This window comes from Nonomuraea sp. NPDC001831 (assembly GCF_042892035.1).
Lineage (GTDB): Bacteria > Actinomycetota > Actinomycetes > Streptosporangiales > Streptosporangiaceae > Nonomuraea.
The window spans coordinates 1-48,131 of record NZ_JBIATU010000032.1 but is presented as its reverse complement, the minus strand read 5'-3'; the positions used below and the strand labels follow the sequence as shown (position 1 = coordinate 48,131).

47 protein-coding genes and 1 pseudogene are annotated in these 48,131 nt (G+C 73.5%); 15 read left to right on the top strand and 33 right to left on the bottom strand.

What is annotated here, in order from left to right; all coding sequences use genetic code 11:
- Positions 1-235 precede the first annotated feature (235 nt).
- Entirely contained in the window at positions 236-1,420 is a 1,185-nt protein-coding gene (locus tag ACFYYW_RS48300) for an alpha/beta hydrolase family protein (protein ID WP_387661148.1), read from the top strand.
- Here the strand turns inward: ACFYYW_RS48300 and ACFYYW_RS48295 are convergent, their stop codons facing one another.
- The 3 genes from ACFYYW_RS48295 to ACFYYW_RS48285 all read right to left on the bottom strand — a co-directional run bounded on the left by ACFYYW_RS48295 (position 1,421) and on the right by ACFYYW_RS48285 (position 3,934).
- Positions 1,421-1,969: a YciI family protein gene (locus ACFYYW_RS48295; protein WP_352326296.1), complete on the bottom strand. Its 549-nt coding sequence runs from the start codon at positions 1,967-1,969 to the stop codon at positions 1,421-1,423.
- Between the two features lie 61 nt (positions 1,970-2,030).
- Positions 2,031-3,218, bottom strand: a complete 1,188-nt coding sequence (locus ACFYYW_RS48290) for a macrolide family glycosyltransferase (protein WP_387661145.1) — start codon at positions 3,216-3,218, stop codon at positions 2,031-2,033.
- Positions 3,219-3,277: 59 nt separating this feature from the next.
- Positions 3,278-3,934: a CatB-related O-acetyltransferase gene (locus ACFYYW_RS48285; protein ID WP_352326300.1), complete on the bottom strand. Its 657-nt coding sequence runs from the start codon at positions 3,932-3,934 to the stop codon at positions 3,278-3,280.
- Positions 3,935-3,989: 55 nt separating this feature from the next.
- Between ACFYYW_RS48285 and ACFYYW_RS48280 the strand changes: the two genes are divergently transcribed.
- Complete coding sequence (locus ACFYYW_RS48280) at positions 3,990-4,691, top strand: TetR/AcrR family transcriptional regulator (protein ID WP_387661142.1); 702 nt, start codon at positions 3,990-3,992, stop codon at positions 4,689-4,691.
- Here the strand turns inward: ACFYYW_RS48280 and ACFYYW_RS48275 are convergent.
- The 3 genes and pseudogenes from ACFYYW_RS48275 to ACFYYW_RS48265 form a co-directional block, all read right to left on the bottom strand.
- Positions 4,661-5,287 carry an NAD(P)-dependent oxidoreductase gene (locus ACFYYW_RS48275; RefSeq protein ID WP_387661139.1) on the bottom strand — a complete coding sequence of 209 codons (627 nt, stop codon included), beginning with the start codon at positions 5,285-5,287 and terminating at the stop codon, positions 4,661-4,663. The two genes, ACFYYW_RS48280 and ACFYYW_RS48275, sit on opposite strands and share 31 nt — an antisense overlap.
- A gap of 49 nt (positions 5,288-5,336) precedes the next feature.
- Positions 5,337-5,792, bottom strand: coding sequence for an SgcJ/EcaC family oxidoreductase (locus ACFYYW_RS48270; RefSeq protein WP_387661136.1), 456 nt, complete (start codon positions 5,790-5,792; stop codon positions 5,337-5,339).
- A gap of 153 nt (positions 5,793-5,945) precedes the next feature.
- A pseudogene (locus ACFYYW_RS48265) lies at positions 5,946-6,155 on the bottom strand (extracellular solute-binding protein); the annotation flags it as partial.
- A gap of 23 nt (positions 6,156-6,178) precedes the next feature.
- Between ACFYYW_RS48265 and ACFYYW_RS48260 the strand changes: the two are divergent.
- A complete protein-coding gene (locus ACFYYW_RS48260) occupies positions 6,179-6,604 on the top strand; it encodes a MerR family transcriptional regulator (RefSeq protein WP_387661133.1) in 426 nt (141 codons plus the stop codon).
- Positions 6,605-6,695: 91 nt separating this feature from the next.
- Here the strand turns inward: ACFYYW_RS48260 and ACFYYW_RS48255 are convergent, their stop codons facing one another.
- The gene (locus ACFYYW_RS48255) at positions 6,696-8,132 is read right to left on the bottom strand and encodes an MFS transporter (protein ID WP_387661130.1); all 1,437 of its coding nucleotides are present in this window, start codon (positions 8,130-8,132) and stop codon (positions 6,696-6,698) included.
- A 136-nt stretch (positions 8,133-8,268) separates the two neighbouring features.
- Between ACFYYW_RS48255 and ACFYYW_RS48250 the strand changes: the two genes are divergently transcribed.
- Complete coding sequence (locus ACFYYW_RS48250; RefSeq protein WP_387661127.1) at positions 8,269-8,622, top strand: ArsR/SmtB family transcription factor; 354 nt, start codon at positions 8,269-8,271, stop codon at positions 8,620-8,622.
- A 228-nt stretch (positions 8,623-8,850) separates the two neighbouring features.
- Here ACFYYW_RS48250 and ACFYYW_RS48245 read toward each other — a convergent pair whose 3' ends face one another.
- Complete coding sequence (locus ACFYYW_RS48245) at positions 8,851-10,305, bottom strand: glycosyl hydrolase family 28-related protein (protein WP_387661124.1); 1,455 nt, start codon at positions 10,303-10,305, stop codon at positions 8,851-8,853.
- 720 nt (positions 10,306-11,025) lie between these two features.
- On the opposite strand from ACFYYW_RS48245, the gene ACFYYW_RS48240 reads away from it, so the two are divergent.
- Both ACFYYW_RS48240 and fxlM read left to right on the top strand, forming a co-directional pair.
- On the top strand, positions 11,026-11,592 hold the full coding sequence (locus tag ACFYYW_RS48240; RefSeq protein WP_387661121.1) for a GNAT family N-acetyltransferase: 567 nt from the start codon (positions 11,026-11,028) through the stop codon (positions 11,590-11,592).
- Positions 11,593-11,840: 248 nt separating this feature from the next.
- Positions 11,841-13,064 carry a methyltransferase, FxLD system gene (gene fxlM, locus ACFYYW_RS48235; RefSeq protein WP_387661118.1) on the top strand — a complete coding sequence of 408 codons (1,224 nt, stop codon included), beginning with the start codon at positions 11,841-11,843 and terminating at the stop codon, positions 13,062-13,064.
- Between the two features lie 39 nt (positions 13,065-13,103).
- Here the strand turns inward: fxlM and ACFYYW_RS48230 are convergent, their stop codons facing one another.
- A complete protein-coding gene (locus ACFYYW_RS48230; RefSeq protein WP_387661115.1) occupies positions 13,104-13,649 on the bottom strand; it encodes a YceI family protein in 546 nt (181 codons plus the stop codon).
- Positions 13,650-13,738: 89 nt separating this feature from the next.
- Between ACFYYW_RS48230 and ACFYYW_RS48225 the strand changes: the two genes are divergently transcribed.
- Positions 13,739-14,194, top strand: coding sequence for a MarR family winged helix-turn-helix transcriptional regulator (locus ACFYYW_RS48225; protein ID WP_387661112.1), 456 nt, complete (start codon positions 13,739-13,741; stop codon positions 14,192-14,194).
- A 49-nt stretch (positions 14,195-14,243) separates the two neighbouring features.
- Here the strand turns inward: ACFYYW_RS48225 and menC are convergent, their stop codons facing one another.
- The 12 genes from menC to ACFYYW_RS48165 form a co-directional block, all read right to left on the bottom strand.
- On the bottom strand, positions 14,244-15,362 hold the full coding sequence (menC, locus tag ACFYYW_RS48220) for an o-succinylbenzoate synthase (protein WP_352325732.1): 1,119 nt from the start codon (positions 15,360-15,362) through the stop codon (positions 14,244-14,246).
- Complete coding sequence (locus ACFYYW_RS48215; RefSeq protein WP_387661109.1) at positions 15,359-16,117, bottom strand: GNAT family N-acetyltransferase; 759 nt, start codon at positions 16,115-16,117, stop codon at positions 15,359-15,361. Before ACFYYW_RS48215 ends, menC begins: the two co-directional genes overlap by 4 nt.
- 53 nt (positions 16,118-16,170) lie before the next feature.
- Positions 16,171-17,778 (bottom strand): PucR family transcriptional regulator, encoded by a 1,608-nt coding sequence (locus ACFYYW_RS48210; RefSeq protein ID WP_387661106.1) that lies wholly within the window; start codon positions 17,776-17,778, stop codon positions 16,171-16,173.
- Positions 17,775-19,325 (bottom strand): amidohydrolase family protein, encoded by a 1,551-nt coding sequence (locus ACFYYW_RS48205; RefSeq protein WP_387661103.1) that lies wholly within the window; start codon positions 19,323-19,325, stop codon positions 17,775-17,777. Before ACFYYW_RS48205 ends, ACFYYW_RS48210 begins: the two co-directional genes overlap by 4 nt.
- 41 nt (positions 19,326-19,366) lie before the next feature.
- Positions 19,367-21,079, bottom strand: coding sequence for an ABC transporter ATP-binding protein (locus tag ACFYYW_RS48200; RefSeq protein WP_364419565.1), 1,713 nt, complete (start codon positions 21,077-21,079; stop codon positions 19,367-19,369).
- The gene (locus tag ACFYYW_RS48195; protein ID WP_352325727.1) at positions 21,072-21,929 is read right to left on the bottom strand and encodes an ABC transporter permease; all 858 of its coding nucleotides are present in this window, start codon (positions 21,927-21,929) and stop codon (positions 21,072-21,074) included. The genes ACFYYW_RS48200 and ACFYYW_RS48195 overlap by 8 nt, the downstream gene beginning before the upstream one ends.
- Positions 21,926-22,873, bottom strand: a complete 948-nt coding sequence (locus tag ACFYYW_RS48190; protein WP_352325726.1) for an ABC transporter permease — start codon at positions 22,871-22,873, stop codon at positions 21,926-21,928. Before ACFYYW_RS48190 ends, ACFYYW_RS48195 begins: the two co-directional genes overlap by 4 nt.
- Positions 22,873-24,432: an ABC transporter substrate-binding protein gene (locus tag ACFYYW_RS48185; protein ID WP_387661099.1), complete on the bottom strand. Its 1,560-nt coding sequence runs from the start codon at positions 24,430-24,432 to the stop codon at positions 22,873-22,875. The genes ACFYYW_RS48190 and ACFYYW_RS48185 overlap by 1 nt, the downstream gene beginning before the upstream one ends.
- Positions 24,433-24,553: 121 nt before the next feature.
- Positions 24,554-26,119 carry a serine hydrolase domain-containing protein gene (locus ACFYYW_RS48180; RefSeq protein ID WP_387661096.1) on the bottom strand — a complete coding sequence of 522 codons (1,566 nt, stop codon included), beginning with the start codon at positions 26,117-26,119 and terminating at the stop codon, positions 24,554-24,556.
- Positions 26,120-26,178: 59 nt separating this feature from the next.
- Complete coding sequence (locus ACFYYW_RS48175; RefSeq protein ID WP_352325723.1) at positions 26,179-27,033, bottom strand: M55 family metallopeptidase; 855 nt, start codon at positions 27,031-27,033, stop codon at positions 26,179-26,181.
- A gap of 2 nt (positions 27,034-27,035) precedes the next feature.
- Complete coding sequence (locus tag ACFYYW_RS48170) at positions 27,036-28,469, bottom strand: MFS transporter (protein WP_387661093.1); 1,434 nt, start codon at positions 28,467-28,469, stop codon at positions 27,036-27,038.
- 63 nt (positions 28,470-28,532) lie between these two features.
- Positions 28,533-29,144, bottom strand: a complete 612-nt coding sequence (locus ACFYYW_RS48165; RefSeq protein WP_387661090.1) for a TetR/AcrR family transcriptional regulator — start codon at positions 29,142-29,144, stop codon at positions 28,533-28,535.
- Positions 29,145-29,212: 68 nt separating this feature from the next.
- On the opposite strand from ACFYYW_RS48165, the gene ACFYYW_RS48160 reads away from it, so the two are divergent.
- Positions 29,213-30,544, top strand: coding sequence for a M14 family zinc carboxypeptidase (locus tag ACFYYW_RS48160; protein ID WP_387661088.1), 1,332 nt, complete (start codon positions 29,213-29,215; stop codon positions 30,542-30,544).
- Here ACFYYW_RS48160 and ACFYYW_RS48155 read toward each other — a convergent pair.
- Genes ACFYYW_RS48155 through ACFYYW_RS48140 form a run of 4 tightly spaced genes read right to left on the bottom strand, consistent with a single transcriptional unit; the run spans position 30,510 to position 34,670 of the window.
- Complete coding sequence (locus tag ACFYYW_RS48155; protein ID WP_387661085.1) at positions 30,510-31,196, bottom strand: alpha/beta hydrolase family protein; 687 nt, start codon at positions 31,194-31,196, stop codon at positions 30,510-30,512. The genes ACFYYW_RS48160 and ACFYYW_RS48155 overlap by 35 nt on opposite strands.
- Before the next feature lie 2 nt (positions 31,197-31,198).
- Positions 31,199-32,533 (bottom strand): NAD(P)/FAD-dependent oxidoreductase, encoded by a 1,335-nt coding sequence (locus ACFYYW_RS48150; RefSeq protein WP_364394054.1) that lies wholly within the window; start codon positions 32,531-32,533, stop codon positions 31,199-31,201.
- On the bottom strand, positions 32,530-33,813 hold the full coding sequence (gene kynU / locus ACFYYW_RS48145; protein ID WP_387661082.1) for a kynureninase: 1,284 nt from the start codon (positions 33,811-33,813) through the stop codon (positions 32,530-32,532). Before kynU ends, ACFYYW_RS48150 begins: the two co-directional genes overlap by 4 nt.
- Complete coding sequence (locus ACFYYW_RS48140; RefSeq protein ID WP_352325100.1) at positions 33,810-34,670, bottom strand: tryptophan 2,3-dioxygenase family protein; 861 nt, start codon at positions 34,668-34,670, stop codon at positions 33,810-33,812. Before ACFYYW_RS48140 ends, kynU begins: the two co-directional genes overlap by 4 nt.
- Positions 34,671-34,842: 172 nt before the next feature.
- Between ACFYYW_RS48140 and ACFYYW_RS48135 the strand changes: the two genes are divergently transcribed.
- Positions 34,843-35,286, top strand: a complete 444-nt coding sequence (locus ACFYYW_RS48135) for an Lrp/AsnC family transcriptional regulator (protein WP_352325099.1) — start codon at positions 34,843-34,845, stop codon at positions 35,284-35,286.
- Here ACFYYW_RS48135 and ACFYYW_RS48130 read toward each other — a convergent pair.
- Genes ACFYYW_RS48130 through ACFYYW_RS48100 form a run of 7 tightly spaced genes read right to left on the bottom strand, consistent with a single transcriptional unit; the run spans position 35,264 to position 41,422 of the window.
- On the bottom strand, positions 35,264-36,502 hold the full coding sequence (locus ACFYYW_RS48130) for a carboxylesterase family protein (protein WP_387661078.1): 1,239 nt from the start codon (positions 36,500-36,502) through the stop codon (positions 35,264-35,266). The two genes, ACFYYW_RS48135 and ACFYYW_RS48130, sit on opposite strands and share 23 nt — an antisense overlap.
- A complete protein-coding gene (locus ACFYYW_RS48125; RefSeq protein ID WP_387661151.1) occupies positions 36,499-37,476 on the bottom strand; it encodes an amidohydrolase family protein in 978 nt (325 codons plus the stop codon). The genes ACFYYW_RS48130 and ACFYYW_RS48125 overlap by 4 nt, the downstream gene beginning before the upstream one ends.
- Before the next feature lie 2 nt (positions 37,477-37,478).
- Entirely contained in the window at positions 37,479-38,021 is a 543-nt protein-coding gene (locus ACFYYW_RS48120) for a 3-hydroxyanthranilate 3,4-dioxygenase (RefSeq protein WP_364419571.1), read from the bottom strand.
- Entirely contained in the window at positions 38,018-38,443 is a 426-nt protein-coding gene (locus ACFYYW_RS48115) for a RidA family protein (RefSeq protein WP_352325096.1), read from the bottom strand. The genes ACFYYW_RS48120 and ACFYYW_RS48115 overlap by 4 nt, the downstream gene beginning before the upstream one ends.
- Complete coding sequence (locus ACFYYW_RS48110; protein WP_387661075.1) at positions 38,440-39,186, bottom strand: 2-keto-4-pentenoate hydratase; 747 nt, start codon at positions 39,184-39,186, stop codon at positions 38,440-38,442. The genes ACFYYW_RS48115 and ACFYYW_RS48110 overlap by 4 nt, the downstream gene beginning before the upstream one ends.
- Positions 39,183-39,980: a 2-keto-4-pentenoate hydratase gene (locus ACFYYW_RS48105; RefSeq protein ID WP_387661072.1), complete on the bottom strand. Its 798-nt coding sequence runs from the start codon at positions 39,978-39,980 to the stop codon at positions 39,183-39,185. The genes ACFYYW_RS48110 and ACFYYW_RS48105 overlap by 4 nt, the downstream gene beginning before the upstream one ends.
- An 8-nt stretch (positions 39,981-39,988) precedes the next feature.
- Positions 39,989-41,422: a 2-hydroxymuconic semialdehyde dehydrogenase gene (locus ACFYYW_RS48100; RefSeq protein ID WP_387661069.1), complete on the bottom strand. Its 1,434-nt coding sequence runs from the start codon at positions 41,420-41,422 to the stop codon at positions 39,989-39,991.
- A gap of 173 nt (positions 41,423-41,595) precedes the next feature.
- Between ACFYYW_RS48100 and ACFYYW_RS48095 the strand changes: the two genes are divergently transcribed.
- The 3 genes from ACFYYW_RS48095 to ACFYYW_RS48085 are packed head-to-tail and all read left to right on the top strand — an operon-like array spanning position 41,596 to position 44,577.
- Positions 41,596-42,906, top strand: coding sequence for an MFS transporter (locus ACFYYW_RS48095; protein ID WP_387661066.1), 1,311 nt, complete (start codon positions 41,596-41,598; stop codon positions 42,904-42,906).
- Between the two features lie 31 nt (positions 42,907-42,937).
- Positions 42,938-43,912, top strand: coding sequence for a LysR substrate-binding domain-containing protein (locus ACFYYW_RS48090; protein ID WP_387661063.1), 975 nt, complete (start codon positions 42,938-42,940; stop codon positions 43,910-43,912).
- 5 nt (positions 43,913-43,917) lie between these two features.
- A complete protein-coding gene (locus ACFYYW_RS48085) occupies positions 43,918-44,577 on the top strand; it encodes a GntR family transcriptional regulator (protein ID WP_387661060.1) in 660 nt (219 codons plus the stop codon).
- 124 nt (positions 44,578-44,701) lie between these two features.
- Here the strand turns inward: ACFYYW_RS48085 and ACFYYW_RS48080 are convergent, their stop codons facing one another.
- Positions 44,702-45,895 carry an amidohydrolase gene (locus ACFYYW_RS48080; protein WP_387661058.1) on the bottom strand — a complete coding sequence of 398 codons (1,194 nt, stop codon included), beginning with the start codon at positions 45,893-45,895 and terminating at the stop codon, positions 44,702-44,704.
- Positions 45,896-46,036: 141 nt separating this feature from the next.
- Here ACFYYW_RS48080 and ACFYYW_RS48075 point away from each other — a divergent pair, with 141 nt between their 5' ends.
- The 3 genes from ACFYYW_RS48075 to ACFYYW_RS48065 all read left to right on the top strand — a co-directional run.
- Positions 46,037-46,993: a helix-turn-helix transcriptional regulator gene (locus ACFYYW_RS48075; protein ID WP_387661055.1), complete on the top strand. Its 957-nt coding sequence runs from the start codon at positions 46,037-46,039 to the stop codon at positions 46,991-46,993.
- A gap of 373 nt (positions 46,994-47,366) precedes the next feature.
- A complete protein-coding gene (locus ACFYYW_RS48070) occupies positions 47,367-47,741 on the top strand; it encodes an STAS domain-containing protein (RefSeq protein WP_387661053.1) in 375 nt (124 codons plus the stop codon).
- Between the two features lie 178 nt (positions 47,742-47,919).
- A partial coding sequence (locus ACFYYW_RS48065) for a HAMP domain-containing protein (RefSeq protein ID WP_364394070.1) occupies positions 47,920-48,131 on the top strand: 212 nt, incomplete at its 3' end.

Sequence of the window (48,131 nt, the reverse complement as noted above, 5' to 3'; positions counted from 1 at the left end):
ACAACGCCAAGCCGTTTCGATGGACCAAGACTGCGGACCAGATCCTCGACCGCATCTGCCACTACTGCGACCGAATCTCAAAACCGGCTCACTAGCAGGAAGTGCCCTCGGTGTCCAGACCCGGCCGGCCGTGACCTCCCCTCCAGGTGGGCGGCGGCTTCGTTCATGGGCATGAGCGCCGAAATCATCTCCGGTACGGAGTTTTTGCGCGCTGGGCGTACCTAGCGTGGCGGTCATGAATCGCGCACTCCTCCGACGGGGTCTGGCCGCCGCGGTGGCGGTCGGCCTCCTGCTCACCGGACCCGCCGTACAGGCCAGGTCGAAGCCCGTCACCGTGACCCTGCCGCAGCCGACAGGCCCTCGCGAGATCGGCACTGTCACCCTGCACCTGCGTGACGGCTCCAGGGCCGACCCGTGGATCAAGACGCATGACCGGCGTGAGCTGATGGTCAGCCTGTGGTACCCCACGCGCCGTCCGGACGGCCGCCCCGCCGCGCCCTGGCTGCCGCCCCGCGCCGCCGAGGCCTTCTACCGCAACAACGGCCTCTCGCCCGCGGCTGTCGGCCTGCCCCTGACCCATGGCCGCGAAGGGGCCCGGGTAGCCGGGCGGGGGCTGCCCGTCGTCCTGTTCTCGCCCGGCAACGGCGCCGACCGTTCCATGAACACGACCACGGTCGAAGAACTGGCCAGCTGGGGCTACATGGTGGTCACCATCGACCATCCGGGCGACGCGGGCGAGGTGGAGTTCCCCGACGGCACGGTCACCGGCCGCGTGCTGAAGCCCGTCCCGGTGAGCCGGCTGGCGGAGAAGGCCGACGAGATCAAGGTGCGGGTGGCTGACGCGCGCTTCGTGCTGGACCGGCTCAAGGAGCTGAACAAGGGACAGAACCCCGACGCTGAACGCCGGACGCTGCCGGAGGGGCTGCGCGGCGCGTTCGACCTGAAAAGGGTCGGGATGTTCGGCCATTCCGCCGGAGGAGCGACGGCCGCCGCGACGATGCTGGCGGACCGGCGGATCAAGGCGGTGCTGAACCTGGACGGACCCGCCCTCGGCAAGGTGGCCGACAAGGGGCTGGCCAAGCCGTACATGCTCATGGAGGCCGAGATCTTCGACAAGCCCATCCGCGGGCAGAAGGCCTTCTGGTCCCGGTTGAAGGGCTGGCGGCTGCACGTGCGGACCAACGGCGCCAAGCACAACTCCTACACCGACCTGCCGCTGGTGTACGAGCAGGCGGCCGCGGCGCTGGGCCTGTCGAAGGAGCAGTTGCGAGCGGTGAACGGGACGCTGCCGGCGGCGCGTGCCGTGGCCGTCACGCGCGCCTACACCAGGGCCTTCTTCGATCTGCAGCTACGACGCGAAGGCCATCTGCTCGACCGGCGTTCCCCGCGCTTTCCCGAGGTGCAGGTGATCGCCCGCTAGTCATCGACGGCCGCCGAACCCCCAGTCGTGCACCTCGATCCCGGCGTAGCGGTCGGCGGTGAGGACCGCGCGGGCCGCGTCCGCGTCCGGCGCGCGGACCAGCAGCGCGGTGCCGACCCAGGTGGCGCCGTCGTCGGACAGCAGCGGCCCGTAGGCGATCAGCTCGTCGCCGTCGGCCGGCGGGACGAGGTCGGCGGGCTGCCCGGAGCCGAGGCCCAGCACCAGGTACCGGTTCCCGCCCTCCCGGCCGCCGGGGAACTCCCACATGGTGCGCCCCAGCACGTTGCGCCAGCGGCGGAGCAGCACGTCGCGGTAGACCCCGGCCTGGTAGTTGGGCTCGTCGAAGGCGAACGCCCGCGCGGCGGCGGGGTCGGGCAGGTCGACGATGTGCACGCTGCCGGTGGCCGCCCTGGTGTCGCGGTCGAAGGTCGGGCCGCGGGCGATCAGCTCCGCTTCGTACCGGTCCATGTAGGACCAGTGCGCCTCCCCCAGCTCTCCACGCAGGGGGCCCGATCCGGGACGGTCACGGTGGTAGCAGAAGAACTCCATGACGAGAGCGTACCTACCACGTGATCTTCATCCGGTCACGACCGTCGCACGGCCCGGCGGCTCAGCCGAGCATCTGCTCGACGAGGTCGGCGGCGCGGGTGGTGCCGCCCTCTGCCCGCGCCTGGGCCTGCAGGCGCGTCAGCCGGCGGGCCACCTCGGGGTCGCCGGTCAGCTCGGCCAGCGCGGCGCGCAGGGCCTGCGCCGTGGCGTCGGCGGTGTCGATGCGGCGGGCCACGCCCAGCTCCACCAGCCGGTCGGCGTTGGCGAACTGCTCGGCGCCCTGCGGGACGGCGATCATCGGCACGCCCGCCAGCAGCCCCTCGCAGCAGCCGCCCATGCCCGCGTGGGTGACGAACGCGTCGGCCTGGTCGAGGATCGCCCGCTGCGGCACCCACGGGTGCACCTCGACGTTGGACGGGATCTCGCCCAGCTCCCCCACGTCGGTGTACTTCCCGATCTGCAGCACGACGTGCCAGCCGGGCAGGTCGCCGAAGGCCGCCAGGCACCGGCGGTAGAACTCCGGCTGCCGGGTGTAGGCCGACCCCAGAGAGATCAGCAGGACGTTCGCGGCGTCGGCCGGCCGGGTCCAGCCATCCTGCCCGCGCAGGTCGTGGCAGGGGCCGACGAAGGTGACGGTGGCGGTGTCGACCTGGTCGGCGTGCGGCTGCATGGCCCGCGGGATCAGGGCCAGCGCGCGGGGCGGGCGGCCGGAGAAGGCATCGACGTCGGTGGTGGTGGCGCCGCATCCGGCCAGCCAGGCGGCGAACCTGGCTCGGTAGGCGTCGGCCCCGGGCAGCCGCCACAGCTGGGCCGCCACCTCCTCCTGGTACCCCTTCCAGGCCACGAACGTCGGCGACAGCTGCAGCAGGGGACGGCCCTGTGCCTCGGCCAGGGCCCGCGCGGCGTAGGCGCCGATGTCGTACAGGTAGAGGTCGGCGGGGTCGTCGTCGTAGGCGGCGCGCAGCTGCGGGAGCGCCTGGACGGCGTCGTCCAGGAAGAGGCTCATCGCCGCGATGGGGTCGTCGGGCCAGTCGTTGTCGGCGACCGGCAGCGTCGAGGTGCACGGGACCAGCTCGGCGCCGGTGCCCGTGACCAGGTCGGCGACCGCCGGGTCGTTGGCGTACGTCACCCGGTGGCCGCGGGCCACCAGCTCGCGGACGATCTCCAGGCTGGGCAGGACGTGGCTGACGGCGGGGATGCCGACCATGGCGATGTGGGCGCGGCGGCGGGACACGGGCGAATCACTCATTTCAGGTTCTGTCGCGGCGGGACGGGTGCTGGTCGGCGGGACGAGCGCTGGTCGGCGGGTCAGGCGGGACGCGCACCCGGGGCGGCGGCCTCCAGGTCGGCGACGCTGCCCGACATGATCGTGCGCACGTGCTCGGTGATGTGCTCGGCGGGCCAGTCCCACCAGGCCACCGCGAGCAGCCGGGCGACGTCGTCGGCCGGGTAGCGGGTGCGGATGAGGCGGGCCGGGTTGCCGCCGACGATCCCGTAGTCGGGCACGTCGGAGGTGACCACGGAGCCGGCGCCGATGATCGCGCCGTGCCCGATGCGCACGCCGGGCAGCACCGTCGCGCCGTGGCCGAACCAGACGTCGTTGCCGACGACGGTGTCACCGCGGTTGGGCAGGCCGGTGAGCAGGTCGAAGTGGTCGGACCACGAGCCGCCCATGGTGGGGAAGGGGAAGGTCGAGGGGCCGTCCATGCGGTGGTTGGCGCCGTTCATGATGAACCGCACCCCGGTGCCCAGGGCGCAGAACTTGCCGATGACCAGCCTCTCCGGACCGTAGTGGTAGAGCACGTTGCGGGTCTCGAACGCGGTCGGGTCGTCGGGGTCGTCGTAGTAGGAGAACTCCCCCACCTCGATGAGCGGGGACTTGACCAGCGGCCGCAGCAGCACCACCCGTGGCTGGGCGGGCATCGGGTGCAGGACGGTGGGGTCGGCGGGGCCGCGGGCGTTCATGGATCTCTTCCTTCCGCCACTGCTAATGCGACAACTTGTACATTAAGATGGTGGCATGCCGACGTCCGCCTCGCAAACGGGAAAGGGATCGACGACGCCCGAGAGCCCGTCGTCCGGGCCGCGCCGCCGTCCAGGGGGCCGTACCGGCCGCATCCGCGCGCAGGTTCTCGACGCGGTCCGCGCCGAGCTCGCGGAGCGCGGCTTCGACGGGCTGACCCTCGACGCCGTCGCGGCCCGCGCCGGCGTGCACCGCGCGACGGTCTACCGGCGCTGGCGGGACGTCGGCGGCCTGCTCGCCGACGTCCTGGAGGCGACCGGCGACGACGACTGGCAGCCCGAGGACACCGGCTCCCTGCTGGGCGACCTGACGGCGCTCAACCACGAGAACCAGGCGGCCATGACCGCGCAGCCGTCGATCGCCGCGGCCCTGATCGCCGCCTCGTTCCGCTCGGAGGAGGCCGCCCGCGGCCTGCGGCGGCTCTGGGACGACCGGTACACCCGCTGCGAGGCCATCGTCAGCCGGGCGGTCGAGCGGGGCGAGCTGCCGGCCGGCACCGACGCGCGGCGGCTGCTCGTCGCCGCCACCGCGCCGCTCTACCACCACCTGGTGCTGCTGCGCACGTCCCCCGACTCGGACCTGCCGGAGCAGGCGGCGCGGACGGCCGTGCTCGCCGCCGAGGCCGGCGCCTTCGCCCCTCCCCCGGGGCGGTGCGGCCGGGGTCGCGGTCAGGAGGAGACGGCGACGGGCAGGCGGTAGGTCCGCGGGTCGTCGAGGTGGGCGACGATGAAGGCGGCCAGGTCGGCGCGGGACGTACGGGCGCCCAGGCGTTCGGTCGCGCCGATCGAGACGCGGGGGTGGCCGGCGCCGGGCCGGTCGGTCAGGCCGGTGGGGCGGACGGCCGTCCAGTTCAGCGGCGTCCCGGCGAGCGCCTGTTCCATGCGGGCCATGTCGGCGTACGGATGGCGCATGACGTGGTGCAGGACGCGGCCGAGCAACCGGGTGACGGGCCCGGCGCCGGCCGGGACGGCCAGCCCGGCCGAGGAGATCACGACGAGCCGGGCGGACGGCGGCAGCGCCGCGACGATCGCGGCGGTCCCCTGCGAGTAGACCGTGGTGGGGCCGCGGCCGGACGAGCCTAGGGCGGAGATCACGGTGTCGTGGCCGGTCAGCGCGGCACGCAGGCTCGCAGGGTCGGTCACGTCGGCGGCGCGGCGGACGAGCCGCGGATGGTCGAGGCCGAGGCCGCCGGGACGGCGGGCGACGGCGGTGACGGTGTGCCCGGCCGCCAGTGCGTGTTCGACGACGAGGCGTCCGGTGCGGCCCGTGGCGGCGACGACGGCGAGGGAGGTCATGAGCGGTCGATCTTCCGTGGCGAGGGGGCGAGTGCTTCAGGCGTGGGTTTCAGGCGTGGGCGGCGGGCCTGCTGGCGGGCTGGAACTTGAAGGAGATGGCCTCCATGAGGGCCTGGTGCTTGGTGTTCTGGAAGGCGGCGATCTTCCAGTCGCCGTCCGCCTGCCGGACCATCGTGTAGGTCTGGATCTTGTGCAGCTTGCCCGGCTTGCCCTTGTAGGTGTCGCCGCGGGTGATGACGAGGGCGGTGTCGGGGCCGGCCAGACGGATGCCGACGGTCTCGGAGGCCAGCCGGGTGCCCTTGACGAAGCTGTCGAACAGCGCCTGGTGGGCCTCGCCGATCTCGCGGGCGCCGGTGTAGAGGGTGCCGACATAGGTGATGTAGGTGGCGTCCTCGGTGAACAGGTCGCCGTACGCGCCGCCGTCGGCCCGGTTCCAGGCGTCGGCGAGACGGTCGAGCACGGAGGTGATGGCGGTGGCGTCGGCGGCGGTGAGGGTGTTGCTCATGGTCGTTGCCCTCCCGGGGGTAACTTCTCAGAAGCATTTGCTTCTTTGAAGATCTATCTTCTTTGAAGAAGAGATTAGGAGAGGGGCCGGCCACTGTCAACTCCCCGGCGCGAGAGGTCGCGCCGGGGAGTTCGGAGCGGGGAAAGCCACAGGTCAGGGGCGAGTGAGCGCCGAGATCGCGAACCCGTCCACCGGGCCGAGCGCGGCCTGCGGCACGCCGGCGGTGATCTCGGGGAAGGGGAAGAAGTCGTACCCCTCGCCCGGCTTGACCTGGTTGCCGTCCCAGTAGCCGCTGATCCAGGTGCCCATGAGGGTCATCGCGGCCTTGCCGGAGGAGACCATGTCGCCGGCGTCCGTTGAAGTAGCACCCGTATGCTTGCGGTCCCATGAGCGAGCAGTTGACGATCGGCGAGCTGGCCGAACGCACCGGGGTCGCCACCTCCGCGCTGCGCTACTGGGAGGAGCTCGGGCTGATCCCGGCGCCCGAGCGCGTCTCGGGGCAACGGCGCTATCCGCCGGCGGCGGCCGAGCGGGTGGCGGTGATCCTGTTGCTGCGCGAGGTCGGCCTCACGTTGCGCGAGATCAGGACGTTCATCGCGGCCCGGTCCGAGCCGGGCGACGCGTGGCGCGAGCTGTACCGGCGCAAACTCGCCGAACTGGACGAGCGCATCGCCCGCGCCCAGGTGGCGCGCACCGCCATCGCGCACGGCATTGCCTGCCCGCACGAGAACGTCTTCGAGTGCCCCGCCTTCACCGGAGCGGTCAGGGCGCGGCTGGCGGGGGCGTCCCTGGAAGAGGCGCACCAGCACTGAACGGCGGCCCGGCGGCCGCGAACGCCTCGGCCGTCGCAGGCACCGAGGCGGTGCTCGCGGCGGCCGGGACGCGCGTCGGGGGGGCGGACCGTCAGGCGGTCGGCTCGGGGGTGCGGCGGGGCAGGGCGAGGGTGACCAGGAGGCCGGCGATCATCACCGCCGCGGTCAGCAGGACGACCAGGAACTCGCCGTCCGCCGTGGCGGCGCGCAGGGCCTGGCCGGTCCTGCCCGCGGTGCCGACGTCGGCGATGACGGTGAAGACGGCCAGGCCGATGGCGTTGCCGATGTTGAGCGCGGTGGAGGCGATGCCGTTGGCGACGCCCTGCTCGTGGGCGGGGGTGCCGGTGGCGGCGGCGATCCACATGGCGGTCCAGACGACGCCCTGACCCAGCCCGGAGACGACCAGACCGGGGATCAGCAGGCCGTACCCGGCGTCGGCGTCGAAGCCGAGGGCCAGGACGGCGGTCCCGGCGACGCCGACGGCGAAGCCGATCAGCAGCGTGGCCCGGGTGCCGATCCGGGTGGCCAGGCGTTCGCCGCCCTGGGTGCCGGCGGCGATGGCCAGCGACGGGACGAGGAAGGCCAGCCCGCTCTGCAGGGCGCTGTAGCCGTGGACGCTCTGCAGCAGCACGGTGAGGAAGTACGGCAGGACGCCGAACGTGGCCATGTAGACGAAGGTGACCAGCATGCCGACGGTCAGGCTGCGGTTGCGGAACAGCCGGAACGGCATGAGCGGATCCGCGCTGCGGGCCTCGACCAGCGCGAAGACGACCAGCAGCACGGCGGCCACCGCGAAGGCGCCCGCGACCAGGGGGCTGCCCCAGCCCAGCTCGGGCCCCTCGACCAGGGCGAAGACCAGCAGCGTGGACCCGCCGGTCACGGTGAGCGCCCCCGGCATGTCGAACCTGCGCCGCTCCCGTCCGGCCGGGTCACGCGGGACGACGGCCAGGGCGGCCAGCGCGACCAGCCCGGCTAGGGGGACGTTGACGAAGAAGACGGCGGGCCAGCCGAAGTTCTCGGTGAGGACGCCGCCGAGCAGCGCGCCGATCGTCAGCCCGCTGGCGCCCGCGCCGCCCCAGACGGCCAACGCCCGGTTGCGCTGCCGCCCCTCTGCGAACAGGCTGTTGAGCAGCGCCAGCGTCGACGGCAGCAGCAACGCCCCGCCGACGCCCTGCACCGCGCGGGCGACGATGATGACGACGGGGCCCGTGGCCAGCCCGCCCGCCAGCGAGGACAGCGCGTAGAGGGCCAGGGCGAGCACGAAGACGCGGCGGCGGCCGAGCAGGTCGGCCGCCCGGCCGCCGAACAGCAGGAAGCCGCCGGCGAAGACGACGTACGCGCTGACCACGAGCTGCTGGGTCTGGCCGGGGAAGCCCAGGTCGGCGCCGATCCGCGGGAGCGCGACGAAGACGATGTTGAGGTCGAGCGCGTAGATGAGCTGGGCCAGGGCGAGCAGCGCCAGGGTCCAGCCGAGCCGGGGCTTGACGCCGTCCGCGACGGCCGCGGGCAGCGTGGATGGTGTGGACATGGAACGCCCTTCGGAGGGAGCCGGTGAGCGGGCACGCGAAGGCCCGCCGCACGAAACGATAGTACGGGTATTTACGTACGGTCGTACTATGCCAGACCGGAGGGGGATTGTTCGACAGTCGCGGTACAGTTGGACCATGGCCTTCCGTCATCCCGACCGCGACCAGATCCGGGTCGAAGACGTGCTGTCGGCGCTGGGGAACGGCGTGCGCCTGTCCGTCGTCCGCATCCTCGACGCCGGCGGCGAGCACAACTGCACCAGCGTCCTGAACACGCTGGGGATCACCGCGAAGTCCACCATGACCCACCATTGGCGGGTGTTGCGCGACAGCGGGGTGATCTGGCAGCAGCCGTCGGGCCGGGAGAACCTGCTCGTCCTGCGGCGCGAGGATCTGGACGCCCGCTACCCCGGCCTGCTCGACGCCATCCTGTCCGGCGCCCGCACCGACGACGCCGCCCAACGGCCCGACCGTCCCGGTCCGGCCGCCTGACCTGCCCGCCTGGTCTGCCCGCCCGCGGGGCTTCCGCCGCACGGGACGGAGGCCGAGCCCCGGCCTACCGGTCGGCCGGGGCTCAGGCCCGATCAGCCATCGGCGCCGGCGGCGGCCGCCATCGCGGCCCGGCTGGACGCCCGCCCAGGCCGCCCAGGTCACCCAGGTCACCCAGGACGTCTTCGATCGGTTCCAGACATCGGACGCGACGAGGTGATCGGGTGGCTCCTATCCCTGGTAACCGGGGATGGAGAGCTCCGGGACGGTGCTGCCGGCGCAGCGGGCGCGCTGGTCGGCGGTGGGGGCGGCGTTGCGCATGCCCACGACCGGCACGGCGCGGCCGTCGGCGTAGGTGTTGTCGGAGGCGGTGAAGGCCGCCGCGTCCCCGGCGACCTGGGAGACGTCGGGGCGGCCCGGGGTCCCGGCGAGCGGGTCGAGGAAGCGGTTGCCGAAGACGGCGATCGCCTGCTCGGCCCCGGTGCCGGGGAAGTTGCGCCAGTACATGATCCCGCTGTGGTCGGCGGCGGGCGTGACCGTGCGGATGTCGTAGACGTTGCCGCAGACGACGACGTCCTGGAAGACCTTGGGGGCGTTGGTCACGTCGTAGGTGTAGAGCAGCAGCGCGGTGCCGTACAGGAGGTTGCCGGCGATGGTCGCGCCGGTGCCGTTGCGCACCTTTAGCCCGCCCCTGGCGTCCTGGGGCCAACCGCGCAGCCAGTTTCCGGTGATCTTGAGTCCGTCGAAGCCCCAGGCGTACACGCCGTGATCGCTCTTGGCGCGGCTGCGGGGGTCGCGGTTGACGATGTTGCCGGAGACGGTCGCGTTGATGTCGCCCTTGATGCTGATGCCACGCTGGATGTGGCCGAGGGCGGCGGGCAGGCCGGTACGGCGGCGTACCTCGGCCAGGCGCGTCGCCGGGGCCTGCGACCAGGAGCGTCCGCCGGCCCAGGTGCTCAGCCATGCCGTCGAGGACAGGTCGGCGCCCAGGACGTTGCCGCTGATCGTCAGGTCGCGGGTGCGGTAGGTGAACAGCGGGGCGCCGCCGTCCACCTGCCGGTCCGACAGGAAGATCGAGTCCTGAACCTTGGCGCCGACCACGTTGGTGAGAGCCACGGCGACCTGGGCCGAGCTCGTCTGCTGCTCGTCGCCCCCGGTGGGCGTCTCCCCGTCGCCCATGCGGTTGACGAACACGCTGCGCCGGATGATCGGCCCGGTCTTGTAGGGGCTGTTGACGTCCAGGCGCAGCCCGTCGAACACCACGTTGTCCAGTACGGGCGTACGGTCCCACCGGTTGGCGTAGGTGGTGTCGGCGAGGGCGGCGTTGGTCGTGCTGCGCAAGATGGCGGGTGTGTCGGGGTCGCCGAGGATGGAGGCGGGCTTGCTCCAGTCGAGGGCGCCGGTGATGCGGTAGAGGCCGCCCGGCAGGTAGAGGCAGCGTCCCGAGGCGTACGCGGTGGTGATCGCCTGCCGCATGCTCGCGGTGTCGTCGGCCTGCCCGTCGCCCTTCGCACCGGCGTCGGCGACGGCGTTCAGCACGCCACCCGAGCAGGCCGGGTCCGCGGCCACCGACTCCGGCACCGCGGGAGCAGCACCGGCCATGGCCGGCTCGGCGCCGAGCCCCGACACGACGACCACGCCCGCGACCAGCGCCTTGCGCATCCGCCCTGGGTTGCTTGCTCGCATCGCCCGACTTCCTCCGGTTCCCCGACGCCGGCCGCGACGTGGTTGCCGCGTCCGCCCGTTCAGCAAGGTGATCTTGCCATACGCGGCCGCCGCCGGGGTGGCGCGTCAAGACGCCAGGGGCCGCACGAGCGACGATCATCGAGACCGGCTCCCGGTCGCCCTGCGTACCGCAGGGTCCAGTGAAGTGCTCAGGCGTGGCAGCCTGTGGATCTCGAGGGAACGCTCAGCCGGGCAGTGGCCAGCGGTGGAAGATCCGTTCGTCTATGCCCGGAACCGCCTGGACATGAATGCCGTAGACGACCTACGGGGCGATAGGTTCGCCGGGTTGCCGGATCTCGAATCCGGATCGGCGGCGGAAGGCATCCATGCCTGGGGTAGGCGGCACCTGTCCATAGAGCAGCATGTACCTGCAGTGGAAATAGATCTGTTTGCAGCGCTTGAGTAGCGTGGCGCCGACGCCTCTGCCGCGGGGTGTGCTCGGCGACCGCGATGGCCTTGACCTTTGTCAGGGCCGCCCAGACTCAGGCCCGAGCACAGCGGGAGGCGGCGCACGGCGAAGGCTGACCCTGGCTAGCGATGGCCGCACGGCATCGACGGACCCTCCAGGGCGGCAAATCGGTTGCCGGGCGACGAACGGGCCATACAGAATCGCCACCATGATCTCTCAAGGCCACGACCACCGCCATCCGGACATCGCCGGCCACATTGAGGATCCCCGCCTTGCACTTCGCCATCCGTGACTACAGCCCCGAGCACGAGAGCGCCTGGCTGCGCTGCCGCGTTCTGTCCTTCCTGACAACCGCCTACTTCGACGACGTCGTCACGAGCAAACCCGCGATCCCAGCTCCCGGTTTCGAACTCATCACACAGGACAGCGGCACTCTTGCCGGAATTCTCGACGTCGCCATTGACGGTGAACTGGCGACCGTTGAAACCATCGCGGTTCATCCTGACCATCAACGTCGGGGCATCGGCCGCGCTCTCCTCGACCAAGCCCGTGCCCGAGCCCGCAGGCTCGGCGCACGCACGCTCGACGCCTGGACAAGGGACGATCCGGGGACATTGCGCTGGTATCGAGCCAACGGCTTCACCGAGGGAGAGCACTACCTCCACGTCTACGCGAACTACTACACGGATCCCAGCGAGCCGGACAGGGCCATCGGTGCGCGCCAGCCAGGCCTGCGGCCCATGGCGATCTTCGCGCATGCCAGCTTGCAGGACGAGCATGCCATGCGCACGCAGTTCGCCCGAGTTCACGTCTGCCGGCGCTTCGTGTCAACGCTCTGAAGCACGCTCCCGACGTCCTCAGAGACCTTGAGTCCTGACCGCCCCGGGATCCGCGAGCCTGTGCCGACGCAGTACGTCGCGCCGACGGTACGGGCCTCAGCGTCGAGCCGTCGAACGCCTGTGCTTGGGCGCCCGGCAGGCCCACGGCATCGGACCTCCGTACGGGCTCCTCATGTCCCGTAACGGCGGCGGGGACATGGGGCCGCGGCCGCGCGTGTCGCCGGCCCGGTCCGGCTACTCTCGCTGCCGTGACCACTCCGCCGTCCGGCTCTCCCGAACGTCTGCGCGCCGACCTGGTCGCCGAGCTCAGGCGAGCCGGCTGGATCCGCTCCCCCGCAGTCGAGGCGGCCTTCGTGAAGGTGCCGCGCGAGCGGTTCGCCCCCGAGGCTTCTGCGGAGGCGGCCTACGCGGCCGACGACGTCGTCGTCACCAAGCGCGGCCCGGACGGCCGGGCCACGAGCTCGATCAGCGCGCCCTGGCTGCAGGCCGACATGCTCGAAGCGGCCCGGCTCCGCCCCGGCGCGAAGGTTCTGGAGGTGGGTTCCGGCGGCTGCAACGCAGCCCTCATCGCCGAGATCGTCGGGCCGGACGGGCTGGTCGTCACCGTCGACATCGATCCCTTCGTCACCGAACGCGCGAGCCGCTTCCTCGCCGACACCGGCTACGGCAGGGTGCGGGTCGTCCTAGGCGACGCCGAGCACGCGGCCGGGCGGCACGCGCCGAGCGGCGGCTTCGACGCCGTGATCGTCACCGTCGGCGTGTGGGACGTGCCCTGGGGGCACCTGCTCGCCCCGGACGGCCGGATGGTCGTCCCGCTGCGCTTCTCCACCATCAGCCGGTCCTTCACCTTCGTCCGCGAGGGCGACCACTTCGCCGGGCTCGACCCGACGGTCTGCGGCTTCGTCCCGTGCCAGGGGGCCGGCAGGCTGCCCGACCAAGAACCGGTGCTGGCCGGCGGCGCCGTCAGGCTGACGCTGGAGCAGGGGCCCGCGCTCGACGCGGCCCGCCTCGACCAGGCGCTGGACGGCGACCGCACCGAGCTGTGGACCGGCGTCACCGTCGGCCATGGTCGGCCGTTCGACACGATGCACCTGTCGATCGCCGCCGACGACGAGCGGTTCGGCATGTTCTGGCAGGACCCCGGCCGCGACTGCGGGCTCGTCCAGCCGGCCATGCGCTGGTACTGTCCCGCGCTCATCGTCCCCGACAGCTTCGCCTACCTCACCATCCGGGAGACCCACGGCCCGCACGACGCCGAGCGGCGCTGGGAGTTCGGAGCCTGCGGCCTCGGCCGCGAGGGCGCCGGGCTCGCCCGGCAGCTGCACGACCACGTGCTGACCTGGGATCGCGATCGGCGCCACCGCCCGGACCCGGTCTTCACCCTCCACCCGGCCGACGCCGCCGTACCGGCCCCCGCCGACGGCCGCGTCTTCCGCAAGCGTCACACCCAGCTGGTCATGGCCTGGCCCTGAGCACGAACGAGCCGACCGGCTTCCGTGTCTTGCCGGTGGTCAGGCGGATCTGACGGCGGAGATGTCGAATTCCAGGGTGATCCGGTCGGAGATCATCACGCCGCCGGTCTCCAGCGCGGCGTTGTACGTCATGCCGAAGTCCTTGCGGTTGATCGCCGTGCCGCCTTCGAAGCCGACCCTGGTGACGCCCTGGGCGTCGACGGCGGTGCCGGTGTAGTCGAGCGGGACGGTGATCTGCCGGGTCACCCCGCGGATCGTCAGGTCGCCGGTGACCTCGAAGCTGTCGCCGCCCACATGCTTGACGGACGTGGACTCGAAGGTGATGTGCGGGTGGGCGGCGGCGTCGAGGAAGTCGCCGGTGCGCAGGTGGCCGTCGCGCATCTGGTTGCCGGTCTGGATGCCGGCCACGTCGAGCACCACGCGGACGGCGGAGGCCGCCGGGTTCGCCGCGTCCAGGCGGGCGGTGGCCTCCTGGACGGGGATGCTGCCGCGCACCTTGGTCACCATGGCGTGGCGGGCGACGAACCCGAACCGGCTGTGGGCCGGGTCGAAGGTGTAGTCGCCGCTCAGCTCGCTGGGGTACATGTCGCGCTCCAATTAGTTCAGCACTGGAATATTCGGCACGACAGTACATAGATTTATTTCAGCACGCAACCTTCCAGTACGATGGGAGCATGACCCGCTGGCTCGACGACGACGAACAGCAGGCGTGGCGCAGGTTCGGGCTGGCCACCCGCCTGCTGACCGACCGCCTGGAACGCGACCTGATGGCGGCCGCCGGCATGCCGCCCACCTACTACGAGCTGCTCGTCCTGCTGTCGGAGGCCCCTGAGCGCACGATGCGCATGAGCGAGCTGGCGCAGTGGACCAACTCCAAGCCGAGCCGCATCTCGCACGCGGTCAACAAGCTGGAGCAGAAGGGGTGGGTGCGCCGGGAGCACTACGCCGGCGACCGGCGCGGGTGGCTGGCCGTGCTCACCGACGACGGGCACGCCGCGCTCCGGGCGGCCGCCCCGAAGCACGTGGCCAGCGTCCGTGAGCACCTGGTCGACCTGCTCACCGCGGAACAGCTGCGGCAGCTCGCCGACATCAGCCAGGTCCTGCTCGACCACCTCACCGAGCACGAGTGAGGGCGCCCGTCCGGCCGGGCGGGAGTGCCGCGCCCGGCCGACGGTCAGTTCATCGGGCGGGGGTGACGCGGACGGGCGGGTCGGTGGTGAAGGCCGCCAGGGCGTCCGGGTCCGGCGTGACGCCGACGCCGGGCCCGTCGGGCACGGTGATGGAGTCGCCGGTCAGCTCGATCGGCGCGGTGATGTCACGCTCGTAGTAGCGGGCGGTCGCCGAGATGTCGCCCGGCAGCGTGAAGCCGGGCAGGCTGGCCAGCGCCAGGTTCGCCGTGCGGCCGAGCCCGGTCTCCAGCATCCCGCCGCACCACACCGGCACGTCCGCGGCCAGGGCCAGGTCGTGGATCCGGCGGGACTCCAGGTAGCCGCCGACCCGGCCGGGCTTGATGTTGATGATCGAGCAGGCGCGCGCCCTGATCGCGGCGGTGGCGGAGCGGGCCGAGGTGATCGACTCGTCCAGGCAGATCGGGGTGTCCATGCGGGCGGCGAGCCGGGCGTGGCCGTCCAGGTCGTCCGGGGCGAAGGGCTGTTCCAGCATGGCCAGGCCGTAGGCGTCCAGGCCGGCCAGGTGGCGGGCGTCGGCGGGGGTGTAGGCGGTGTTGGCGTCGGCGGTGAGCATCAGGCCGGGGCCGAACGTCTCGCGCACCAGCCGCACCGGCTCCAGGTCCCAGCCGGGCTCGATCTTGAGCTTGATCCGGGCGTACCCGGCGCCGATGTGCCGGTCCACGGTGTCGAGCAGGTCGTCGAGGGTGGCGGCGATGCCGACGGACACGCCGACGCGCACGCTGGACCGCACCCCTCCCAGGTGGGCGGCGAGCGACAGGCCGCGCGCCTTGAGCACGGCGTCCAGCACGGCCGTCTCGACGGCGGCCTTGGCCATCGGATGGCCGCGCAGGTGGGCCAGCGCGGGCCCGACGCCGGCCGGGTCGAGGCGCGGCACCGCGAACAGGGCGGGCAGCAGGAAACGGCGGATGAGGTCGGCCGCGCCCTCCAGGTACTCGGGGCTGTAGGTGGGCTCGTCGTCGGCCACGCACTCGCTCCAGCCCTCCTCCCCCTCGGCGCCGCGCACGCGCACCAGCAGCGCCCGGCGCACGGTCTGCGTGCCGAGCGAGGTGCGGAACGGGGTGATCAGCGGCAGCGCGACCGTGCGCAGCTCGGCTTCGGCGATCCTCATGCCGCGCGCTCCAGCACGTACCAGCCGTCCCTGGTGAACCCGGCGATGCGGTAGCCGCGGGCCAGCGCGCCGCCCAGGGCGGCCCGCTGGGCGGTCCGCCACCGCGCCGCCTCCCGGGGCTGCTCGCGCCGCAGCCGCTCGGCGTCGGCGGGCGTGGCGCAGCGCAGCACGGCCGCGCCGCCCGGTTCGCGCGGCGCCCCGGTCTCGTCGAGGATCACCTCGGCCTCCTCGGTCCCGCCCAGGGCGCCCGGCTCGCGGTCCGGGGCCGGGTGCACGGGCCAGTGGGCGAACAGGCGGTCGGTGACGTCGCCGCCGTTGATGCCGTCGTTCATCGGCCCGTAGAAGTCGGGCACGTACCGCTCGGCCCGCGCGCCGAGCCTGGCGAGATTGAAGAAGGCGTTGCGGCGGACGAGCGGGTCGAAGGTCCAGGAGATGGAGTTCAGGGCACGTTCGGCGGCCCACTTGCGCTGGTGCGCCTTGATCGCCTGGCCGATCCCCCGGCCCCGCGCCTCGGCGGCCACGCCCACGACGTGGGAGTGCAGGCTGCCCCCCTCGGCGAGGAACCCGGAGGCGGCGGCGACGAGCACGCCGTCGAGGAAGGCGCCGCCGACGTAGCCGCCGGTGTGCTCAAGGGCGCACATGAGGTCGACGGCCACCGGCGGGTCGTCGCCCGCCCTGGTGTTCCAGACGCGGCGCAGCAGCCGGTCGGCGGCCTGGAACTCGGAGGTTCCGTGGAGGATGCGGATTTCGAGCATGGCACCAGCATTCCGCCGGACCGCCGCCGGATCGTTGGCGCGCAAGCCCAACTTCAGCCGCCGCCGTTTGTGCCGGACGCCGGGCTCTGGCCGCCGCTCGCGCCGGACGCCCCGATCTCGGCCAGCCGGAGCTGAAGGCCCAGCACGAGCCGGACGTCGGGGTCGTCGAGCGCGATCAGCTCGCCGATGCGGCGCAGCCGGTACCTGAGCGTGTTGGGGTGCAGCGACAACGCCTCTGCCGCCCTGGGCACGTCGTAGTGGGCGGCCAGCCAGGCCCGCAGGCTGCGGACGTACTCGGTGCCGTGCCCGGCGTCGTGCTCGGTCACCAGGGACAGCGGCTCGCCGACCAGCGCCGGGCCGGACCGCATCGAGGCGGCCGCGTCCAGCAGGAACAGCGCGGCGGCCAGCTCCTCGTGCAGGCCCACCTCGCCGCCCGCGAGCGGGCCGCCCATCGCGCGCAGCGCCTCGTCGGCCTGCCGGGCGGCGGCGGGCACCTGCGCGAGCGAGGCCGCGACCCGTCCGACGCCGGCCCGCCAGTGGCCGCCGAGCCGGTCGGTGATCCGGCCGAGCGTCTCGGCGGTGACGCGGCGCAGCAGCGCGGTTCCGGCGCCGGCCGCCACGATCGCGTACGTCCGGCCGTCCACGGCGCCGACGGCGGCCCTGATCCGGTAGACGGCGTAGGCGGTGCGCAGCAGGTCGGCGGCGTGCGTGGCGGCGAAGACGTCGGTCCGGCCGGTCGGGTCCCCGGCGGCCACGACCCTGACCGGCTCGTCCGGGCGCAGGCCCAGGGAGGCGGCCAGCTCGCCGGCCGGGCCGACGCCGCGCAGCAGCCGGCCCACCCACTCGTCCCTGGTCCGGCGGGCCTCGTCGGCGGCCAGGCTGAGGCGGGCCAGGTGCGGGGCGGCGGTCCTGGCGGCCTCGGCGAGCACGGCGTCGGCGTCGGGCGCGAGCGGCTCGTCCGCCTGGATGGCCCAGATGGTGCCGAGCGCCTCGCCCCTGGCGCGGACCGCGATGGCCAGCCGGGGCAGGTACTCGCGCGGCTCGTGGCTCCACACGGCGCCCTCGCAGCGCAGGACGGCGGCGTACTCCTCGGCGTTCGTCGGGTGCTCGGGCACGCGCCGGCCGAGGATGCCCTCCCTGCGCAGGTCGTCGATCGGCTGGCCGATCGTGGAGTAGGCCAGGACGCGCATGGCCAGGTCCTCGATGGCCACCGCGCCCCCGACGCGGGCGGCGACCTGGTTGGCCAGCGCGAACAGGTCGCCCGCCGGGCCGCCGCCCAGGTCCGCGGCCGGGGCGACGAGCGCGAGCAGGGCGTCCACCAGGGCGTAGAGCTGGCCCCAGGCCAGGCCGGGGGCGGCGGCCAGCAGCGCCACGCCCGCGTCGCGGGCCGCCTCGGTCAGGGCCGCGGCGTCGCCGAGCCCGTCCCGGACGACGACCGCGCTCACGCCCGCCGCGGCCGCGCTCTCCAGCAGGGACGGCTCCGGCCGCCCGGTGGCCAGCAGCAGCGCCCCGGCGTAGGCGGCCAGCGGCTCGTCGGAGCCGTGGATGACCGGCGCGCCCACCATCGCCTGGCGGCCGGCCGGCAGGCACAGCGCGCTCACCGTCTCCGCGCCGAGGCTGTCGAGCAGCACGCCGAGCGTCACCCGGCCCTGGCCGCTCACGCCCGGCCCCCGCGCAGGAGGCGTCCGTGCCGGCCGCCGGTGAACTCGCCGTCCTCGATCACCATGCGGCCGCCCAGCAGCACGTGGGTGACGCCGGCCGGGCGGGTCGCGGGCTCGTCGTAGGTGCCGTCGTGGCGGATGGCCGCGGGGTCGAACACGCACACGTCGGCCACCGCTCCCCTGCCCAGCCAGCCCCGGTCGGCCAGGCCGAACTGGGCCGCGGTGGCCGAGCCGGCCTTCCTGATCGCCTCGGCCATCGGCACGAGCCCGCGCTCGCGCACGTACTCGCCGAGGAAGGTGGGGAAGGTGCCGTACGTGCGGGGATGGGTCGGCCCGGCGGGCGGCCCGCCGTCGGAGCCGATCGACACGAGGGGGTGCCGCATGATCCGGGTGACGTCGTCGTCGTGCATGGTGTGGAAGACGCCGTCGGCGTGCGGGTCGGCCATGAGCAGGTCGCACAGCGCGTCCCAGGGCTCGCGGCCGTCCAGCAGGTCGGCCAGCGAGCGGCCGGTGACGCCGGCGGAGGCGTGCCGCAGCAGCCGCACGTCCTCGGGGTGCGTCTCCCGCCACAGGCCGACGCCGGTCGTGCGCTCCGGGTCCTCGGCCAGCGCGCGCAGCGCCCGCCGTTCCCCGGGGTCGGCCAGCCTCCTGAGCAGCTCCGGCTCGCCGCCTTCGCACGCCGCGGGCGGCAGCAGCGCGACCAGTCCGGTGCAGAACGCCCGGTACGGGTAGACGTCGGCCCGCACGTCCACGCCCCTGACGCGGGCGGCCGTCAGCTTGTCCAGCAGCATGGCCGACGAGCCGTGCACGGCCCGGCCCGACGCCTTGCAGTGGGAGACCTGCAGCCGCACCCCGGCCGCCGCCGCGACCTCGACGGCCTCGTCCAGCGCGGCGGCCAGCCCCTCGCTCTCGCTGCGCAGGTGGGTGGCGTAGACGAGGTTCCAGCGCCGGGCCGCGCGGGCCAGCGCGATCAGCTCGGCGGTGCCGGCGTAGGCGCCCGGCACGTACTCCAGGCCGCTGGACAGCCCGCACGCGCCCGCGGCGAACGCCTCCTCGGCCAGCTCGGTCATCCGCTCCAGCGCGCCGGGCGGCGGCGCGGCGTCCATGCCGCAGACGGCCGTGCGCAGCGTGTTGTGGCCGACGAGCGCGGCCAGGTTGTTGGTCGTGCCCTCCCGTTCCACGGCGTCGAGGTAGCCGCCGAAGGTGGTGAAGGCGTGCTCGCCGAAGATCCCGGGGGTGAAATGGGGCGACTCCGGGTCGGCCGGCCCGCAGGAGAAGCCGCAGTTCCCGATGATCTCGGTGGTGACGCCCTGCCGCAGCTTGAACGGCTGCTCCCCGGCCATGAACGGCACGGTGTCGGAGTGGCTGTGCGGGTCGACGAAGCCGGGCGCGACGACCATGCCGTCCACGTCCACCACGCGGGCGGCCCGGCCGAGGTCGCGGCCGGTCGCGGTGACGCGTCCGCCGGCGACGGCCACGTCCGCGGTACGGCCCGGCGAGCCGAACCCGTTGTGCAGGGTGCCGCCGCGCAGGATGAGGTCGTGCATGAAGGTCTTACCTTTCCCGGGTACGAGGTTCGTCGGTCATGTCAGGGGACGGCCGCCACCAGGCGCCTGGTGTAGTCGTGGGCCGGGGCGTCCAGGACGGCCGAGGTCGTCCCCTCCTCCACGACCGCGCCCTTGAACAGCACCACGGTCCTGACGGCGACCTGGCGGACGACCGCGAGGTCATGGGTGATGAACAACATCCCGGTGCCCAGCTCCCGGCCGATGCCGCGCAGCAGTTCGAGCACGTGCGCCTGGACCGACACGTCCAGGGAGGCGACCGGCTCGTCGCAGATCAGCAGCGCGGGCCGGACGGCCAGGGCCCGGGCGATGGCGACGCGCTGGCGTTCGCCGCCGGACAGCGCCTTGGGGCGGCGGGCGGCGTACGCGGCGGGCAGCCCGGCCAGCTCCAGCAGCTCGCCCACGCCCATCCGGTCGGCGGGCGCGGCCCTGGCGATCGCCTCGGCCAGCGTCGCGCCGACGGTCATGGCGGGGTTGAGCGAGGTGGAGGGGTCCTGGAAGACGCACTGGACGAGCCGGTGCACGCGGGCGCGCTCGCGCGGGTCCATGGCGGCCCGGTCGGTGACGTCGAGGCCGGCGAGCCGGATCCGGCCGCCGTCGGGGGTGACCAGGCCGAGCACCGACCGGGCCAGCGTGGTCTTCCCCGAGCCGGACTCCCCCACCAGGCCGACGGTCTCGCCGGGGTTCACGTGCAGGCTGACGCCGCCCAGGGCGGTGTGGGCGCCGTACCGTTTGCGCAGGTCCTCGATGTGCAGCAGCGGTTCGCCGGCGGCCGGGGCGGCGGGGAGCGCGGCCTCGCGCAGCGCCGGGCGGGCGGCTCCGGCGGTGTCGTGCACGCAGGCGGTCAGCCGGCCGGGCCCGATCGGGCGCAACGGCGGCCTGGCCGCGGTGCAGGCGTCGGCGACCCGGTCGCAGCGGGTGGCGAACGCGCAGACGTCCGCCACCGCGTCCGCCCGCGGCACGGCGCCCGGGATGCCCACCAGGCGCTCCAGCGTGCGTTCCGCCGAGGGCAGCGCGGCCAGCAGCCCCGCCGTGTACGGGTGCGCGGGCTCCGCGGCCAGCTCCGGGCCCGGCCCCTGCTCGACGACGCGCCCGGCGTACATCACCGCGACCCGGTCGCAGACGGCGAACGCCACCCGCAGGTCGTGGGTGATGAGCAGCACGCCCATGCCGCGCGCCTCCTGCACCCGGCGCAGCAGCGCCAGGATCTCGTGCTGGGTGGTGGCGTCCAGCGCGGTGGTGGGCTCGTCGGCGACGAGCAGCTCGGGGTCGCCGGCCAGCGCGGCGGCCAGGGCGATGCGCTGCCGCATGCCGCCCGAGAGCTGGAACGGGTAGCGCCCGGCCACGGCGGGGTCGTCGATGCCGACCTCGGCCAGCCTGCGCGCGATCTCCTGCCGGGACGTGCGGCCGGGCAGGGTCTCGGCGATGTGCGCGCCGGCCGTGCGCAGCGGGTTGAGCATGGCGAAGGGGTCCTGCATGAGCAGCGAGATCCGCCGTCCGCGCACGCCGCGCAGCAGCCGCTCGGACGCGCCGACGAGCTGCGCGCCGCCGACCTCGACCGACCCCTCGGCGCGCAGGCCGCGCGGGAGCAGGCCGACGAGGGCGCGGGCGGTCAGGGACTTGCCGCTGCCGGACTCGCCGACCAGCCCGACGGTCTCGCCCGCGGCGACCGTCAGGTCCACGCCGTCCACGAGCACCCGGTCGCCGACGACCCGCAGGCCGCGTGTCTCAAGCATCGGAGAGCCTTTCGAAGAGCTGGTCGCCCAGCAGGGTGGCGGCGGTGGCGGCGACGGTGACCAGCGCGGCGGGCACCACCGCCGCCCACGGGTTGAGGTCGAGCAGGCCGCGGTTCTCCTCGATCATCAGCCCCCAGTCGGGCGTGCCGGCGGGCAGGCCGATGCCCAGGAAGGACAGGCCGGACAGCGCCACCAGGGCGGCGACGAAGCTGAGCAGCGCGCCGGCCACGACCGTGGGCGCGATGTTGGGCAGCAGGTGCCTGAACATGATGCGGCCGCGGCTGAGCCCGAGTGTACGTGCCGCCTCGGCGTAGGCGAGCTCGCGCTGGGCCATGGTGAGGCTGCGCACCACCCGGATGTCGCCGGGCGTGAACAGCACCGCCATCGCCAGCACCGCCCAGCCGATGCCGCCGCCCAGCACGCCCACCAGGACGATCAGCATGAGCAGCCCCGGCATCGCGATGAGCAGGTCGACCACCCGCATCATCACGGCGTCGATCCAGCCGCGGCGGTAGCCGGCCAGCAGCCCGAGCGAGGTGCTCATCGCGCACGTCCCGAGCGCGACGACCAGCGGCCACAGCAGCGCCGAGCGGGCTCCGGCCAGGCAGCGCGACAACACGTCCCGGCCCAGCTCGTCGGTGCCCGCCCAGTGGGCCCAGCTGGGCATCGACGCGCCGAGCGCGAGGTCCTGGGCGGCCGGGTCGTAGGGCGCGAGCCACGTCCCGAACAGCGCGGCGAACGCCATCAGGGCGAGGATCCCGCCCGACAGCAGCGTCAGCGGCCCCGGCCTGGACCGGCGCAGCCGCCGCGCCCGGCCGCCGAGGCGCACGGTCCCCGTCACGACGCTCACGCGGCCACCGCCCCATGACGCACCCGCGGGTCCACCGCGAGGTAGGCCAGGTCGATCAGCAGGTTGACGGCGACCACCACGGCGCCTCCCATCAGGACGAGCGCCTGGACGACGGGCAGGTCCTTCTGCCCGACGGCGCTGACGAGCAGCTCGCCGACGCCGTGCAGCCCGAAGGCCCGTTCGACGAACAGCGCGCCGGTGAGGTTGGCGGCCAGCAGCAGGCCGCCGACCGTGAGGACGGGCAGCGCGGTGTTGCGCAGCGCGTACCCGATCCAGTAGCGGGCCCGGCCGACGCCGCGCGCCCGGGCGAAGGTCATGAAGTCCTGCCCGGCCAGGTCGAGCGCGGCCGCCCGCATCTGCCTGATGACGACCGCCGCCTGCCCGGTGGCCAGCGCGATGGCGGGCAGCGTCAGGTGCGCGACGCGCTCGGCGAACGTCTCGCCCGCGCCGAAGACGGGGAACCAGCCGAGGGTGACGGCGAAGCCGTACAGCAGCAGGATGCTCATCGCGAACGGCGGGATCGCGAGGCCGACCAGCGCGGAGAGCGTGATGCCCCGGTCGAGCGGGCCGCCTCTGCGCATGGCGGCGGCCAGCCCGGCGGGCAGGCCGACGGCGAGGGTGAGGATGATCGCGTAGGCGGCCAGCCCGGCGGTGACGGGCAGCCGGTCGGCGATGACGCTGGTGACGGGCTCGCGGCTGTAGAGGGAGGCGCCGAAGTCGCCGCGCACGGCGTCGCCGAGCCAGGTGGCGTAGCGGACGGGCAGCGGGTCGTCGAGGTGGTACTGCGCGCGGACGGCGGCGCGCGACTCCGCGGTGGAGGGCCGCGGCCCGAGCAGGACCTGCTCCGGGTCCCCGGGGGCGAGCGCCAGCAGCGCGTAGGTGAGCACGGACAGGACGCCGAGCAGGAGCAGCGCGGCGGCCAGGCGGCGGGCGACGAAGGCCATCAGACACCGGCCGCCGGGCGGATGGTGCTGAAGACGTTCATCGTCCAGGTGCCGAACTGGCCGGTGAACCGCTTGCGCAGCGCGACGGCGGCCTCCTTGGTGTAGAGCGGCACGTACGGCACCTGGTCGGCGATCTCGGCCAGCACGTCGGTGACGACGGCGGCACGGTCCGCTCCCTCGAGCTTGCCCAGGTCGTCGAGCCGGGCGTCCGTCTCGGGCGAGCCGTAGCCGCTGAAGTTGAAGCCCTGGGGCCCGGCCGAGGCGCGGCTGACCAGGTCGGGCAGCACCTCGCCCGGGTCGGGGGTGCCGTAGAGCAGGTCGACGAGCTGCAGCGGGGTGTCCTGGTGGCTGAACATGCGCTGCCGGTACTGCTCGGTGGGCAGCGGCTGGAGGTCGAGCTTGACGCCGATCACCGCCAGGTCGGCGACGATGGCCTGCAGCGCCTTGACGTCGTCGCTGCCGCTGTCGTACGGCGCGGTCAGGGTGAAGCCCTGGGGGTGGGCCGACTTGGCCAGCTCGGCCTTGGCGGCGTTCACGTCGTGGGGGTAGGCGGGCAGCTTGGGCAGCTTGCCGCCGTACAGGGCGGCGAGCTGCGGCTTGGGCAGCATCAGGTCGGCGATGCCGCCGTGGCCGCTGGTCATGAGCGTGGCCAGCGCCTCCCGGTCGAGGGCGTGGGCGATGGCGCGGCGGACGTGCACGTCCTTGAGCGGCCCCTCGCGCACGCCGAGTGACAGGTAGGTGATGTTGTTGGCCGGGTAGAAGGAGGTCGTGACGCCGGGCAGGGCGCTCCACTTGCGCGTCTCGCTGACCTGGATGTCGTTGGTGCCGTCCACCTCGCCGGAGGAGACGGCCAGGCGCAGCGTCTCGGCGTCGCCGATCGCCTTGATCTCGATCTTGCGCAGCTCCGGCTTGGGGCCCCAGTACAGATCGTTGCGTTCCAGCGTCACCCCGGAGGTGAGCGAGAACTTCGTGACCTTGAAGGGGCCGGAGCCGAGCGTGCCGACCTCGGGCGAGCCGAGGTCCTTCGGGTGCGCGGCGGCCAGCCTCTTCGGGACGATCTGCCAGGCCAGCGCGGCGGTGGCCAGGAAGCTGGCGCTGGGCTTGCTCAGGGTGACCTTCACCGTGCGCGGGCCGGTGGCCTCGACCTTCTTGACCTGCGTGACGTAGCTGGCGGCCTGGGACGTCACGGCGGGGTCGAGGTGGCGGGTCAGGGAGTAGGCGGCGTCCTCGGCGGTGACGGGCGTGCCGTCGCTGAACTTCGGGCCCTCGCGCATGGTGAAGACGTACGTGCGCGGGTCGGGATGGGTCCAGGAGGCGGCGATGCTCGGGATGACCCTGCCGTCCGCGCCGAGGGTCACCATCGTGTCGAGGACGGCGAACTGCACGGTCGTGGAGGCGTCGTTGAAGCCGTGGGCGATGTCGAGGCTGTTGGGGGCCGTCCCCGTCGCCCAGCGGAGCGTGTCGGGGGCCGCGCCGGAGCTCGCGGCTCCGGCGCAGCCGGCCACCAGCACGAGCAGAGCGCCCGTGGCGAGCCTGGCGAGTGCGGTTGCGGATGTCATGGAACCACCTCGGGGTGTGAGCGGGGGGAATAGTCGGACGCTAGAAGCCCGGCCTTCCTCGTTCACTGACCCGGCAGCCAAACTCTGCGCGCCCCGGCTCGTGCTGCAGGCCAACACGGCCCTAGACCAGACCAGGGGGGACGCCGACGGGCGCGGTGCCCTCGGGCTGGGCGGCGAAGCGCAGTCCGAGCAGGCCGAAGCCGCTGAGCAGCAGGTCGCCGTCCCCGTCGAGGCGCAGGGTGAACGGGCCCGCCCGCCACGTCCCGGCGGGTGCGGGGGCGACGGGGGCCTGGAAGGTCAGGCCGACGCGCAGCGTCCCCTCGTCGATGACGGCGAGCACGCCCGTCTCGTCGTTGAGCCAGGCGCCCTGCGGGGCGGGCTCCTCGCCCGGCGGGTCGCAGGGCTCGTACACGTTCGGCCACCGGATCGAACCGTCGTGGCCGAACAGCAGCCGCCCGTCCTCCGGCACGATCCAGATCCGGCCGGCCGGCACCTGGGCGTACCAGCGGCCGTCGACGTCGAGGGCGAGTTCGAGGTCGGCGGCGCCGGTCAGGGCGATCGTGCCGTCCTGGTCGTCGCCGGCGGGTTCGAGCGTGAGCGTGGCGTCGGTCTCCGGGTCGTACCAGTGCCCGAGCAGGGCGGGCCGGGCCGCCTCGGCGTCGGCCCGGGGGGCGGGGGCCGGGCGGGGGGCCGGGTCCTGGCCGGTGAGTGCGCGGGCCAGGCCGAGGCTGAGGCCGACCGGGTCCAGGCCGCTGTGGTTGGTCAGCACGGCCACGCCGAGGCCGGGCTCCGGCAGGTGGAGCAGGTTGCCGACGTAGCCGTGCATGCCGCCGGCGTGGCCGTACCCGTCCAGCTCGCCGACGGTCAGGTGGCAGATGCCGCGGGCGTACCGCAGGACGGCGCCGTCGGCGAGCGTGGTGCGCTCCAGCAGCGCGCTGCGCACGTCGGCGCCCAGCACCCGGCCGTCGGCCAGGAAGCCGAGCCAGGGGGCGAGGTCGGCGACGCTGGTCACCAGGCCGCCGTCGCCGACCGCGCTCTCCTGCGTGTCGGCCCGCGCGCCGGCGCCGTCGTAGCCGTAGGCCATCCGCGGCAGCGGGACGGAGGCGTCGTCGCGGAAGACGGTGTCGTCCATGCCGAGCGGCTCGAAGAGCCGTTCGCGGGCGAAGTCGGCCAGCGAGCGGCCGGTGAGCCGCCGGATCACGACGGCGGCCAGGACGTAGCCGGTGTTGGAGTAGGAGAAGCGGGTGCCGGGCTCGAACGTGGTCCGGCGCATGCTCGCCACGATCTTCATCAGGCGTTCCTCGTCCATCAGGGTGAACGGGACGCCAGTGACGGCCTGCAGGCCGTACCACTCCGGCAGGCCGCCGGTGTGCCGCAGGCACTGGTCGAGCGTGACGGGCACGCCGAGCCGCAGCTCGGGGACGTGCTCGCGGACGTCGTCCGACAGGCTCAGCCTGCCGTCGCGGGCCAGCAGCAGCAGGCACGCGGCGGTGAACTGCTTGCTGATGGAGGCGATGTCGAAGCGGGTGCGGGAGTCGATCGGGACGCCGAACTCGACGGTGGCCATGCCCCTCGCCGCGGTGTGCAGCACCTTGCCGTCGGCGTAGACCCCGACCGCCAGTCCCGGCCCGCCGGGGCGGAGGCCGGGAAGGGCGTCGAGCGCGCGTTCTACCTGCTCAAAATCCATCGTTCAAGTATCTGGATGTCCGGGTTCGAAACGCTTGTCCGGAGCGGCAAACCTGGGGGCTACCTGGTTGGTCTGCCGTACAGGGCCATCCTGGCGATCATGGCGTCCGCCGCCAGGTGGTAGCAGGTCGTCACGCATCCGAGCACCTCCCTCGGGGTGGTGAAGGTGGCCGCGAGCGTCTTGTCGGCGATGCGGCGCACGCCCGGCACCAGCTCGCCCAGCTCGGCGGCGGGCGTGGTGGGCATGTCGATCTCCAGCTCCAGCACGCCGGGCAGTTCGAGGGGCCGCAGCTCCCCGGCCGAGCGCACGGTCTCCGCCGCCGCCTCCTTGATCAGCCGCCGCGCCTCGGACGGCGAGAGGCTGTCGGCCGCGGTGTGCCCGTGCGCGATCTTGACGGCGACCGTGCGCACCCCGGGGAACGCCTTGCCGGCGACGTCGCAGATGACGTCGTCGCCGGTGAGCAGCCCCACCGGCACGCCGACGGCGGCCGCCTGGAGGGCGTTGACCTCGGCCTCGGAGACGATCGCGCCGTTGAGCCGCACCTCGTAGAAGTGCGAGGAGTAGGTGTGGGCGAGCACGCCCGGCGAACCGGCGGCGGCGTGGTAGCCGAGGAACATGGCCACGTCGTGCTCGGCCGAGACGCCCTCGGCCATGCAGTCGAGCTTGGGCGTGCCGAAGATCAGCCGGGCGCGTGGGTCGAGCTCCTCGTGCAGCAGGTTGTCCATGGTGCCGTGGCTGTCGTTGACCAGGACGCTGGTGGCTCCGGCCGCGAAGGCGCCCTCGATGGCGGCGTTGGCCTCGGCGGTCATCAGGCGCTGCGCCCGCGGGTAGCCGTGGCCGGCGCGGGAGACCTGGTCCATGGTGGCGATGCCCGCCACGCCTTCCATGTCGATGGAGATGTAGACGTTCGTCATCGTCACAGGCTTTCACCGGGGCGGACGGACGGCTTCGTCGCCAGGGCAGAAACCGCCGGCCCCGCTTGCGTCTTCCGCACAGTCGCGGGGATCACGAAGGCGGCGGCGACGGCCAGCAGGCCCAGCGCCGCCGACAGCAGGTACGTCTCGACGAAGCTCTGCTCGGTGGGCACCCCCGCGACGGCGCCGGAGGCCAGCACCATGGCGCCGAACTGCGCCCCGAACGTGCCGCCGATGCTCTTGGCGACGAAGACCACGCCGCTGACCCCGGCCGCGCGCTCGCCGGGCACGTCGGCGGCCACGGCGTTGAGCCCGGCGGTGAGGCCGATGGAGGCGCCCAGCCCGATGACCGTCACCGCGGCCATGACCTGCCACGCGGCGGAGTGCCACAGGGCCAGCCCGCCGGTCCCGCCGCAGACGAGCACGCTGCCCAGCACCAGCACCGCCCGCCGGCCGAGCAGCCTGGTCATCGGCCCGACCAGCGGCGCGATCACGGTGCCCGCGACGCCCATGGGGAACATGTAGATGCCGATCCACAGGGTGTCGGCGCCCTGGCCGTACCCGGTGCCGGCGGGCGCGGCCAGCATCATCGGCAGGGCGACGACGAGGCCGAAGGAGGCGAAGCCGAGCAGCACGCCCATGGCGGTCACCCCGGCCGGGGTGCGTCCGGCCAGCAGCCGCAGGTCCACCAGCGGGTCGGCGACGCGCAGCTCGACCACCGCCCACGGGCCCAGCGTCAGCGCGGCGGCGGCGAACAGGGCCAGGGTGGCCGGGGACGTCCAGCCCCAGCTGGAGACGGCGGTCAGGCCCAGCATGACCAGGGCCACGCCGCCGCCGAGCAGCAGCCCGCCCGCCCAGTCGACGCGACCGCCGGCCGCGCGCGGGGTGGACGGCACGGTGAACCAGGCCAGCAGGGCGGCCGCCGCCACGCCGGCCACGGCCAGCAGGAACAGCGACCGGTAGCCGAGGGCCGAGGTGATCGGCCCGGCCAGGATGAGACCGAGCGCGCTGGCCAGCGCGGCGACGCCGACCACCAGGCCGTTGCCGGTGGCGGCGCGCTCGGGGGTGAGGGTGTCGCGGAACAGCCCGACGGTCAGGGGCAGCACGCCCAGCCAGATGCCCTCGATCGCCATGCCGGCGATCATCAGGGTGATGTTGGGCGCCAGGGCGGCGAGCAGGACCCCGGCGCCGCTGATCGCCATCAGCGCGAGCAGCACGCGCCGCTTGTCGTACATGTCGGCCAGGCGGCCGACGATGGGGGTGGCGATCGCCGAGCTGATCAGCGAGCCGGTGAAGATCCACGCGAGCGCGCCGGGCGAGGCGCCCAGGTCCTGCTGGACGAGCGGGAGCGCGGGCGAGAGCGTCATCTCCATGGTCTGGAGGACGCCGATGTACAACACCGGAGCGCCGATGACGCCGAAGCCGGATCTGGACATGGTTCTGCCTTTCGGGGTGGGGTGACGTGCGGCCGTGTGGTCCCCCCGAACCCCGGCCGTGATCTAGGCCGGTCCGAGCACCGCCGGCGTGATCAGCGCCAGGGCGGTCTCGACGAAGAACTCCTCGTCGGCCTCGTGGGCGCCGAGCACGACGCTCTGGCCGAGGCCGGACAGCAGGGCCGACAGCGCCCGCGCCAGGCGCAGCGCCTGGCCTTCGGTGACGGCGGTCCCGCCGTGCTCGCGGCCGGTGAACAGCGCGGCGAACTCGACCTCGGTCGACCTGATCGAGGTGTTGAGCCTGCGGTGCAGGTCGGGGTCGTTGAGCACGAGGTCGAGCACGCGGGTCTCGAACAACATGCGGCCGGCCGCCTGCGGGTCGGCCGACATGTGCAGGTAGCGGCGGGCGATCTCGGCCACGACGTCCGCCAGCCGGGCGCCGAACCCGCCGGTCTCGGGCGTACGCAGGTCGAGCGGGCCGACGTAGTCGTCGACCATGGCGGCCATCAGCCCGTTCTTGCCGCCGAACAGGGAGTAGACCGCCCCCGTGGTCAGGCCGGCCAGCTCGGTGATGTCCTCCAGCTTGGCCTTCGAGCCGTCCCTGCCGACGATCTCGCGGGCGGCCTCGATCAGCGCGCGCCTGTTGGCGGCCTTGCTTTCCGCCCTGTTCAGCCGCATGACATCTCCTGCATGCCGTAAAGATAATCTGATTTACTAGAATAATCCAGATTATCAGGAGGCCCGAAATGGACGTCGCCCCCCACATGAGCCGCGTGCCCGACTTCACCGCGTTCCCGACGGTGGACCAGATGCACGCCGAGCTCGACGACCTCGCCGCCGCCCACCCCGACCTGGTGCGCCTGCGCCGCATCGGCACCTCCCGCCTCGGCGAGCCGCTGCGCGTGGCCACCATCGGCGCGGGCCCCCATGACGCCGTGATCATCGGCGGCCCCCACCCCAACGAGCCCATCGGCGCGCTCACCGTCAGCACGCTGCTGCGGCAGCTCGTCGAGGACGCCGCGCTGCGGGAGGAGTTCGGCTTCCGCTGGCACCTCATCCCCTGCGTCGACCCCGACGGCGCCCGGCTCAACGAGGGCTGGTACGCCCGCCCGAGCGACCGCCGCGCCTACGCCGAGCACTTCTACCGCCCGGCCGAGGCCGACCAGGTCGAATGGACCTTCCCGCTGACCGGCGAGGACTACTTCTTCGACCGCACGCTGCCGGAGACCGAGGCGCTGATGCGGCTGATGGACGAGGTGCGGCCCGCCCTCGTCTACTCCCTGCACAACGGCGAGCTCCAGGGCGCCTTCTACTACCTCAGCCGCAACGACCCCGCGCTCGCCGCCCGCCTGACCGCCATCGCCACGGCCGAGGGCCTGCCGCTGCACATGGGCCCGCCGGAGCTGCCGGGCGCCGTCCAGATCGCGCCGGCGGCCTACCTGACGCCGCGCGGCGCCGACATCGCCGCGACGTACGGCATCGGCGGCGGCAGCGTCGACTACGCCGAGCGTTTCGGCGCCCTGCACCTGATCGCCGAGCTGCCCTACTGGGCCGACCCCCGCGTCGCCGACCAGACCCCGACCGGCCAGAAGTACCACGAGACGATCCGCGACTGCCTGGCCGGGCAGCGCGAGCTCATCGGCGAGCTGGCCGCCTCGCTCGCCCGCGCCAAGAGCGACCTGACCGTGCGGTCCCCCTTCCGCCGGGCGCTGGAGGACTTCGTCGGCGCCCACGACGAGTTCATCAGCGAGTGGGAGGACCTGCCCGGCACCGACCGCCCGGCCACGGTGGCCGAGGCGGTCGGCGGCCGGCAGCTCGTGCACCTCATGCGGCTGCGGTACTGCGGCACCTACCTGCGCATGCTGGACGCCGAGCTGGCCGCGGGCAACCCGACGCCCGCCGTCCGGGCCGAGCGCGCCCGGCTCGGCGCGCGCTTCGAGGAGTGGTTCGACGAGGCCGAGGCCGACGCGCAGGGCACGCCGATCCCGCTGCGCTCGCTGGTCGCGGTGCAGCTCGGCGCGGCGCTGCTCGCGGCGGACGCCGTCAGGCGGGCAGGAGGGCGGTCAGCTCACGCCTGACCAGCGGCCAGGTCCGGCTCTCCGGATCGATGAGCACGAAGTGGCCCGCCCCCGGGACGCGCACCAGCGACGTCCCCGGGTGGGCCGCCAGGTACGACTCCGAGACCTGGACGGGGACCCGTTCGTCCGCCGTGCCGTGCACGATCACCAGCGGGCCTCGCCGGTCCGGCAGGCGTACCGGGTCCAGGCCGGGATGCTCGTCCGGCGGGCCGCCGAGGAAGTCGGTCACCGCGCCGTCGTCGAGGTCCAGCCGGGCGGCCAGCCGCAGGTCGGCGACCGGGGCCAGGGCGAGGACGGCGGTCCCGTCCGGGGCGGCGCACATGGCGAGATGACCGCCGGCCGAGTGGCCGACGACCACCGAGGGACGCAGCAGGCCGACCGCGGCCCGCAGGTCCGCGACCGCCGCCGCCGGATCCCCCGGCCTGCGGCGGTACTCGACGGCGGCCACGCCGCACCCCGCCCGGTGCAGCGCGTTCGCCATGGGCCGCAGGTGCGTGCGGTCGTACTCCGGGCGCCAGAACCCGCCGTGCACCAGCGCCACCACGGGTCCCTCGCCCGGCCACAGGTCGATCACCTGGTCGGCGTCGGCCCCGTACCGCAGGGTGCGCAGCGGGCCGGGCGCCGGGCGGGTCAGGACGGCGCGGTTCTCCATCCTCACCTCCCGCCGGACCGGCGGGAGCCGAGCCGGGCGAGCCCGGCCGCGCCCGCCGCCAGCAGCGCGGCCCCGGCCGCGGCGGCCCCGGCCAGCAGCAGCTGCTGCCGCCGTACCCGCCGCCTGACCTGCGCGTACGGCACCGTGGAGAACGACACCAGCTCGTACCGCGACACGTAGCGGCCGGGCAGCGCGCGTTCCAGCCGGTGCTCCACGCTCTTGGTCAGCCGGTGCACCGGGGAGGCGACCTTGTCGCGCATCTCGACGAAGTTGGCCAGCGCCATCTCGGCGATCGCGTCGGTGTCGTCCCTGCGCCGCGACTCGAACAGCGGCAGCGCGCGGGCCCAGTCGCCGCCGGTCTCCGTCAGGCACCGGTCGAGCACGGTGACGTCCTCGAAGCCGCAGTTGGCGCCCTGGCCGTAGAAGGGCACGATGGCGTGCGCCGCGTCGCCGATCAGGCCGACCCGGCCGTCCGTCTGCCACGGCGCGCAGCGGACGGTGCCGAGCCGGCCGACCGGGTTCTCCATGTACTCCCGTACCAGACCGGGCGCGAGGGGGGGCACGTCCGGGTAGTGGGTGCGGAAGTGGCGTTCGATCGCGGCGGGGCTGCTCAGCGAGGCGAAGCTCGACGTGCCGTCGGTCGGCCAGAACATCGTGCAGGTGAAGGAGCGGTCGGGGTTGGGCAGCGCGATCATCATCGAGGTGCCGCGCGGCCAGATGTGCAGGGCGCCGGGGTCGAAGGCGAAGTCGCCGGCCACGGGCGGGATCGTCAGCTCCTTGTAGCCGTGGCCGAGGAAGTCCAGGCTCTCCTTGATGCCCCGGTGGGCCAGCAGCTCGGCCCGTACGGCCGAGCCGGCCCCGTCGGCGCCGAGCACCACGCCGGCCGCCGCGCGCACCGGGCCGGCCGCGGTGTCGAACTCCATCGCGCCGGTCGCCGGGTCCAGGCCGGTCAGCCGGTGCCCGAAGAAGATCTTCACGCCGGGCGCGGACTCCGCGGCGTCCAGCAGCGTGTTGTTGAGCGCGCCGCGGCTGATGGAGTTGATCGAGCGCACCCCGTCGTGGCTGTAGGGCTGGAAGTTCAGCGGCCCGTCCACCGGGTGGATCATCCGGCCGCGCATCGGCAGCGCGCCGGCCATGACCTGCTCCTCCAGGCCGATCCGGCGCAGCGCGTCCAGCCCGCGTTCGGAGATGGCCAGGTTGATCGAGCGGCCGCGCTCGGCGAGCCCGGCGCGCGGGTCGGGCCGCCGTTCGTAGACGGTCACGTCCAGGCCGCGCCGGGCCAGGTAGCAGGCGAGCAGGCAGCCGGTCAGGCCGGCGCCGACCACGGTGACGTTCATCGGTCCTCCTCGACGCACTCGGCCAGCGCGACGGCGGCGCGCCAGCAGTCGTGGTAGGTCGAGTACAGGGGCGTCGGCGCCAGGCGGACGACGTCCGGCTCCCGGGCGTCGGCGATCACCCCGTGCTCGTGGCGCAGCCGGCGCGTCAGCTCGGCCGCGCCGCCGCGCTCGACGCGCAGGGACAGCTGGCAGCCCCGGCGGGCGGGGTCGCGCGGCGTGACCACCGTGAGCGGCCTGGTGGGGGTGACCCGGTCGAGCAGGCTCTCCAGGTACGCGGTGAGCCGTACGCTGCGGGCCCGCAGGGTGGCCATCCCGATCCGGTCGAAGATGCCGAGCGAGGTGCGCACCGGGCCCATCGCGTAGATCGGCGGGTTGGAGACCTGCCAGGCGTCGGCGCTGGCCGGCGGCCGGGAGACCGGCGCCATCTCGAACCGGGTCGCCTGCTCGGTGCTCCACCAGCCCTCCAGCCGCTGCAGCGCCGGGTCGCCCAGGTGCCGCTGGTGGACGAACACGCCGCCGAGGGCGCCGGGCCCGGAGTTGAGGTACTTGTAGGAGCACCAGGCGGCGAAGTCCGGCCCCCACGCGTGCAGCTCCAGCGGCACGTTCCCGGCGGCGTGCGCCAGGTCCCAGCCGACGGCCGCACCGCTGACCCGGCCGGCCGCGGTGATCGCCGGGATGTCCATGAGCTCGCCGGTCAGGTAGTTGACGCCGCCCAGCAGGACCAGCGCGACCGTGTCGCCCTCGCGCTCCAGGAAGTCCAGCACCTCCCGGCCGTCGCGCAGCCGGACCACCGTCTCGTCCGGGTCCAGGCCGTGCAGGCGGGCCTGGCTGCGCACGGCGTAGCTGTCGGAGGGGAACGCGGTGTCCTCGATGAGGATCCGGGTCCGCGTGCCGCGCGGCCGGTAGAACGAGACCATCAGCAGGTGCAGGTTGACCGTCAGCGAGTTCATCACCACGGTCTCCTCGGGCAGCGCGCCGACCAGCCGGGCGGCCGGGCCGGTGAGCCGCTCGTGGTAGGGCAGCCACGGACGGGCCCCCTCCAGATGTCCCTCCACGCCGAGCCGGGCCCAGGCCTCAAGGTCCTCGGCCAGCTCCGCCGCCGTCGCCCGGGGCTGGAGCCCCAGGGAGTTGCCGGCGAAGTAGGCGCACTCGGGGTGGCCGCCGCCGTCGGCGGGCGGGACCAGGAAGAGCTCGCGGTGGCCCGGGTCGTCGCGGTCGCGGCGGAGGGCGTCCTGCTCGGCGGGCTTCCAGTCGTCGATCACGTATCGTCCGTTCTTCACATGTGGGTCCGGGCGGACCACAGCTCGGGGAAGACCACCCGCGCCATGCTGCGCTCCAGCCAGGCCAGGCCGTTGGAGCCGCCGCTGCCGGGCTTGGCGCCCATCGACCGGCGGACCGCCGTCACGTGCTGGTAGCGCCAGTCGCCGAACTGCTCGGCCACGTCGGTCAGCGCCTCGCCGAGCAGCCGCGGCGCGTTGCCGGGGCCGGTGTCGCGGTACACCTCGACCCAGGCCCGCTCGACGGCCGGGTGCGGCTCGTGCTCGACGGCGAAGTCGCGCTCCAGCAGCTCGCGGGGCAGGTCGTGGCCGAGCCGGGCCAGCAGGGCGATGGCGTCGTCCCACAGGCTCGGCGACTCCAGGGTGGTGAGCAGGTCGCGGTGGGTGCGCTCCTGGCGTCTGAACGGGCGCAGCAGGGCCGGATTCTTCAGCCCCAGCAGGAACTCCACGTGCCGGTACATCGCCGACTGCAGGCCGCTGGCCTCGCCGAGCTCGTCCCGGAAGCGGTTGAAGTCCGCGGGGGTCATCCAGCGCAGGCCGCGCCAGCTCGCGTTCAGGCCCTGCAGGTGCAGCACGGTACGGCGCAGCGGGTCCAGCGCGGCCCACACGTCGTCGGCCCGCAGCCGCTCCTGCGCGTTGCGCAGCTCGAAGGCGATGAGCTTGAAGTACAGCTCCATCACCTGAGTGATCATGAGGAACGACATCTCGCCCGCGTCGTCGCTCATCGGGTGCTGCAGATCGTGCAGCACGTCGGTACGGACGTAGGCGTCGTAGGGAGTGCGGGTCTCGAAATCCAGGGTGGGAGCTCCGCCCGTCGCCCTGGCCCGTTCGGCGCGTTCCTCCGCCGTGGTCGGCCGCACTGCTGATAACTGTCGCGTCGCGTCCACGCGCTTGCCCTTCTCTTAGCCTTGCTGTCCCCATGATGGCGTCGGGATGATGGAGAAGGAATGCCAGATGGAAGGCTGTATCGCCATATAGGCTTATATTTCGGTATAAATCGTGATTTGGGGCTTACGAACGGAAGGCGTGATCGTGGACGAGACCGACTGGGAGTTGCTGCGTGAGCTCCAGGACAACGCCCGGCTCTCCCTCAAGGAGTTGTCCCGCCGGATCCACCTGTCCGCGCCCGCGGTGGCCGACCGCGTACGGAAGCTGGAGGAGTCGGGCGTGATCACCGGCTACCACGCGACGGTGGACCCGGTGCGGGCCGGCTGGCCGGTCTCGGCCTTCATCCGCATGTCCTGCTACGGCACCCGCTGCGTGCTGCGCGACCCCGAGGTGGCCGGCTGGCCGGAGGTCCGCGAGATCCACCGGGTCACCGGCGACGTGTGCAGCATCCTGCGGATCGTGGCGGTCTCCATGGTCGCCTTCGAGGACCTGATCGACCGCCTGGCGGTCTACGGCCCGCCCTCCAGCACCATGATCCTGTCCACCCCGCTCCCCGGCCACCCGCTCACCACCCCTGACGGTCCGTGACCCCGTCCGCCTCGTGGCCGGCCGGGGTGATCCACGGACCCGTGCCGTCGTGGCAGAAGCGGGCGAAGGCGGTGCTCATCTCGTGGGCCAGGGCGTCCACCTCGGGGCCCGTGCCCGTCAGCGGTGTTCCGTGGGTGCCGAGGTAGAGGGGCACGTCCACCAGGTGGCAGGCGCCCAGGGCGACGCCGCCGTGGCTCATGGGCGAGCGGTGCCCGCAGACGTGGTGCCCGGCGGGGCCGTGATGGGCGGCGGCGAGCTCCCGGGCGGGCCCGGCGAAGAGCTCGCCGGTGTCCAGGCCGTCCTGGCCGATCGCGGTGAACAGGCGGGTCTCCTCGGCCGTGGTCGTCACCAGCAGCGGGACGCGCGCGGCGACGCCCGTCCGGACGGCCTCCAGCGGGTGGACGGCCAGCAGGTCGCCGTCCACGACGGGCGCGGCGGGCAGCAGCCCCGCGGCCGGGGCGCAGGCGCGTACGGCGGCCTCCTCGGCGGCCAGCAGCCCGGCGAGCGGCACGGCGTACGGGTCGCCGCCGAGCGCGGAGCGGGAAGCCGAGGTCCAGGCGGCGGCCTCGGCGGGCGTGCGGAAGCCGTACGGGACGGGGCTCATCGCCGCCGCCCTGGCGAACAGGCCGGGCGCGCACGTCATCAGGGCCAGCACGCAGGTGCCGCCCGCCGAGTGCCCGGCCAGGGTGACGTTCGCCGGGTCGCCGCCGAAGGCCGCGATGTTGGCGCGCACCCACTCCAGGGCGGCGATCTGGTCGCGCAGCGCCAGGTTGGCCGGCACGCCGTCGCCGTGCCAGAAGCCGGGCAGGCCGAGCCGGTAGTTCACGGTCACCACGACCAGGCCGTGGTCGCGGGCGAGCGCGGTGCCGTCGTACATCGCCTGGGCGCCGGAGCCGAAGACGAACGCGCCGCCGTGCAGGAACACCAGCACCGGGCGGCGTCCCTCGGCGGCGGGCGTCCAGACGTTGAGGAACAGGCAGTCCTCGGCCGACGTGGCCGGGTCGATCTCCAGGCCCGGCACCCACGCCATGCGGCCGGGCCGCTGCGGGGCGGGCGGGCCGGGGGTGCGGGCGTCCGCGACGCCCCGCCAGGGGCGCGCGGGCTCCGGCGCGGCCAGGCGGCGGGCGGGCGCGGCGTAGCGCACGCCCTTGAACGTGCTCACGCCGCCGGCCCGGACGCCGCGCAACGCCCCGAGCGGCGTCTCGGCGACCGTCATCCCCCGAGCCCCAGGAACGCGGCGGCGTTGCCGCCCAGGACGGCGGCGCGGCCCTGCTCGTCCAGCTCGGCGCAGGCGCGCACGACCGCGCCCGGCTCCTGCTCCCCCAGCGGGAACGGGAAGTCGGTGCCGAGCATGACGCGCTCGGCCCCCATCACCTCCACCAGCAGCCGCAGGGCGCGCGGGTCGAAGACCGCCGAGTCCACGTAGAAGCGGTCGGTGTAGGCCGACGGCGGCCTGGGCGAGTGCTCGCGGACGATGTCGCGCTGGTGCCAGGCGTTGTCGGCCCGGCCCAGCAGGTAGGCGAAGCTGCCGCCGCCGTGGCAGAAGCACAGCCGCAGCGAGCCCGGCAGCCGCTCGAACGCCCCGGACAACATCAGCGACAGGATGCCGAGGTGGGTCTCGGCCGCCATGCCGACCAGCCACGGCAGCATGTGGCCGCGCATGCGGTCGGCGCCGAGCATGTCCCAGGGGTGGACGAGCACCGGCATGTCCTGCTCGGCGCAGTGCGCGAGGAAGGCGACGATGTCGGGATCGTCCAGGTTGCGCGGGCCGACGTGGTTGCCGATGTGCACACCGCGGTGACCGGCCGCCTTGGCCTCGGTGACGGTCTTCGCGGCCAGGGCGGCGTCCTGCAACGGCACCTGGCACAGCGGCAGCAGCCGGTCGGGGGCCTGCGCGCAGTGGTCGAGCACGCGGTCGTTGACCATGGCGCACCACTCCGCGGCGCGGTCCGGGTCGGCCGCGTAGCCGAACAGCAGCGGGGTCGAGGAGACCGCCTGCACGGCCACGCCGGTGCGGTCCATGGCGGCCACGCGGGCCCCGGCGTCCCACAGCTCCGGCGTGACCGGGCGGTAGTCGTCCTCGCCGCTCATCATCATGCCGTCGCGCAGCCACGGCTCGCCGGCCCCGGCCAGCGTCCTGGCCTCCTCGCGGGAGATCCGCGGGAAGACGTGCGCGTGCACGTCGATCATGGTCACCGGACCACCGGCCGCAGGTGGTCCGGCCAGTCCTTGCCGGGGTGCTCGGCGCCGCAGTGGGGGCAGGTGCGGTCGCCCTCGTGGAAGTTGCGGAAAACGGGCGGCAGGTCGTCGACGATCGACTGGAGCTGCACCTCGGCGCGGTGGACCAGGCGGTGGCAGTTGACGCAGTACCACTCGAAGGCGTCCAGCGCGCCCTGCGGGCGGGCGAACTCCACGACCAGGCCGATCGAGCCGGGCACCGGCCGCTGCGGCGAGTGCCGCACGTGCGGCGGCAGCAGGAAGACGTCGCCCTCGCCGATCTGCACGTCCACCGGCGGCTTGCCCTCCTCCTCCATGACCCGCAGCACCATGCCGCCCCGCAGCTGGTAGAAGAACTCCTCGATCGGGTCGTCGTGGAAGTCGGTGCGCTGGTTGGGGCCGCCCACGATCGTCACCATGAGGTCGGCGTCCTTCCAGATCTGCGCGTTGCCGACCGGCGGCTTGAGCAGGTCCTGGTGCTCGTCGATCCACTTGTTCAGGTTGAAGGGGGGGATCATGCCTGGCTCCTTTGGGGGATGAGGGCGGTGCAGGAGATCTCGATCAGCAGGTGCGGGTGCGGGAGCTGGTGGACGGCCACCGTGGTGCGGGCGGGGCCGCTCTCGTCGAAGTACTCGCCGTAGACCTCGTTGTAGCCGCCGAAGTCGTTCATGCTGACCAGGTACGCGGTCACGTTCACCACGTCCTCCAGGCCGCCTCCGGCGGCGGCCAGCAGGTCGGCGATGTTCTCGATCACCGCCCTGGTCTGCTCGCGGATGTCGAGGCTGGTGGTGCCCAGCTCGTCGGCGCTCGCCCCGGCGAAGGAGCCGTCGGGGCGGCGCGAGCTGGTGCCCGACACGAACACGAAGTCGCCGGCCCGCTTGACGTGCGGGAACCGGCCGCGGGGCCGGGCCTTGCCCTCGACCAGCAGCGCGTCACTCATCGGGTGGTCACCTCCACGTGTCCGAGGCCGGCGGCGGCGACGCGTACGTGCGCCCCGGCGGGCAGCGGCACCGCCGCCGTGGCCGCGCCGGCCAGGACGATCCAGCCGGCCTCCATCTCGATCCCGGCGGCCCTGGTCAGCCGGGCGGCCGCGGTCAGCGCGCGCAGCGGGTGGCCGAGGATGGCCGCCGACGAGCCGCCGGCGACCTGGCGGCCGTCGATCTCCATGACCAGGCCGAGGTTGCCGATGTCGCCGGCGTCCTGCGGGCGGCGCCAGGGGCCGACGCCGAAGCCGCTGGCCGAGGCGTTGTCGGCGATGACGTCGGGCAGCGTGAAGCTGAAGCCCTCATAGCGGGAGTCGAGCACCTCGTAGCCGACCGCGACGCCGCCGACGGCCGAGGCCACGTCGGCGGTGCCGCGCACCGGGCGGTCCAGCAGGAACGCGATCTCCGGCTCGATCCGCGGGTGGATCAGGCCGGCGGTGTCGAGCCGGGACTCCACCAGCATGGCGTCGGTGAGCAGGCCCCAGATGACGTCGTCCACGCCCATCTGGGCCATCTTGGCGCGGCTGGTGAAGCCCATCTTCACACCGACGATCCGCTCGCCGCGGGCCAGCCGCCGCTCGATCAGGGCGCGCTGCACCTCGTAGGCGGCCGGCACGTCGAGGTCGGCCGTGTCGGTCAGGCGCGGGATGGCGCGGCCGGTCAGGGTGGCCTCGTCCAGGCGTTCGGCGAGCGCGTTCACCGCTCCTCCTTCTCGTCGTCGGCGGCGAAGGCGGCGCGGACGTCGCCCAGCCCGTCGATGCGGGCCTCCAGCACGTCGCCCGCACGCACCGGGACGACCGGGCCGAGCGCCCCGGTCAGCACGGTGTCGCCCGCCCGGAGCGGACGGCCGAGCGCGGCCAGCGTGTCGGCCAGCCAGACCGCGGCGTGCAGCGGGTGGCCCAGGCAGGCCGCGCCGACGCCGGTCGAGACCTGCTCGCCGCGGCGTTCGATGACCATGCCGGCCAGCCGCAGGTCCACGTCGCGCAGCGAGACCGGGCGGTTGCCGAGCACGTACAGGCCGGAGGAGGCGTTGTCGGCGACGGTGTCGGCCAGGGTGATGTCCCAGTCGCGGATGCGGCTGCCGACGACCTCGATCGCGGGCAGCGCGAACGCCGTCGCGGCGATCACGTCGGCGACCGTGTGGCGCTCGTGCGGCAGGTCGTGGTCGAGCACGAGCGCGACCTCGGCCTCGGCGCGCGGCTGGAGCACCGCGCCGGCCGGGATCTCCGCGCCGTCGGGCACCGCCATGTCGGCGAACAGCACGCCGAAGTCGGGCGCGCCGACGCCGAGCTGCGCCTGCACGGCCTTGCTGGTCAGCCCGACCTTCCGGCCGGTGATCCGCCTGCCCTCGCCGAGCCAGTGCTCGGTGAGCAGGCTCTGCACCGCGTAGGCCGCCTCCAGGCCGTCGACCAGGTCGCGGACCGGCTCGCACGGGCGGCCGGACGCGTACGCCTCCAGCAGCCGCGCGGCGGCGGCGCGATGGTTGTCTGTCACTTCTGTCCTCATATCTTGACGCACACGTTGACCGGCTCGGAGAAGAAGTCGAGCGAGTACTCGCCGCCCTCGCGCCCGATGCCGGAGGCCTTCACGCCGCCGAACGGGGTGCGCAGGTCGCGCAGGTTCCAGCAGTTGACCCAGACGATGCCGGCCTGGATCCGGGGCGCCACGCGGTGGGCGCGCGACAGGTCGGTGGTCCACACGGTGGCGGCCAGGCCGTACGGGCTGTCGTTGGCCAGCCGGACGGCCTCGTCCTCCTCGTCGAAGGGGGCGACGTGGCAGATGGGGCCGAAGACCTCCTCGCGGACGGTCCTGGCGTGCGGCGGCAGGCCGGTGATCACGGTGGGCTCGACGTGGAAGCCGCCGTCGCGGGCGTCGCCGAACTCCGGCACGCCTCCCCCGGCCAGCACCGTCGCGCCCTCCTCGACGGCCAGGCGGTAGTAGGACAACACCTTGTCGCGGTGCTGGGCCGAGATCATCGGCCCGTAGCCGCGCAGGCCCCTGGCCCGCTCGGCCAGCGCCCGGGTGAACTCCTCGAAGATCGGGCGCTGGACGTAGACGCGCTCGGTGCACAGGCAGATCTGGCCGGAGTGGGTGAAGCTGGAGCGGATCGTGCCCTCGACGGCCTCCTCCAGGTCGGCGTCGGCGAAGACCAGGACCGGGTTCTTGCCGCCGAGCTCGAAGGAGACCGGGGTGACGTGCGCGGCGGCGTTGCGCATGATGGCGCTGCCGGTGGCCGAGGCGCCGGTGAAGGCGATGGCGTCCACGCCCGGGTGCGCGGTCAGGTGCTCGCCGGCCGCCCCCGCGCCGTGGCCGTGGATCAGGTTGAACGCGCCGGGCGGCAGGCCCGCCGCGTCGATCACCTCGGCCAGCAGCGTGGCGGTGGAGGGCGTCTCCTCCGACGGCTTGGCGACGACGGCGTTGCCCGCGGCCAGGGCCGGCGCGACCTTCCAGGTGAGCAGCAGCAGCGGCAGGTTCCACGGCGAGATGACGGCGACCACTCCGAGCGGGCGGCGCACGGTGTAGTTGAGCGCCTGCCCGCTGCCGCTCCAGGCCGGGACGCTGGTGTTGTAGGCCCGTTCGGGACGGCCGTAGGCGAGGTCGGCGTAGGCGCGGAAGTTGCCGGCGGCGCGCGGGATGTCCACCGTCGCGGCCAGCTCGCGCGGCTTGCCGGTGTCGGCGGCCTCGGCCTCGACGAACTCCTCGAACCTGGCCTCGATCCCGTCGGCGATCCGGCGCAGGTACGCGCACCGCTCCTCGGTGGAGGCGGCTCCCCAGGGGCCGTCGAGGGCGGCGCGGGCGGCCCGGACCGCCTCGTCGACGGTCTCGCGGGACGCCTCGGGGACGGCTCCGACGGTGCGGCCGTCCACGGGCGAGATGAGGGGGAAGTCGGTCCCCGCCGTCGTGAAGACGCCGTTGACGTAGTGCGCGGGCTTCATGGTCGACATTCTGCTGATTTCTCGACATAACAGTCCAATACCGAAATGTCGCCTGGCTATCTTTATTTCGTTATATGTCGGTTCTGCTATGCCTGCCGACCGAATCGGTATTCGTTCTGGCATACCGCCAGCGTGCATCCTCTTCCGTACCCTCATTCGGAAGGCACAGAAAGATGGACACAGATCGCCGCCTGGCCGCCCGCCGCGTCTCGCGGGCCGCCTTCATCGGCACCGCCATCGAGTGGTACGACTTCTTCCTCTACGGCACCGCCGCGGCCCTCGTCTTCAACAAGCAGTTCTTCCCCGCCATGGACCCGGTCGCCGGCTCCATCGCCTCCTTCGGCACGATGACCGTGGGATTCCTGGCCCGCCCGCTCGGCGGCATCGTCTTCGGCCACTTCGGCGACCGGATCGGGCGGCGCAACACGCTCGTCGTCTCGCTGCTCATCATGGGGATCGGCACCACGCTGATCGGCGTGCTGCCGACGTACGACAGCCTGGGCGTGTGGGCGGCGGTGCTGCTCGTGGTGATGCGCGTCGCCCAGGGCATCGGCCTGGGCGGCGAGCTCGGCGGCGCGGTGGTGCTGACGATGGAGCACGCGCCGAAGGGCCGGCGCGGCCTGTTCGGGGCGTTCCCGATGATGGGCACCCCGGCGGGCATGTTGTGCGCCAACGCCGTCTTCCTCGGCACGTCCTCGCTGCTGGGCGAGGAGAGCTTCATGGCCTGGGGCTGGCGGGTGCCGTTCCTGCTCAGCATCGTGCTGGTGGCGGTCGGCCTGTACCTGCGGCTGCGCATCGAGGAGAGCCCCGATTACGCCGACCTGGTCGAGCGGCGCAAGCCGGTCAAGCTGCCGATCGCGGTGGTGCTGCGCGACCACTGGCGCGAGGTGGTGCACACGATCGGCGTGATCATCGGCAACAGCGCGCTGGCCTACATCTTCATGGTCTACATCCTCGGCTACGGCGAGGCCGCGGCCGGCCTGCCGCGGACGTTCCTGCTGAGCTGCGTGATCGGCGGCGCCGCCGTGTGGCTGGTCACCGCGCCGCTGTGGGCCCACCTCGGCGACCGGCACGGGCTGCGTTCCGTCTTCACCTGGGGCTCGGTGGTGCTGCTGGCCGGCGCCCTGGCGATCCTGCCGGTCGTCAACACCGGCAACAAGCCCCTCATCGCGGTGTTCATGCTGGTGATGGGCGCGGTGCTGGCCATGACCCACGCGCCGCAGGGCACGCTGACCGCCAGCTTCTTCCCGGTCGCCATCCGGTACTCCGGCACGTCGGTGGCCTACCAGCTCGCCTCGCTGCTGGGCGGCGGCATCACGCCGCTGGTGGCCGCCTCGCTGTTCGCCTCGACCGGCACCTCGCTGTCGATCACCGCCTACCTGACCGTGGTGACGGTCATCAGCCTGGTCGCCGCCCTGGTGATCCCGCGCAACGACGCCGAACGCCTGGGTGACCAGCCGGTTCCGGCCGACATAGCGAAATAGGGCAGGTTCACCCTGGTCATATGATGATTTCGTGATATCTCGTCCGCTGGACCTGCTGAGCGGCCGGCTCAAGCTGCGGCATCTCGTGCTCGTGACCACCATCGCCGAGCAGGGCGGCGTCCTGCGCGCCGCCGAGCACCTCCACCTGGCCCAGCCCGCCGTGACCCGGGGGCTGCGGGAGGTGGAGCAGATCCTCGGGGTGGAGCTGTTCACCCGCGGATCGCGCGGCGTCACCCCCACCCTCTTCGGCGAGGCGTTCATCGAGCACGCCCGCGCCGTGCAGGCCGAGTTGCGCCGCGCCGGCGAGCGCATCGCCGGCCTGGCCGACGGCACGGCCGGCACGGTCACCGTCGGCACCCTGCTGGCCGCCACGAACGTGCTGCTCCCCCGCTCGATCGCGGCGCTCAAGGCCGAGCGGCCGGGCATCACCGTGATCGTCAAGGAGGGCACGTTCGACTCGCTGGTCCCCCAGCTCACCGGCGGCGACCTCGACCTGATCCTCGGCCGGCTCAACCCCATCGAGGACCGCCCGGACCTGCGCCAGATCCCGCTCTACAACGAGCCCGTGCTGCTGGTCGCCCGCGCCGGGCACCCGGCGGCGCACGCCCGCGAGCTGGCCGGCCTGCTGGACTACCCGTGGATCCTGCCGCTGGAGCAGACCTCGCTGCGCCGGGAGCTGGAGCAGGTGTTCCACCGCAACGGGCTGCCGCTGCCGCCCGACCGCACCGAATGCACGTCCATCCTGACGATCCGCTCCCTGCTGCTCGGCACGGACATGATCGCCGCGCTGCCCGCGCTCTTCGTCAGGACCGACCCCCAGCTGCTCGAACTGCAGGTGCCGCTGCCGTCGGTGCGCCGCTCGGTGGGCGCCACCCTGCCCGGGGCCCGCGCCCTGACGCCCGCGGGCAAGGTCATGCTCGCCCACCTCCAGCAGCAGGCGCGGCACCTCGACACCAGGGAGGACGCCGGGGACGACGCGTCCGGCGCGGCGCCGGTGGGAGACTGAGGGGCATGGTGGCAGGAGCCGGGTTCGAGCCCGAGTCCGTACGCGTCATCCGGCGGCTGCGCGACGACATCCTCGACGGCGTCCGCCCGCCGGGCAGCAAGCTCGTCGAGCGCGACCTGGCCACCGAGCTGGGCGTCAGCCGGGTGCCGGTGCGCGACGCCCTGGCCACCCTGGCCGCCGAGGGGCTGGTGACGTTGCGGCCCCGCACCTGGGCCGTGGTGCGCGAGTTCACCGCCCGCGACGTCGCCGACCTGGTGGAGGTGCGTTCGGCGTTCGAGGCCGTCACCTTCCAGCTCGCCGCCCGGCGGCACGACGCGCAGGGCCTGCGGCGGCTGCGCGCCGACCTCGACGCCGAGCTGCGGGCGGCGCGCGCCGGCGACGCGATCCGCGCCCGGCGGGCGGCCGCCGACTTCCACGAGACGGCCACCGCCATCGCGGGCAACGACCTGCTGGTCGAGGTGGGCCAGGTCCTGCGCAGCCGGATGCGCTGGCTGCTCGGCCGGCACGACGACCTCCAGGCGGTCGCCGACGAGCACCGCGAGCTCTACGAGGCGATCGCCGCCCGCGACGTGACCCGCGTCGGCGAGCTGGTCGCCCGGCACGTGGCGACCAGCGGCCGGCTCATCGGCGAGCACGCCGACCGGCTGCGCCCCGGCGGCTCCTGACCCCGCACGGGCGTCAGGCGTCCAGGAGCACGTCGAACCCTGCGCAGGCGTCAGGCGTCCGGGAGCACGTCCAACCCCGCACGGGCGTCAGGCGTCCGGGAGCACGTCCAACCCCGCACGGGCGTCAGGCGTCCAGGAGGACGGCGCCGTCGCGGGCGACCACCCGGCCGCCGGCGACCACGAGCGCCCGCGGCGGCACCCGCACGAGCGCGTCCGGGACGTTCTCGGCGTCCACGAGCACGACGTCGGCCCGCGCCCCAGCGACGAGGTCGTGCCGGTCGCGGTGCACGAACGGCGCCGCCTTGGTCGTGGCCAGCTCCACGGCGGCGGTGAGCTCGTCGTCGGAGCGCAGCCCGTGCAGCCGGGCGAAGCCGAGGGCGATGCGCAGCAGGTCGCCGTCGCCGAACGGCGACCACAGGTCCCTGATCCCGTCGGTGCCGAGGCCGAGGCCGATGCCGCGCTCGGCCATGCCCCGCCACGGGAGGGGCGCGGTGCGCACCGGCGCGACCGTCGCCCAGGAGATGCCCGCCGCGGCGAGGTCGTCGAGCAGGCCGCGCTGGCGTTCGGGGGCCAGGTCGCCGAGGGCGAAGCCGTGGGAGACGGTGACCTTGCCCTGCAGGCCGGTCCTGAGCGTACGGTCGATGATCAGCTCGTATTGGAACGCGCCGAGCTCGCCGCCGTCGTGCAGGTGGATGTCCAGGCCGACGCCGCGCCGCTCGGCGATCTCGAACAGGCCGTCGAGCTGGGCGACCGGGTCCCGGTCGATGGTCGCGGGGTCGATGCCGCCGATGCTGGTGGCGCCCGCCCGCGCGGCCTGGTCGAGCAGGTCGAGCACGCCGGGCCGGCGGATGACGCCGTCCTGCGGGAAGGCCACGATCTCGACCTCGATCGCCCCGTCGAGCCGCGCCACGGCCTCGCGGACGGCCTCGATGCCGCGCAGCCCGACCCCGAGGTCGACGTCGACGTGGGTGCGGGTGGCCGTGGTGCCGTGCCGCAGGAACTCGCGCAGCACCGCCACCGTGCCGTCCACGCCCGGGATGCCGTACTTGTCTCGTTCGGCGCGCTCGTGCTCGATGCGGCCCTGCGTGGTGGCCACCCCGCCGTACGACACCCAGGGCCGGCCCCACCAGCTCTTGTCGACGTGGGCGTGGGCGTTGACGAAGCCGGGCAGGGCCAGCAGGCCGCGGCCGTCGACGCGCTCGCCGGCGGGCGGGGCGGTCCCGGCCGGGAGCACGGCGGCGATCCGGGTACCGTCGATGGTCAGGTCCACGGGCGCGCCGCCCCAGGGGCGCACGTTGGAGATCGTCCAGGAAGTCACCCGAAAAATGGTATACCAAAAGCGGATCGTCCCTGGCAGAGGGCCCTGCGCACTCATCATCCAGCCGTTGTCGTAGCCGTTTGGGAAAATCGGCACGGGCCGCGGCAGGCGCGGTCCCGCCGTCCGGAAAGAGGTGGTCCGATGGGCCCAGAGGTCTTCGACAGCCGTGACATCGGCCAGACGGAGGAGTTCCTCAGCAAGGCGTACGCCAAGATGCGCATCGGCTCCGACGTGAAGAACCCCCGCACCCGGATCTCGCGCCAGGTCATGGGCTCGGTCAGCATCGACCGGCTCAATCTCGAATACGCGATGAGCTTCGACGTCAACCCGCTCGGCAAGGTGTGCCTGTGCACGGTCGAGACCGGCACCATCGCCCAGCAGGTCGCCGGCGGGCCGGACGAGCTCTTCGGCCCCGGCGACACGGTGTTGTTCGCCCCGCACGACCTGCCCTACACCGGCGAGATCCGCCGCTCGCGCTACGACATCATCATGTTCGACCCCGCGCTGCTGCAGCAGGTGGCCGGCACGCTGCCCGGCCGCCGGGCCGAGCCGGTCCGGCTGGTGGGGCACCGCCCGGTCTCCGCCGCCGCCGGCCGCCATCTGCAGCGCACGCTGGCCTACCTGCGCGACGACGTCCTGGCCGCCCCTGAGCTGGCCGCCGAGCCGCTGGTCGTCTCCACCGCCGGGCAGCTGCTGGCCGCCGGCGTGCTCACCGCCCTGCCCACCAACGCCGGCGACGCCGCCCCCGGCTCCGCGCGTCCCGAGGCGCTGCGCCGGGCGACGGCCTTCATCGACGACCACGCCGACCTGCCCATCGGCCTCGACGAGATCGCCACCGCCGCCCGGATCACCCCCCGCGCCCTCCAGTACGCCTTCCGCCGGCACCTCGGCACCACCCCGCTGGGCTACCTGCGTCAAGCCCGGCTGGCCCGCGCGCACGCCGAGCTCAAGGCCGGCGATCCCGAGACCACGGTGACCGCCGTGGCCGCCCGCTGGGGCTTCTTCCACGCCGGCCGCTTCGCCCAGCTCTACCGGGCCGCCTTCGGCTGCTCGCCCGGCGACACCCTCCGCCGCGCGACCGAGCCTCGCCACGGTTGATCCACTGATGCCCGTTTCGTTCTGTGGACAGGAGTGAGCCGGATTCTTCGTCTGATGTGCTGACCGGCCACCGTCGAAGGCTCAAGGGTTGGAGGCGAGCACGGATCGCCGCGGCACGGAGGAGATGATCGAATTGAGTTCCGGCCGTAGCGGCGACATGGCGCGTCCGCGGCGAGGCCACAGCCGCAGGCCAGGCGATCGAGAGGCAGCATCGTCGGGGTGGCCGCGCCCGCCTGGCGACCACACCGGTCCCGTGACCGAACCCCACCCGCCGCCCGCCTGTGATGCCTGACCTGCTTCGTCCGCCCTCGCACCCGTCCGCCCCGCCTTCCGGCCGGACGGGCCTTCGTGCTGCCCGGCCTCCGGTGACGGCGTGACCCCTCTGAGCCTGAGCTGCCGCGACCTGCCCGGCGGCGTGCTGGTGACCGTGATCGGCGAGCTCGACGCCTCCAACTCGACCCGGCTGGAGTCCTTCACCGAGCGGCACCTGCGGCCCGGGGCCGGCGTGGTGCTCGACCTGGGCGGGCTGAGCTTCATGGACAGCCGCGGCCTGCACGTGTTGTTACGCCTCAACGCCGCGGTGCTCGACCGCGGGGGCGTGCTCCGCCTGGCCGGCGTGCAGGAACTGCCGGCGCGTGTCCTCCAGGTCACCGGCGTGTGGTCCTCGCTGGCCGTCCACGCCGACGTGGGCGACGCCGTGGCCGCGATGGGCGCGCAGCGCCCCGGCGATCTCCGCGAGTCGTCGTGAGCGGCTCCCGCCGTACCTCGGCGTTCGGGGCTGAAGATCATGAGTGCCGGCTCTAGAATCCGGATGACCAACAACCACGACTGCTCCGTCGATGACCTCGATCATGGCCGCCTGATCAGGGCCGTTCGCGAGGTCACCGGCAGGACGGTCCTGACACGTCGTAGGACACGAGGGTGACATGAGCGAAGCGATGACCGGTGGCTCCCGTTCCGCGTCCGGGGGCGCCGAGGTCGGCGAGCTTCGGCTGCGCCAGCTGCTCGGCGGGCTGACGGCGGTCCGGGACGGCGATTTCCGTACCCGTCTGCCGGAGGACGCCGACGGGTTGCTGGGTGAGATCGCCTCGGTGTTCAACGGGATGGTCGATCAGTTGTCGTTGTTCACCTCCGAGGT

Excerpts from the sequence above, each read along its gene's own strand:
- ACFYYW_RS48300 (WP_387661148.1), top strand. The coding sequence starts at position 236 with ATGAATCGCGCACTCCTCCGACGGGGTCTGGCCGCCGCGGTGGCGGTC.
- ACFYYW_RS48295 (WP_352326296.1), bottom strand. The coding sequence starts at position 1,969 with ATGGAGTTCTTCTGCTACCACCGTGACCGTCCCGGATCGGGCCCCCTG.
- ACFYYW_RS48290 (WP_387661145.1), bottom strand. The coding sequence starts at position 3,218 with ATGAGTGATTCGCCCGTGTCCCGCCGCCGCGCCCACATCGCCATGGTC.
- ACFYYW_RS48285 (WP_352326300.1), bottom strand. The coding sequence starts at position 3,934 with ATGAACGCCCGCGGCCCCGCCGACCCCACCGTCCTGCACCCGATGCCC.
- ACFYYW_RS48280 (WP_387661142.1), top strand. The coding sequence starts at position 3,990 with ATGCCGACGTCCGCCTCGCAAACGGGAAAGGGATCGACGACGCCCGAG.
- ACFYYW_RS48275 (WP_387661139.1), bottom strand. The coding sequence starts at position 5,287 with ATGACCTCCCTCGCCGTCGTCGCCGCCACGGGCCGCACCGGACGCCTC.
- ACFYYW_RS48270 (WP_387661136.1), bottom strand. The coding sequence starts at position 5,792 with ATGAGCAACACCCTCACCGCCGCCGACGCCACCGCCATCACCTCCGTG.
- ACFYYW_RS48260 (WP_387661133.1), top strand. The coding sequence starts at position 6,179 with ATGAGCGAGCAGTTGACGATCGGCGAGCTGGCCGAACGCACCGGGGTC.
- ACFYYW_RS48255 (WP_387661130.1), bottom strand. The coding sequence starts at position 8,132 with ATGTCCACACCATCCACGCTGCCCGCGGCCGTCGCGGACGGCGTCAAG.
- ACFYYW_RS48250 (WP_387661127.1), top strand. The coding sequence starts at position 8,269 with ATGGCCTTCCGTCATCCCGACCGCGACCAGATCCGGGTCGAAGACGTG.
- ACFYYW_RS48245 (WP_387661124.1), bottom strand. The coding sequence starts at position 10,305 with ATGCGAGCAAGCAACCCAGGGCGGATGCGCAAGGCGCTGGTCGCGGGC.
- ACFYYW_RS48230 (WP_387661115.1), bottom strand. The coding sequence starts at position 13,649 with ATGTACCCCAGCGAGCTGAGCGGCGACTACACCTTCGACCCGGCCCAC.
- ACFYYW_RS48225 (WP_387661112.1), top strand. The coding sequence starts at position 13,739 with ATGACCCGCTGGCTCGACGACGACGAACAGCAGGCGTGGCGCAGGTTC.
- menC (WP_352325732.1), bottom strand. The coding sequence starts at position 15,362 with ATGAGGATCGCCGAAGCCGAGCTGCGCACGGTCGCGCTGCCGCTGATC.
- ACFYYW_RS48215 (WP_387661109.1), bottom strand. The coding sequence starts at position 16,117 with ATGCTCGAAATCCGCATCCTCCACGGAACCTCCGAGTTCCAGGCCGCC.
- ACFYYW_RS48205 (WP_387661103.1), bottom strand. The coding sequence starts at position 19,325 with ATGCACGACCTCATCCTGCGCGGCGGCACCCTGCACAACGGGTTCGGC.
- ACFYYW_RS48200 (WP_364419565.1), bottom strand. The coding sequence starts at position 21,079 with ATGCTTGAGACACGCGGCCTGCGGGTCGTCGGCGACCGGGTGCTCGTG.
- ACFYYW_RS48190 (WP_352325726.1), bottom strand. The coding sequence starts at position 22,873 with ATGGCCTTCGTCGCCCGCCGCCTGGCCGCCGCGCTGCTCCTGCTCGGC.
- ACFYYW_RS48185 (WP_387661099.1), bottom strand. The coding sequence starts at position 24,432 with ATGACATCCGCAACCGCACTCGCCAGGCTCGCCACGGGCGCTCTGCTC.
- ACFYYW_RS48180 (WP_387661096.1), bottom strand. The coding sequence starts at position 26,119 with ATGGATTTTGAGCAGGTAGAACGCGCGCTCGACGCCCTTCCCGGCCTC.
- ACFYYW_RS48175 (WP_352325723.1), bottom strand. The coding sequence starts at position 27,033 with ATGACGAACGTCTACATCTCCATCGACATGGAAGGCGTGGCGGGCATC.
- ACFYYW_RS48170 (WP_387661093.1), bottom strand. The coding sequence starts at position 28,469 with ATGTCCAGATCCGGCTTCGGCGTCATCGGCGCTCCGGTGTTGTACATC.
- ACFYYW_RS48165 (WP_387661090.1), bottom strand. The coding sequence starts at position 29,144 with ATGCGGCTGAACAGGGCGGAAAGCAAGGCCGCCAACAGGCGCGCGCTG.
- ACFYYW_RS48160 (WP_387661088.1), top strand. The coding sequence starts at position 29,213 with ATGGACGTCGCCCCCCACATGAGCCGCGTGCCCGACTTCACCGCGTTC.
- ACFYYW_RS48155 (WP_387661085.1), bottom strand. The coding sequence starts at position 31,196 with ATGGAGAACCGCGCCGTCCTGACCCGCCCGGCGCCCGGCCCGCTGCGC.
- ACFYYW_RS48150 (WP_364394054.1), bottom strand. The coding sequence starts at position 32,533 with ATGAACGTCACCGTGGTCGGCGCCGGCCTGACCGGCTGCCTGCTCGCC.
- ACFYYW_RS48130 (WP_387661078.1), bottom strand. The coding sequence starts at position 36,502 with ATGACGGTCGCCGAGACGCCGCTCGGGGCGTTGCGCGGCGTCCGGGCC.
- ACFYYW_RS48125 (WP_387661151.1), bottom strand. The coding sequence starts at position 37,476 with ATGATCGACGTGCACGCGCACGTCTTCCCGCGGATCTCCCGCGAGGAG.
- ACFYYW_RS48120 (WP_364419571.1), bottom strand. The coding sequence starts at position 38,021 with ATGATCCCCCCCTTCAACCTGAACAAGTGGATCGACGAGCACCAGGAC.
- ACFYYW_RS48115 (WP_352325096.1), bottom strand. The coding sequence starts at position 38,443 with ATGAGTGACGCGCTGCTGGTCGAGGGCAAGGCCCGGCCCCGCGGCCGG.
- ACFYYW_RS48100 (WP_387661069.1), bottom strand. The coding sequence starts at position 41,422 with ATGAAGCCCGCGCACTACGTCAACGGCGTCTTCACGACGGCGGGGACC.
- ACFYYW_RS48095 (WP_387661066.1), top strand. The coding sequence starts at position 41,596 with ATGGACACAGATCGCCGCCTGGCCGCCCGCCGCGTCTCGCGGGCCGCC.
- ACFYYW_RS48085 (WP_387661060.1), top strand. The coding sequence starts at position 43,918 with ATGGTGGCAGGAGCCGGGTTCGAGCCCGAGTCCGTACGCGTCATCCGG.
- ACFYYW_RS48075 (WP_387661055.1), top strand. The coding sequence starts at position 46,037 with ATGGGCCCAGAGGTCTTCGACAGCCGTGACATCGGCCAGACGGAGGAG.